The sequence below is a fragment of the Alkalimonas sp. NCh-2 genome, assembly GCF_039631345.1.
Lineage (GTDB): Bacteria > Pseudomonadota > Gammaproteobacteria > Enterobacterales > Alteromonadaceae > Alkalimonas > Alkalimonas mucilaginosa.
The window spans coordinates 1-56181 of the sequence record NZ_JBDIUV010000001.1 but is presented as its reverse complement, the minus strand read 5'-3'; the positions used below and the strand labels follow the sequence as shown (position 1 = coordinate 56181).

The following is a 56181-nucleotide window of genomic DNA, read 5'->3' as shown; positions in this document are numbered from 1 at the left end:
TTGGTGACGGCTGCAGGCAAAGAAAGCCTGCGCAATAAAGCCTTGAGTGATTTGCAACAGGAGCTGTTAAAGGTGACAGGGACTGTGGTGGTGGAAGAGGTTCTCTTCACCGGTTTTGTAATGCAATAAAAGGGTAGCGTCGTGACGGACTTATTGTCACAAGATGAAATCGATGCGCTGTTGCATGGCGTTGATGACATCGAAGAAGAAGATATTGACGACGGTGGCGATGGCACCGGCCGCTCTGCCACAGAATACGATTTTTCCTCACAGGATCGGATTGTTCGTGGTCGTATGCCAACGCTTGAGCTGGTCAATGAGCGCTTTGCCCGTCATATGCGAATCAGCTTATTCAATATGATGCGCCGGTCTGCCGAGGTGTCGATCAATGGCGTACAAATGATTAAGTTTGGTGAGTATGTCCATACCCTTTTTGTGCCGACCAGTTTGAATATGGTGCGCTTCCGTCCATTGAAAGGCACCGGTCTTATCACCATGGAGGCCCGGCTGGTCTTTATTCTGGTGGATAACTTCTTTGGTGGCGATGGTCGCTACCATGCAAAAATTGAAGGGCGGGAATTCACCCCGACCGAGCGGCGTATTATACAGATGCTGCTGAAATTGATTTTTGAAGATTACAAAGAAGCCTGGGCTCCGGTGATGGATGTCTCTTTTGAATACCTTGACTCCGAAGTCAATCCAGCCATGGCCAACATTGTTAGCCCAACAGAAGTGGTGGTCATTAGCTCTTTTCACATTGAGCTGGATGGCGGTGGTGGTGATTTTCATGTGGCTTTGCCTTATTCCATGCTGGAACCCATTCGTGAATTGCTGGATGCCGGGGTGCAGAGTGATAAAGAAGACACCGATCTGCGCTGGAGTAAAGCAATGCGCGATGAGATCATGGATGTTGAAGTCAATCTGACCACCAAAATGCTGGATGTGGATTTAACGCTGCAAGAGGTGATGGAGTTAAAAGCAGGGGATATTATCCCGGTCGAGTTGCCAGAGCATATCACAGTGCTCATTGAAGAACTGCCGACTTACCGGGCTAAAATGGGGCGCTCACGTGATAATGTTGCGCTGAAGATCATTGAAAAAATTAAACGACCAGAGTCGGTGAAGTCAGAGTTGCACGTCTTTACCAAAGGTGGACGACGGCTGGATAGTGATGCCGATATCTCTGAACTGGAAGCCGACTTAAATTTATCGGCACGTACTGAGGATTAAATACAATGGCTGATGATAAAGATACCATGGATGAATGGGCTGCTGCGATGGCAGAAGCTGATGGCGATGGAGCAACGCCGGTCGAGCTGGATGAGTTGACGGAAGACCACCAGGGTACAGGTGAGGATAAACTGAAGCTCGACACTATCTTGGATATTCCGGTGACCATTTCGATGGAGGTTGGCCGATCTAAGATCAGCATTCGGAATTTACTGCAACTGAACCAGGGCTCTGTGGTCGAGTTGGAGCGGGTTGCCGGTGAGCCGTTGGATGTGCTGGTAAATGGTACATTAATCGCCCATGGTGAGGTGGTGGTGGTCAATGATAAGTTTGGCATTCGCCTGACGGATGTGATCAGCCAGATTGAGCGTATTAAGAAGTTGCGTTGATGAAAAGATCCTTAGTTGCAGTTGGTTTTTGCTTACTTGTTAGTACTGGCTTGCTGGCGGTGCCGGATGAACCAGAAGCCGGGCCAGCCCAGTCGCCTGAGATCGCTTTGGTGGCATCTGACGTTGATGCAGAACCCAGCACGGATACAGAGCCAGCTTCCGACGCTATGGTAACCAGCTCACCTTATCGCTTTGGTCAGGATAAAGATGCCGGGGATCAGGCTTTAAAAAGGGCTGGCGCGACCACAGGTTTGTCTTTGGGGAAAATCGTCATTTCTCTGGCATTTGTTATTTTGATGGTGTTGCTGCTGGGCTGGTCCTTCAAAAAATTGACACTCCGGATGCCGGGTAGTCAGCATATGAAAGTAATTAGCACCATTCCGCTTGGACCTAAGGAAAGGTTGTTAGTTATTGAAATGCAAGGAAAACAGCGTGTTCTAGGGGTGACGGCACACCAAATTAATTTCTTGTTTGAACTCGATAAGCCCCTGCCAGAAGAAAAGTTGGCATCAGAATTTCATAGTCAGTTGCAATCGTGGTTGAAAAAGTAAAAATGGACTATGTTGCGACTTCTATGGGTGCTGCTGGCACTGGGTTTTAGTTCCGCAGTCAATGCTGATGTCGGTACCTTGCAAGCCATCAGCGTTACCACCAATCCAGACGGTTCTCAGGAATACAGTGTAACGCTGCAAGTTCTGGCCATTATGACGGCCCTGAGCTTTATTCCGGCCATGGTCATAATGATGACCAGCTTTACCCGCATTATTGTGGTATTGGCTATTTTACGCCAGGCCATCGGTCTGCAACAGTCGCCATCGAACCAGGTATTGATAGGGATCGCTTTGTTCCTGTCCTTTTTTATCATGGCGCCGGTGTTCAATGAAATCAATGAACAGGCGCTGCAGCCTTATCTGGCGGAAGAAAAAACCTCATTGGAGGCTTTGCAGCAAGCCAGTATACCGGTCAAAGAGTTTATGCTGCATCAGACCCGGCTGCGCGATCTGGACACTTTTGCCAGCATTGCCGGGGTAGAAGAAGTCGACAATCTGATGGACTTGCCCATCACCGTCATTATTCCTGCATTTATTACCAGTGAGCTTAAAACGGCCTTCCAGATTGGCTTTATGTTGTTTATTCCATTTCTAATCATTGACTTGGTAGTGGCCAGTGTCTTGATGGCAATGGGTATGATGATGTTGTCACCGATGATTATTTCGTTGCCTTTTAAATTAATGATGTTTGTGCTGGTCGATGGTTGGATCCTGGTGATGGGAACCATGGCCACCAGCTTTGGATTGGGGACCTAGTATGAGCCCTGAGGTGTTTGTTGATGTGCTGCGAGATGCTTTGTACATCGTGATCCTGCTGGTAAGTGCGATTATTTTACCATCGCTTTTTGTTGGCTTGATTGTGGCGGTGTTTCAGGCTGCAACCTCCATTAATGAACAAACCTTAAGCTTTTTACCGCGTTTGATTGTCACCATACTGGCGCTTATTTTTGGTGGCCATTGGCTGACCCGGGTGATTATGGACTTTACCGAAGGTCTGATCCTTAGTATTCCATCTGTGGTTGGCTAAGCGGGGACTGGCGATGACGTTTCATCTGGACCTCATCATGCAAACCCTGGCCGACTTTTTACTGCCAATGGCTCGGGTCAGTGGCGTGCTGATGATTATGGCCGGTTTGGGTACCCGTAATGTGCCGATGCGGATCCGGATTGCGCTGATCGTGACCTTAACCATAATGATTATGCCGGTCATACCGCCAGTGGCAAATCCTGAACTGATGTCATTTCGTATGGTGTTGCAAGTGATGCAGCAAGTAACCATTGGTTTTGCCATCGGTTTTATGACGCTTATCTTTATCAATACCTTTATTATTGCCGGCCAGGTGCTGGCTACCCAGAGTGGTTTAGCCTTTGCGTCCATGGTTGATCCTGCCAGTGGTATCAGTGTGCCTGCAATCGGACAGTTTTATCTGATCCTGGCAACCCTGCTGTTTTTTATTTTTGATGGTCACCTGATCACCATCCAGATGCTGGTGATGAGTTTTGATACTTTGCCGATTGTTGATGCCTGGTGGTCGGTGTTGCAGATATGGCAGATCATGGAGTTTGCCGGCTGGATGTTTGCAACCGCTTTATCCATTACGCTGGCACCGATAATTGCTATGCTGGTGGTGAATTTGTCGTTTGGCATTATGACCAGGGCAGCACCGCAGTTAAATATCTTCGCGATTGGCTTCCCAATTACCATGTTATCCGGGCTGCTTATTCTCTGGCTGACCCTGGATACCTTTCTTATTCATTATGGCATTCAGTGGCAGTTGGCTGTGGATTACAGCTGTCGTGTGATTGGCTGCTAGGGGGGGCACTATGGCGGAAAGTTCCAGTGGCGGTGAAAAGACCGAACAGCCCACCCCCAAGAAAATTGAAGATGCCCGCAAAAAAGGGCAGATAGCCCGGTCAAAAGACTTAGGTACGGCTTTTGTCTTAATCAGCAGTGCCACTGCTTTGTTGTTGTTTGGCCCTATGCTGGCCCGCAGGGTACTGACCATAGGGCAGCGTATGTTCACATTGCAACCGAAAGATGTATTTGACACGCAGTCGATGTTTTCGGCCTGGGGTGACATTATGCAGCTTTTACTGCCTCCGATGGTATTTATCTTTGCTTTTATCCTGGTGGCGGCATTTATTGGCAACTGCTTGCTGGGTGGTTTTAATTTTAGCTGGGAAGCCGCTGGGCCTAAAGCCAGCAAAATGAGTCCGCTAAAAGGGTTTAAGCGGATGTTTGGCTTGCAGGCAATGGTTGAACTGGGAAAAAGTATTTTGAAAGTCTTGGTCGTGGTTGGCATGGCACTGGGACTGTTGAACATGTTTTTCCGTGACATCATGACCTTATCGGTGATGAGTGCACCCAATAACATCGAAGATGCACTATGGATCTTAGGTTGGATGTTCTTTGGTCTTTGTTGCAGTGTGATCATTATTGCCCTGGTGGATGCACCTTATCAAGCCTGGAAGCACAACAAAGAGCTGATGATGACACTGCAGGAAGTAAAAGATGAGCACAAAAATATGGAGGGTGATCCTAAAATTAAAGCCCGCATCCGCCGCACTCAGATGCAGATGTCGATGAAGCGGATGATGCAGGAAATCCCTTCTGCGGATGTTATCGTGACCAACCCGACCCACTATGCCGTTGCACTGCGGTATAAACAAGGGCGGGACAGAGCGCCTGTCGTGGTGGCAAAAGGTGTCGATCAAATTGCACTGCAAATTCGTAAAATCGGTCAGCAGCATCGGGTACCTCTGGTTGAATCGCCTGCATTGGCCAGGGCCATTTATTACACGACTAGTATAGAGCACCCCATTCCGGATGCGTTGTTCTCTGCTGTTGCGCAGGTCCTTGCTTATGTCTATCAGTTGAATCTCTTTATCAAAGGCCGGGGCAAGCGCCCTCGCAAACTGGGCAAAGAACTACCTATTCCCAGCGATTATTACTACGATTAACGGTTTAATGCTAGTTGCTCTGACAAGTTGGAGCAATTTTTGCTTTTGTCCTGATAGCGCCAATTTTTTGTTGGGACAACCATGCAGTTAGCCAGTTACTTCAATCGTTTTGATCGCAGCAAGATGAATCACCTCAAAGGCTTGGGTACGCCATTTTTGATTATGGCTGCTTTGTCTATGGTGGTATTACCGCTGCCTGCTTTTTTGCTGGATATTCTGTTTTCCTTCAATATTGCCCTTGCTTTGGTGGTACTGCTGGTAACGATTTACACCTTGCGGCCATTGGACTTTGGTATTTTCCCTACCGTGTTGTTGATCGCAACCATTATGCGGTTGGCTTTGAATGTCGCCAGCACCCGGGTGGTGCTGCTGGAGGGACATCAAGGAGGGGATGCCGCCGGCAAAGTTATTGAAGCCTTTGGCTCTGTTGTGATTGGTGGGAATTATGCTGTTGGCCTGGTGGTTTTCTTTATTCTGATCATCATTAACTTTGTGGTTATTACCAAAGGGGCTGGCCGGATAGCTGAAGTAACCGCCCGTTTTACGCTGGATGCGATGCCAGGTAAGCAAATGGCGATCGATGCCGACTTAAATGCAGGTTTGTTAACACAAGAAGAAGCCAGTGCACGTCGTGATGAGGTGACACAGGAAGCCGACTTTTATGGTTCTATGGATGGTGCCAGTAAATTTGTCAAAGGCGATGCGATCGCGGGTATTGTGATTCTGGCCATCAACCTTGTAGGCGGACTCTTTATTGGCATGATCCAGCATGGTTTGACGTTCGGGCAAGCTGTGGAGGTGTATACCCTGCTGACCATTGGGGATGGTCTGGTCGCGCAAATTCCGGCGCTGTTGTTGTCCATTGGTACGGCCATCATTATCACCCGGCAAAACCGTTCTGAAGACATGGGCTCTCAGTTCACGGGCCAATTGGCCAATATCCGGGTGTTGTTTATAGCAGCCGGTGTGCTTGCCCTGATGGGAATTGTACCTGGTATGCCACACTTTTCGTTTATTTCTCTGGCATTACTGGTTGGCGGCTTTGCGTATTTTTTATACCGCAAGGAGCAGCAAAAAGGTGCCGAGCTGGTACGTCAGGGACCAGAACTGGATACCCGTCAGGAACCGCAAGCCGTTAAAGAGATTGGTTGGGATGATGTGCAGCCAGTCGATACCATTGGTTTGGAAGTTGGTTACCGGTTAATTCCTTTGGTTGATAAATCTCAAGGTGGAGAGTTGCTTACCCGTATTAAAGGGGTGCGGAAAAAGTTATCGCAGGAATTGGGTTTTTTAATCCCTGCGGTCCATATTCGCGACAACCTGGATCTGGAACCCAACAGCTACCGGGTGTCTTTGATGGGAGTTACTACCGGGGAATCAGAATTGCGCCATGATCACGAGCTGGCGATTAATCCCGGTCAGGTTTTTGGCACGGTAAAGGGGATTGCGACCCGGGATCCTGCTTTTGGGCTGGAGGCGGTGTGGATTGCCAAGGATCAGCGTGAGCATGCACAAACCTTAGGCTACACCGTGGTGGATGCTGCCACAGTCGTGGCGACCCATCTTAGTCAGATCCTCACCAACAATGCGGCCAGCTTGCTGGGGCATGAAGAAGTCCAAAATTTACTGGATATGCTGGGGCGGAGCTCCCCTAAATTGGTGGAAGCCCTGGTTCCGGAAACCTTGCCATTGACCACAGTGGTTAAAGTTTTGCAGAACCTGCTGAATGAAGGTGTGCCAATTCGGGATATGAAAACGCTGGTGCAAACATTGGTGGAGTACGGTGCGAAAAGTCAGGATGTGGATGTGCTGACCGCAGCCTGCCGCATTGCGCTGCGTCGGCTGATCGTGCAGGAGATCGCCGGCAGTCAACTTGAGCTGCCCGTCATTACTTTTGCTCCGGAGTTGGAACAAATGCTGCATCAGTCGATGCAGGCAGCTGGCAATGATGGCGGTGGAATTGAGCCAGGTTTGGCTGAGCGTATCCAACAATCCTTGCAGGAGGCCAGCCAGAGTCAGGAGCTTAATGGGGAATCCGCCATTTTACTCACGTCAAGTATTTTACGCTCTGTGATGGCACGATTTGTGAAGTACACCATTCCAGGGTTGCGAGTGCTGTCCTACCAAGAAATACCAGACGACAAGCAAATTCGTATTGTCAGTGTGGTAGGCCAGGCAAATTAGGAGATAGCCGATGAAAATTAAACGTTTTGTTGCCAAAGATATGCGTGCAGCTTTAGACGAAGTCAAAGAGTTTTTTGGACCGGATGCCATTATTATGTCCAATAAAAAAGTGGCTAACGGGGTAGAGATTGTCGCGGCTATCGACCCGGATGCAGCCCCTGCAGTGGCTATCAGTACTGAGACAGCGCGGCCTGTTCCTGCCTCCGGTCCTGCCGAACGGCGCAGTGTCTTCGGCCCACCCATACAACCAACAGAGCTGCAGCCGGATGAAGAGACTGACTCGCTGCGGGCTTTATTAGCCAGACAAATGAGCAAGCAAACGGCTCAGCCCGCAAAGTTTACAAAACCTGGGCCCAGAGCTGAGCGTCAAAACAATGGCGGTTCGAACATAGTCAGTTTGCAAGAGATTACAGCTCTGCAAGAAAAACAACAGCAAGCATTTCAGGCTCAGTTTGAAGCCATGCGCAATGAGATGCTATCAATGCGACAATTGTTGCAACATCAGGTATCTGGCTTGATGTGGCAGGATCTGGCTCGAAGTGAGCCGGTACGTGCCCTGATCATTGAGCAATTACGGCAAATGGGCTTGTCGGCAGCTATGGCCGATCAGCTGGCTTGCTTTATGCCTGAAGACATTCCTCATAGTGAGGCATGGCAAACCGCATTGGAATTACTTGCCGGCCAGTTAACAACAGGCAATAATGATATCATGCGTAAAGGGGGGGTGGTTGCTCTGGTAGGCCCTACCGGTGTGGGGAAAACCACCACGGTCGCAAAGCTGGCGGCACAGTATGCCCGTAAACATGGTGCTGAGCAGGTCGCTTTAATCACTACCGATACCTTTCGCATTGGCGCTTTGGATCAGTTATCCACTTTTGGCCGTATTATCGGTTGTCCGGTACGTCAAGCCAAGGACAGTGAAGAGCTGGCATTGTTGCTTAAGCAATTTGCCAATCGCAGTCTGGTATTAATTGATACAGCCGGTATGAGCCAGCGAGATGTCCGGTTAGCAGAAAAACTTGCAGCATTGATGCAGGATTCTCTTGTAAAAATAAAGAGCTATTTGGTATTGTCTGCAACAGCGCAGGCTCGGGTGATGCAAGAGAGTGTTGAGCACTTCAAACGTATTCCATTATCAGGTTGTATTTTTACCAAACTTGATGAATGCTTAAGCTTAGGTGAAATTATTAATGCAGCGCTACAAAATGCTTTACCGGTTTGCTATTTGACCAATGGTCAGCGCGTGCCGGAGGATATTCGCATTGCCCGGGCGGACGACATCGTAGCGCAAGCCGAAAAATTACGCATCGCACACAGTAGTACGGCTTATCAGTGGGACAGTATCGCTGAGGGCCGAGCGGAAGGAGCCTATGCATAGTCATGAGCACATCGATGATCAGGCCGCAGGTCTGAGGACAATGAAAACAAACATGGTCAAAGTTATCGCAATTACCGGTGGTAAAGGCGGCGTTGGCAAGACCAATGTCTCAATCAATCTCGCTATAGCCATCGCTCAGCTTGGAAAGCGCGTGATGGTGTTGGATGCCGATTTAGGCCTGGCAAACTGTGATGTTATGCTGGGCTTGCGTGTGCAAAAAAACTTGTCACATGTTCTCTCCGGGGAAGCTGAACTGGATGATATTTTGATTGAGGGGCCTGCTGGCATCAAAATCATTCCTGCCACTTCAGGTTCGCAGAATATGACCGAGCTTAGCCCGGCAGAGCATGCCGGATTGATTCGGGCTTTTAGCGAGATGAAAACCCGGGTAGATGTCTTATTGATAGATACCGCTGCTGGTATTTCCGATATGGTGATGAGCTTTTCCAGAGCTTCTCAGGATGTACTTGTGGTGGTTTGTGATGAGCCATCATCCATTACTGACGCCTACGCCCTCATGAAAATTTTAAGCCGTGACCATGATGTGCAGCGTTTTAAAATTATTGCCAACATGGTGCGAAGCTTAAGGGAAGGGCAAGAGCTGTTCGCAAAACTGACCCGGGTGACCGACCGGTTTTTAGATGTGAACTTAGAGCTGGTCGCCACTATTCCGTATGATGAGAATGTTCGTAAAGCGGCCAGAAAGCAACGAGCCTTCGTGGAGGCATTTCCCAAAACCGGAGCCAGCCTGGCTGTTAAGTCATTGGCAATGAAGGTGAGTAAATGGCCTGCTCCCCCGGGCGCTTCAGGGCATCTGGAGTTTTTCCTGGAGCAATTGATTCTGCCTCCAGATAAAAATCAACGAGGTTTAGCGTGAATGCGAAGCTGTCTGCTTATGGCGGAGCAGACCAACTAACGCAGTTGATTGAACGCCATGCTCCCCTGGTCAAACGTATTGCTTACCATTTGCTAGCGCGGTTGCCTGCCAGCGTACAGGTCGATGATCTGATTCAGTCTGGTATGATTGGGCTGATGGAAGCAGCTAAAAATTTCGATGGCAGCAAAGGGGCCAGTTTTGAGACCTTTGCAGGGATCCGTATCCGTGGCTCTATGCTGGATGAGATCCGGCGCGGAGATTGGACCCCCCGCTCTGTGCACCGGAACGCTCGTTTAATCGCCGATACCATTGCGGAATTGGAAGCAGAGCTTGGCCGAGATGTTAAAGATATAGAAGTTGCTGAAAAACTTGATATATCTTTAGATGAGTACCATCATATGTTAAGTGATGTCAGTTGTGGCCGAATTCTTGGAATTGAGGATTTGGGTGTATCTGAAGATGTACTGGCAACTGCTGATGAAAGAGAAACTGATCAGCTTTACGAAGCTCAGGCTAGTGAGGCTTTTCAGCAAAGTTTGGCTCTAACAATCAGTAGTTTGCCCGAGCGGGAAGCATTAGTGCTATCACTGTATTACAATGATGAGCTAAACTTGAAAGAGATCGGTGCCGTACTGAATGTCAGTGAGTCCCGGGTCAGTCAAATCCATAGTCAGGCACTGGTTCGTTTAAAGTCCAGAATGCAGGATTGGTTGTAATCAAAGTTATTGTACATGTCCGATAACGATTTTCTCAGCGGAGGGGATTTTGGATAAGAACATGAAAATTCTGGTGGTTGATGATTTCTCAACCATGCGGCGTATCATAAAAAATTTATTGCGGGACCTTGGTTTTACCAACGTCTCTGAAGCAGATGATGGTAGCACTGCATTGCCTATGTTGCAGAATGGCGATTTTGATTTTGTTGTTACTGACTGGAATATGCCAGGTATGCAAGGTATTGACTTGCTCCGAGCGATTCGGGCAGACGACAAACTGAAACACATTCCTGTGTTAATGGTCACTGCAGAAGCCAAAAAAGAGCAGATTATTGCTGCGGCTCAGGCTGGTGTAAACGGGTATATTGTAAAACCCTTTACTGCAGCAACCTTGCAGGAAAAACTATCCAAGGTGTTTGAAAGGATTGGTTAACCTGACTTAAACAAGGGAGTACTGCAATGTCCGCACTGACAGCGCCATCAATAACTCTGGAGCAAGCCAAAGAGCTGGTTCAGTTATTAGAGATGGGTGAAAACGAAGCGGCAAACCAATTGGTGCAACAAGTTGTTGTACCAGGTTCTGCAGAACTGTTCTCAGAGGTTGGGAAACTTACCCGTCAGCTGCATGATTCACTAAAAAACTTCCAGCTCGATCCTTCACTTAGTAGCTTGTTGGAAGAAGATATCCCAGACGCTAAGAAGCGTTTGAATCACGTCATCGATATGACCGAGCAAGCAGCCAACAAAACCATGGATGCTGTGGAGTCCTGTTTACCCATCGCTGATCAGCTGGGGCAAAATCTGCAAAGTATTTTGCCTGACTGGCAGCGTTTGATGACACGGGATCTTAAGGTTGGTGAGTTCAAGTCACTCTGTCATAGCTTAAACGGGTTTTTGGACCAGGCGAATACAGATGCTGGCACCCTGAATGGGCTACTGACCGAAGTTTTGATGGCTCAAGATTATCAGGATTTAACCGGCCAAATACTGCGCCGTGTTATTGAACTGGTTCGTGAAGTAGAAGAGAGTCTGATTGGTCTGTTAACCGCCTTTGGTGAAAGCAATCCAGACTTATTGCCCGATACCCCTAGACCTGCAAAAGCCAGGAAAGTGATCGCTGCAGCTGAGGCTGAAGGACCTATTATCGACGCTGAAGGGCGTGATGATGTAGTCACTGGACAGGACGATGTGGATGATCTTTTGTCGAGTTTAGGTTTTTAAAAAAGGTGACCAAGCATGAGCTTTGATATGGATGAAGACATTCTGCAGGACTTTCTGGTCGAAGCTGGTGAGATCCTGGAGCTGCTGCAAGAGCAACTGGTTGAGTTGGAGAATAATCCGGAAGACTCCAACCTGTTGAATGCGATTTTCAGAGGTTTTCATACTGTCAAAGGTGGGGCTGGTTTCCTCTCGCTGGCAGAGCTGGTTGATGCGTGTCATGGTGCAGAGAATGTTTTCGATATCTTACGTACCGGCAAGCGTCAGGTTACAGCCGAGTTGATGGATGTGATTTTGCAGGCCCTGGACACTGTCAACGCCATGTTTGTGCAGGTGCAAAACCGTCAGCCATTAACACCAGCCGATCCAGCCTTATTGGATGCATTGCATCGATTAAGTGAGCCTGATGATGGCTCAGGTGCTGCACCAGCACCAGCACCAGTTACGCCTGTCAACGCTCAGCCTGAGCCTGCACCTGCACCAGTTACTTCGGAATCCAATGTCTCTGGCAGTATTGATGAAATCGATGAGGATGAGTTTGAACGTCTGCTGGACGAACTGCACGGTGGTAAGGCTCCGGGCCACAGCCAGGCAGCAGCTCCAGGGCTGACTGCAGATATGCAGGGCGACATGACCGATGACGAGTTTGAAGCTATTTTAGATCAGCTGCATGGTAAAGGCTCTTTTAAAGCAGACGACAGCGCTGCTCCGGCTGTTGTTGCAAAAGCTCCTGCTGCCAAAGCGGGCAAAGATGATGAAATCACCGATGATGAGTTTGAGTCTTTGCTGGATGAGTTGCATGGCAAGGGGCTTTCACCACAGGCAGGAACAGATAAACCTGTTCCGCCAGAGCGTAAGCCTGCGCCTAAGGTTCCTGAAACACAAAGCAGCAGTGCTGCTCCGGCTGCCGCCCCGGCTCCGGTTCCCTCAGCAGCTTCATCAGCAGCTAAGCCTGCCGCTGCTTCACCGGCTCCACAACCAGAAACCACTGTTCGGGTCGATACAAAGCGGCTTGATGAGATCATGAATATGGTCGGGGAACTGGTACTGGTGCGTAACCGTCTGGTAAGTCTTGCTACCAGTACCAAAGATGAAGAAATGGGTAAAGCCATAGCTAACCTGGATGTGGTGACAGCCGACATCCAAGGTGCCGTGATGAAAACCCGTATGCAGCCCATTAAGAAAGTTTTTGGCCGCTTCCCCCGGGTTGTGCGTGATCTGGCCCGTTCACTGAAAAAAGATATTGTGCTTGAGCTGGAAGGTGAAGAAACCGATCTGGATAAAAATCTGGTGGAGGCATTGGCTGATCCTTTAGTCCACCTGGTACGAAACTCGGTCGATCACGGTATAGAGATGCCAGATGTGCGGCAAGCCTCCGGCAAAGACCGTACTGGTAAGGTGAAATTAGCTGCCGAGCAGGCTGGGGATCATATTTTGCTGACCATCGAAGATGATGGTGCTGGCATGGATCCGGAAAAGCTGAAAGGGATTGCTATTAAACGTGGCATACTTGATGTCGATGCTGCTGGCAGAATGTCCGATACGGAAGCTTTTAATCTGATTTTTGCTCCCGGATTTTCTACCAAAGAACAAATTTCTGATATTTCCGGCCGTGGCGTTGGCATGGATGTGGTTAAAACCAAGATCACCCAGCTCAACGGCAGTGTCCATATCAATTCCGAGCTTGGCAAAGGCACTTTACTGGAAATCAAAGTTCCGTTGACGCTCGCTATTTTACCTACCTTGATGGTGGTGGTTGGTAAGCAAACCTTTGCCCTACCGCTTGGTACCATTGATGAGATTGTGCAGTTGGATCTGGCCAAAACCAACAATGTGGATGGCCAGCTTACCATCATCGTCCGGGATAAAGCGATACCACTATTTTATCTCGAGCACTGGCTGGTGAAAGGCTCCAGCAAATCTGTCCGCCGAGAGCATGGGCACGTCGTTATTTTACAGCTGGGTACGCAAAAAATTGGTTTTGTGGTCGATTCATTGATAGGCCAGGAAGAGGTGGTCATCAAGCCATTGGATAATTTACTGCAGGGCACACCTGGCATGGCCGGAGCGACCATTACGTCGGATGGCGGTATTGCGTTGATACTGGATGTACCAAGTTTATTAAAACACTACGCTAGAAAATCGAAAATCAAACTTGAGCGATTCAATAAATCAGCGACCTAAAGCGAGTGATGAATGGCATTAAAAGTGTTGGTGGTGGATGACTCCAGTTTCTTCCGTCGTCGTTTAACAGAAATTCTAAACGCCGATCCTGAGCTCGAGGTCATTGATACAGCGAACAATGGTCAGCAAGCGGTTGATAAAGCCATAGCGCTTAAGCCCGATGTGATCACGATGGACATCGAGATGCCGGTGATGGATGGCATCACGGCCGTGCGTGAAATTATGAAGCAACAGCGCACGCCAATCTTAATGTTCTCCTCGCTTACCCACGAAGGGGCTAAGGCTACTCTGGATGCGCTGGACGCTGGTGCGATAGACTTTCTACCTAAAAAGTTTGAGGATATCGCCAGAGACAGAGATGAGGCTGTAACTCTATTGCGTCAACGTGTGAAGGCTGTAGCCCGTCGCCGACTCAGTAGTCGCTCTGTTGAAACCGCGCGGCCTGCACTAACCCGTACCAGCTTTGAACGGCCTAAACTTTCAGAGCGGATGAAAGAGAACCCACCTCCTTCCCGGCCGCTTACGGGGCCCACTTTTAAAGCCAGTGGTAAAAGTTACAAATTACTTGCTATCGGAACTTCTACCGGAGGTCCTGTTGCATTGCAAAAGATTATCACTGCTTTACCAGCGAACTTTCCGGTGCCTATCATCTTGATTCAGCATATGCCAGCTGCATTTACCGGTGCTTTTGCTTCCCGTTTGAACGGTTTGGCTAAAATTTCAGTCAAGGAAGCTGAAGACAATGATGTATTGAAACCTGGTGTGGCTTATTTAGCGCCAGGTGGTAAGCAAATGCTGGTGGAAGGCAAAGCTGAACAAGCCAAGCTTCGTATCAAAGACGATGACTCACCCCGGATTACTTTTAAGCCAAGCGTGGATATTACTTTTGGCAGTGCTGCCCGGGTATATCGTGATCAGGTGTTGGCCGTCATTTTAACCGGCATGGGTTCCGACGGGCGTGAAGGCGCTCGTTTACTTAAACAATATGGCTCTCGGATCTGGGCTCAGGATGAAGCCAGTTGCGTTGTCTATGGCATGCCCCAGGCAGTTGCAGCAGCCGGCTTAATGGATGTAGAAGTTAGCCTGGAAGAGTCTGCCAGTAAATTAATAGCTGAAGTGATGCATGGATAAACTTGCGTTAATAGGTTTTTTTGTTGCCATCGTAGGGGTCGTGGGAGGCTTTGCGCTGGAGGGGGGCTCCATCCTCACTCTGCTGCATTTGCCGGCATTTATTATTGTGGTGGGTGGCACTGTGGGGGCAGTGATGATACAAACCCCTTTGCCACAATTTAAGCTGGGTTTTCAACTGTTGCCCTGGGTAATTAGAGGGCACAACTTACCAACCACCAGCATGGTGGATCGCATTATCGAGTGGAGCAATGCAGCCCGTAGCAGTGGTTTTCTGGCTTTGGAAAATATTGCATTGGAAGAAAAAGACCCTTTTGTGCATCGTGGGCTTAATTTGCTGGTGGATGGCGTTGATCCCAAAGTCCTTCAAGATACGCTGGATGCAGAGCTGACGTTGGAGCGTGAGCGCCTGCTTCGTGGGGCGAAAATTTTTGAAGCCATGGGAGGTTATAGCCCGACCATTGGTATTGTTGGGGCCGTACTGGGGTTGATTCAAGCCATGGCCAATATTACCGAACCAGAGTTACTAGGTCTGGGTATTGCGACCGCTTTTGTTGCGACGATTTATGGTGTTGGTTTCGCAAATTTAATTTTTGTACCAGTAGGAAATAAACTGAAAAATCTGGTGCATCAGCATACATTGCATCATGAAATGATAGTTGAAGGCCTAATCTCTATTGCCTATGGTGAAAACCCCCGCACCATTGAGCGCAAATTGAATGCCTACCGTGCGGGGTAACAACGGTTATGTACCGGCATAAGAACAAACACCAGAAAGTTGAAGCCGAAGAGTTGGATCGATGGCTGGTGTCGTACGCCGATTACATGACGTTAATGTTCGCTTTATTTGTCGTGTTGTACGCCATGTCGATTGTTAAAGACGAAGAGTACCGTGCTTTATCCGATACCCTGACGAAAATATTTGAGCGACCGGATCGAAGTGGCACCGGCGTGGAAGGTACCTCTGTGTTGCTGGAGCCAGGCCCGCAGAGTGAGCTGGATTTGTATGGTGCGTCACTGGAGCCTGCCAAAGGCCCTGAGTTGGTTGCTGATGCCACGGAGTTATCGGATGTCACTGAGCGTTTACTGGGCTCACCTTTAAGTTCGCTGGAAACAGAGTTGCAAGAAGCCTTAGCGCATTTAATGGAACAGGGTCTGGCAAAAGTTGAGCAGGATGACAACTGGTTGACCATCGAACTGAACAGTGGCTTATTATTTCCTAGCGGCAGTGCAACTGCGACTCTATCCGCTCGGGCCGTGCTGGATGAAATTGCCAGCATCATAGTGCCAATCAACAACTTTATCCGGGTTCGTGGCTATACTGATGATGTGCCAATCAATAACGAGCTCTTTGCATCCAACTGGGAGTTATCGGTTGCCCGGGCGACGTCGGTGCTGCGGTTGTTGCAGGATTTGGCAGTAGCACCGCAGCGTATGGCCATCGAAGGCTATGGCGAGTATTACCCGACAGCAGATAATTCGACCCCGCAAGGGCGGGCGGAGAATCGGCGGGTCGTGATAGCTATTTCCAAGTATGGCTACCGGGCCGAAGACGCTACGATTGATCTGGCGGAACCCCCGACAGAGATCCCAGCGGAAGTGATCCAACAACTGGAAAGTATGACGCAGGATGATGGCAGCATTCGGGTGATCAGGCTACCAGGTGGTGGCATTCGAATTACAACTCGGGACGAAGAGCAAACAGAGCCTTCGCAGCAACAGCAGGAACCTTGATGTGGTGGTATGGACAATAGCAAATCAGAAAGGTGGGGTTGGTAAAACTACTACCACAGTCACGCTTGGAGCCTTACTGGCCGAGCGGGGACATCGGGTTCTTTTGGTCGATATCGATCCTCATGCATCCATGACCTATTATTTCGGTATTGATGCGGAAGAGCTGGAAGTGAGTGTTTACGATATTTTTATTCGTGGCAAAGATATCACCCGGGAAGAGATCCTGCAGTCGCTCTGCCCAAGTGGTATGGACAAACTCGATATTTTGCCTTCCTCCATGGCATTGGCAACGCTCGATCGATCATTAGGTAATAAAAATGGCATGGGGCTTATTTTAAAGAAAGCATTAGCCAAGCTGACTAAGGATTACGATTTCATTTTGTTGGATTGCCCACCGGTGATGGGGGTTTTGATGGTCAATGCACTTGCTGCCAGTGACCGGGTATTGGTACCGGTGCAAACTGAGTTTCTGGCGATTAAAGGCCTGGAACGCATGATCGCAACAATGGGATTGATGAAGCATTCCCAGCAAAAAGACTACAGCTTTACCATTGTACCTACCATGTACGATAAGCGCACCAAAGCATCGTTGGAAGCCTACAAGGAGCTAAAAGCCAAGTACAAGGATAAAGTCTGGTCGGCCGTGATACCAGTGGATACCAAATTTCGGGACGCAAGCCTTGCGCAAACACCACCATCAGTTTTCGCACCACGTTCGCGGGGCGTCTTTGCTTACAACACGCTGCTAAGTTATTTATTGCAGTTGTCGGCGGAGTCAGCGCATGTCTGATCGCTATGCCAGCAAAAAGGTCATGCAGCATTATCTGACTGCTTTACTAACTGACGACGACGTGCCGCAACAGCTGACGCGGCAAGAGCCGGACGTTAAACAGAAACTTGAATCTTTGCTGGCGAAAGTCACCACCACCAAGGTAGCTGCAGAGCCTGCTATTGTGCGCAAAGCTGCACTGGTCCCGGTGGAGCCAAAAGAAACAAAGCCGGCTGTTGCACCAAAACTCGATACTGCAGAGCTGCAGCAAGCTGTGGTCAGCCGTAAATCACAGCCTGGATTTACAGCCGAACAGGTGCTGACGGAGAAATCTTACCGGCAGGGGGATTTTCAAGCGCTATTCTTTAGTGTGGCTGGCTTGACGGTTGCTTTGCCTTTAAAAGAATTAGGTGGGATTCACAAGTTAACATCAATCAACACCATGCCTGGTAACCCCGCCTGGTTTAAAGGGGTGATGTTACAACGAGAGCAAAAAATCAATGTGGTCGATACTGGGCTTTGGGTGATGCCAGAAAAATTTACGCTTGAACAAGCTGAATCGCATCAGTATCAATATGTTATAATGTTAAGTAACAGTGCGTGGGGTTTAGCTTGTGATAAACTGATTAATACAGTGACTTTATCTCAAGATGACGTAAAGTGGCGAGAAGCAGCGGGCAAACGGCCCTGGTTGGCTGGGCTGATAAAGCAGCACATGTGTGCTTTACTTGATGTGGATGCTTTAGTTGGCTTGTTACAGCAGGGGCAAGGGCGATAGAAGTAAGCTGAATACTGTGGGCTATACAACCCGCGGATGAGGAGCAGGAATGAGTAATGTAGCAAAGCAGAGCGCAAAAGATTCAGCAGACGGTGATCAGGTTCTGCAGTGGGTCACTTTCAAGTTGCAGGATGAGATCTATGGCATCAATGTTATGCAGGTGCAGGAAGTTTTGCGCTATACCGAGATTGCTCCGGTACCCGGAGCACCAGATTATGTTGTTGGAATTATAAACCTGCGCGGCAATGTGGTTACCGTGATTGATACCCGCACGCGTTTTGGTTTGGATGGTTCAGATATTACTGATAACACGCGTATTGTCATCATTGAGTCCGATAAGCAAGTGATAGGTATTTTGGTCGATAGTGTAGCCGAAGTGGTTTATCTGAAAGTATCGGAAATAGATACGGCTCCGAATGTTGGCAATGATGAAAGTGCGAAGTTTATTCAGGGCGTTACCAACCGTGATGGCGAGTTGCTGATTTTGGTGGATTTGAACAAATTGCTGACGGACGAAGAGTGGGATGAAGTTAGCGCTTTGTAATGAGGTAGTCGCATGATGGTTTGGTGGCTGGTGGCACTGACATTGCTGGTAGCATGGCTGCTATGGCGCAGCTTCCAGCTTGCGGCCATGCAGCAGACCGATGTAACTGACAGCTTGTTGCAACAGGCTCCGGCAGATGAGCATCAGCAGCAGCTTTCTTTGCTTCGAGCTGAATTAGCCGAGTTACGGTCTGGGGTTATCGGTGTTGGTCAACGGGTACTGGATCTGGAATCGCGGCTGCTTGAACAACAGCAATTGCTGGCGGCGCAAGGGGAGCAGTTGCAAGCGCTGCAACTGACAGAGCCTGAATCCAAAATATACAGCAGAGCGATGAAGATGGTACAGCTTGGAGCTGATTTGGAAGAGATCATGCGCGAGTGTGAACTGCCAAGGGCTGAAGCCGAGTTGCTGTATAACCTGCATCAGCAAAAGTCTTAAGTTTTCAAATCAATGCGCTGATGGATGTTGTGCCATTTATCCGGGAATTTTCCTTGCAATACATACGAAAAAGCAATCAGTTCGGCGATAACTACATACAGCTCTTTGGGTATAGAGTCACCCAGTTCAATCTGACTGAGTAACTTACTTAGCTCTTCATCTTCGTGCACCAGAACGCCGTGCTCTCTGGCAACCGCCAGAATGTCTTCAGCGAGCTCACCGTGGCCCTTTGCAATCACTTTGGGGGCAGCTTTGCCATCGTACTTGAGTGCGGTGGCCGACTTTTCTTTTTTCATCGTCAAACTCCTCAGGCTTGCACGGTAATCAAGCTGCTGTGCTTAGAGAATAAAGTGTCAGGTACTATACCAAGCTGGCATTCGGCTTGTTCTACGGTAATGCCCTGGGCCACCAGGCGTTCAGTTAATAATGGCATAAATTGCTTAGCCAGTGTCTGTGCCTGGCTTTGCTCTGTGTAAATCTGCAAGCTTAAACGATTCTCCTGCAAGCGGGCTGTGGCCATCAACTTGCCCAGCTCCAGTAAATCGAAGTGCATGGTGAGTTGCCATATACGGGCTTTGTTACCAGTTGCCGACGATGACTCCTCGCGTTGTTCAATCTTTAGTTGCAGCTGAGTGCTTTGTTGCTCCAGTTGAATGGGCAGTTGCAACAAAAACTGATTGGGAGTTTGCTGTTGCAATTCAGCACTGGCGAGTTGGCTCTGTTGTATAGCATTGCTGTGGCTTGCTAGTTGACGCAACAGCTGACCAGCACTTTGCGAGTCCAGCTGTTGCAGCAATGGGGTTAAGCGTTGTCCTGCGCTTTGCAAAGCAGTTGAAGCAGGACGCTGGCTTAATTTACCGAGCAGCAATTGAATGGCGATAGCCAGGGTGCCGGCAGCGCTGCTGCTATGCTGTGTTGGTTGCTGCAAGGGATGGAACTGCAGTATGGCCTGGAGGTGCTGTTGTATTTGTGCGGCAGGTAGCACCTGCTGTGGTCCGGGTAACTGTTGGCGGATCTGTTGCAACGCTTGTTGTAGCTCTGGCGGTAGTTCTGGCAAACTGGCCAGCCGAGCGGGACTATCCGCCAGCACGGGCAATAACGAGCGCCAGGCAGCATCCAATAACAGCCGCGCAGTTGGTTGTGGAGTTGAGGCGGGACTCTTCTGCAGGATACCTTGTTGCCATTGTACAGGGCGGTTAAATGCTTCGGGGGCAAGTATCAGCTTTTGGTCGTATTTGTGATGCGATTGAAACTGCAATTGCCAGTGCTGAGATTCCTGCTGCAGGGCAATCTGATAGCTACCAGATGGCAGTCGCACTTGTGGCAATGGCATCATCAAGCCACCCAATTGCAGGTATTGTTGCTGCATACGGGCAGGTATAGCATGCTGTTGAATACTCTGTGCCAGACTATGCAGCAATTGCTGCTGCAACTGTGTTGGCAATGTCAGTTGCTGGTAGAGAGGCCGGGGGCTGGTCTTTGCAATAGCCGGCTCATTTGTACTGCCAGTTGAGAGTGGCATAGCCGCTGGTGCCAGCGCAGATTTTGGTTGTACTTTGGGTTGGATATCAAGAAATAAACTGGGCTCTTGTCCTGTGCCAAGACTGATGCTTGTCTGGACCCGTGCCTGTGGGTGTTGTGCCAAGAGGGATTGAATCGTTCGGTGCAGTGCATCTGGCAGAGTCAATACCGGGCCTTGTGGAAGCTTGATCTGACTTTGTTGCGGATTGCTAAGAAGCTCTACCACCAACTGTGTTGCCGAACTGACAGCTCCTGTTGGAGGGCTGGAGTGGCCGGTATGAGGCCAGTTCAGAGCCAGAGTCAGAGCCTGCTGTTGATTCAATGGAAAGCTTTGCAGCGCTTCACCTTTGGTTTGAATATGAATTTGAATACGGCCATCTGGTAGTTGTTGAAAGCTGGCTTGCATTGGCGTGCCATTGTTGGCTGACATACTTTTGGGCAAGTGTAGCTGAAGTATTCCCTGGCTGGTTGATAGTTGCAACAAACGGGCACCCTGTACCGGATCGGTCAGCAAAACGCCGTGATAGCTTTTTTCTGGTTGCAATGTAATAACAGCACTGCTGCTCCGTCCGTTAGCTGCAACCTGTAGTAGCGGCTCAAGTTTGATCGGGTTCATGTTTTTGTCATTTTTACCATGCTTGTGCTGTCCTGATGCGTTCGTATTCCAGTTGGAATATGGTAAGATCCGCGCAAATTTACAGGAGGCCATAGTGACCGACTTTCTACGCGCCCGCGGTTTAAGTTGTATCCGCCAGGACAGAGTACTGTTCCAAGCGCTTGATCTTGAGTTGTCACCTGGCCAGCTGTTGCAAATACAAGGTAAAAATGGCGCAGGTAAAAGTTCATTGTTACGCCTGCTGGCCGGTTTGTCCACTCCGGATGATGGAGAGATCTTATTTCAGGGCCAACCCTTGGCAGTGCAGGCTGAACACTATGCTGCTTCTTTATGTTATATCGGCCACCACAGCGGTATTCATGAGCAATTGACAGCAATGGAGAATATCGCTTTTTGGCGGGCGGCTTACCAATTACCCTACAGCGATAGCATGCAGCTTTTAGGTTCGCTGGGGCTGGCCGGTTTAGAAGATGTGCCTTGCCGTATGTTATCTGCTGGCCAGCAACGGCGGGTATCCCTGGCCCGTCTTTGGTTAACCAAAGCTCCTCTATGGATCCTTGATGAGCCTTTTACGGCACTAGATCAGCAAGCCATCCAGCGTTTACAGCAATGCTTTCATCAACACCTGGCCGCTGAAGGGGCTATTATCGTGACCACGCATCAAGCCTTGAGTCAGGATTTTCCCAGTTTAAGAACTATGGAGCTGGCGTACCGATGGTAATGACTTTTTTACGCCGGGAGCTGGTTTTATTGGGGCGACAGAAAGCTGATTGGCTGAATCCGTTATTGTTTTTTATCATTGTACTGACTTTGTTCCCATTAGGGGTTGGACCAGAGCCAAATCAGTTACGTATAATGGCCCCTGGTATTGTATGGATTGCTGCGCTACTCAGTGTATTGTTGGCTGCAGAGCGGTTGTTTCGTGATGATTACCGCAATGGCGTGATAGAGCAGTTGGTTGCATCCAGGCAAGGATTGATGGCATTTGTACTGGCAAAAGCTGCCGCAAACTGGTTAAGCACAGGTTTGCCGCTGGTATTGCTATCGCCTGTTGTTGCTATGTTACTTGGTGTTGAGTCAGCGGCTTTTGTTGCCATGATGCTGACCCTGCTGCTGGGGACACCTTTGCTGAGTATTCTGAGCGTACTTGGTGCAGCGCTGACTATGTCTGCCGATAAAGGCGGTATTTTACTGGCGTTGCTGATTTTGCCGCTGTATATCCCATTGCTGATTTTTGCCAGTGCAGCAATTGAAGCTGCCAGTATGGGGCTACCCTACAGTGGACAACTTGCTATTCTGGTTGCCATGCTTTTTTTAGCGTTGGCTTTGGTGCCGCTGGCTGTAGCCAGTGCTTTGCGGATTAATGTGAGTTAGTATGTTTAAATGGTTGCACCCGCTTGCTAAACCTGAAACCCTCTACCATTTTTGTGGGCGTTTGTTCCCCTGGCTGATGCTGTCGGCCGTTTCTATCTTGTTGTTTGGGAATATATGGGGGCTAGTGTTTGCTCCACCGGATTACCAGCAGTTTGATACAGTTCGTATTATTTACATCCATGTTCCCGCTGCTTTGCTGTCTATGAGCACCTATACCATGATGGCTATTGCCGCTTTTATTGCATTGGTTTGGCAGGTCAAAGTGGCGCAGTGGTCTGTGTTAGCCATTGCTCCTATTGGTGCCGTCTTTACCGCAATCTCTTTACTTACTGGCATGGCCTGGGGTAAACCAATGTGGGGTACCTGGTGGGAGTGGGATGCGCGCTTAACTTCACAATTAATTTTGTTGTTTCTCTACCTTGGTGTGATCGCTCTCTATGGCGCTTTTTCTGATCGTCAGACTGGCGGCAAGGTCGCGTCTTTGCTAGCGCTGATTGGCATTGTGAATGTACCGATTATTCATTTTTCGGTAGAGTGGTGGAATACCCTGCATCAGGGAGCGAGCATCACTAAGTTTGATAGTCCGTCAGTGCATCCAAGCATGCTGTGGCCCTTGTTGATTAGCTTGCTGGGTTTCTACCTGCTGATGCTGGCTTTAGTTTGCCTGCGTTTGCGCACTGCTATTTTAGAACATGAGCAGCATCGCCCCTGGGTTCGGGCCACACTGGGAGGACACTAATGCAGTTTGATAGTTTCAGTGATTTTCTGGCCATGGGGGGCTACGGCTTTTTCATTTGGTTAGCATATGGTTTGACCTATGGTTTATTGATTGGCCTGGTCGGTTACTGTTTCTGGGAAATGAAGGCCTTTCATCAGAGCTTTCGCCAGAAGTTGGCGCGGGCACAACGCATTAAGCAGTATCAGGAGACTGAACATCCATGAATGCACGACGACAGAAACGGTTGTGGTCCATCGTAGCAATGTTAGCTTTGGTAGCCGGCTCCATAGGTGCTATGTTGTACGCGCTGCAGCAAAACATCAATTTATTCTATACCCCCACCCAGTTGGTCGAGGGGATAGGTGCAGATAAAATTCGGCCAGAAATAGGCCAGCGCTTGCGTATTGGTGGCGTGGTGGTTGAAGGCTCGGTGGTTCGTGATCCGGATTCCTTGCTGGTGCGCTTTGATCTGGTCGATACCGGCCCAACCGTGACGGTAGAATACAACGGCATTTTGCCGGACTTGTTTCGTGAAGGGCAAGGCATCGTAGCACAAGGCCATCTGGTTGAAGAGCGCTTGATTCGTGCGTCGGAAGTACTGGCCAAGCACGATGAAGAATATATGCCGCCCGAAGTGGCCAAAGCCTTAAAAGGTATCAAGCACGTGCCGCCATCGCAGCAAACTGCGACTGAGTCAGCGGGGGGGTACTGATGATCCCTGAACTTGGCCAACTGGCACTGACTTTCTCTTTTGCTTTGTCTTTGTTACTGGGGGTGGTGCCGCTGTATGGCAGTTACACCGGTAATGAACGAGCGTTGATGCTTGGTAAGCCCTTAGCCCTGGCAGCCGCTTTGTTTGCTGGCCTAGCTTTTGTAGCGCTGAGCTATGCTTTTTACACCGATGATTTTACGGTGATCAATGTTGCCTCCAATTCAAGCTCGGTATTGCCTTGGTATTACAAGCTTACTGCAACCTGGGGCTCTCATGAAGGCTCCATGTTGCTTTGGGTATGGATCCTAACGTTATGGACCGCCGCGGTTGCCTTGTTTTCAAAGCAACTGCCGCTTTTAATGCAAGGGCGGATTTTAGGCATTATGGGCTGGATTGGCGTTGGTTTTATTGCCTTCTCACTCTTTATGTCCAATGCTTTTGAACGTAGCCTGCCGTACTTCCCGGTGGAGGGCAATGATCTGAACCCGCTGCTGCAGGATTTTGGCATGATCATTCATCCGCCTTTGCTGTATATGGGTTATGTTGGTTTTGCAGTATCTTTTGCCTTTGCCATTGCTGCCTTGCTTGGCGGCAAATTTGATAGCACCTGGGCGCGTTGGGCTCGGCCATGGACGTTAGCAGCCTGGATGTTTCTCACGCTCGGTATCATGCTTGGCAGTTGGTGGGCTTACAAAGAGCTGGGGTGGGGCGGTTGGTGGTTCTGGGACCCGGTAGAGAATGCCTCCTTTATGCCCTGGTTGGTTGGCACAGCCCTTATTCATACGCTGGCAGTGACAGAAAAGCGGGGAACCTTTAAATCCTGGACCGTGCTGCTGGCACTGGCTACTTTTTCACTTAGTTTACTGGGTGCTTTTTTAGTTCGTTCCGGTGTGCTGGTATCGGTGCATTCTTTTGCTACCGATCCAAGCCGTGGTATGTTCCTGTTGGTGTTTTTGCTGATTGTCATCGGTGGCTCTTTGCTGCTGTATGCGCTGCGGATGCGCTCAGTTCGCAGCCAGGCACGGTATCAACTGTTTTCCCGTGAAGTCATGCTGTGGGGCAACAATGTCTTTATGCTAACTGCCACCTTGGTGGTGTTTTTGGGCACTCTGCTGCCATTGTTCCATCAGGAGCTGGGCCTTGGATCCATTTCCATTGGGGAACCTTTCTTTGATGCGATGTTCTTTTATCTGACCATCCCATTTAGCTTGCTGCTTGGGCTTGGCCCCTGGGTACGATGGAAACAGCAAAAGTGGCAGCCACTAATACCACCTCTGGCAATGGTTGCCGTAGCTGCATTGATGGTCGCGGTTGGTCTGATGGCAGCGACGCAATCGGTACAAGCCAATGTTGCTTTGCTTGGCTTGTTGCTCGGGGCCTGGGTTGGTATGTCGGCTTTGGGCGAGGTTGGGCAGCGAATTCGTCAGTTTGGGCAGGGGTTGGCTGGTATTCGTAAGCTTAGTGCCAGCCATTATGGCATGACTACAGCACACATTGGTTTTGCGGTGTTGGTGATTGGTATTGCCATGACCACCACCTACAGTGTCGAGCGAGATGTACGGATGCAGGTAGGCGATACCGTCACTTTATCTGGCTATGAATTTACCTTGCTCGATCTGTACAAGCTGGATGGACCTAACTATGGTGGTGAAGCGGCTGATCTTAAAGTGGAACGGGATGGTCGTTTTATCACCAACCTACATGCTGAAAAGCGTTTTTACACCATTCAGCGCACGGTGATGACTGAAGCCGCGATCCATGCCCGTTTAAGCCGGGATCTTTATGTCTCCTTAGGCGAAGCTCTACCGGGAGATGCCTGGTCGTTTAAAATGCAGGTCAAACCCTTTGTCCGTTGGATCTGGTTGGGTGGCTTGCTGATGGCCATAGGGGCAACCTGGTCTTTGCTGGATGTGCGCTATCGCCGTAAAGTATTGCGCCGGGACACTGTGCCTCAGGCCGGTGAGCTGTCAGATAAGCACAAGGAGCTGGCTCATGCGTAAATGGTTGTTCTTTGCGCCACTGGCAATTTTTCTGGGGGTCTCGGTGTTTTTATTCACCGGTTTGTTTTCCGATCCCTGGACCAGAGACTCAGTTTTACTAAACCGGCCTTTGCCCGAGTTTGACTTACCGGATTTAATGCAACCCGAACAGCGTTGGAATCGCGAGTTGCTCACCGGCGAACCTTTTTTACTGAGTGTGTGGGGCGTCTGGTGCCCGACTTGTAAAGCTCAGTTAGGTTTTATGACTGAACTGAAAGAGCAAGGCATCAAGGTCGTTGGCTTGTATTATCCTTTGCCCGTCGATCCAGCCTTTGGCGATCACTTCAGCCTGGGGCAATTGCAGCGGGATGTACAGCGTGAGCTGGCTTACTTTGGCAATCCCTATCAATTCAATATCCTGGACGAAAACCGTCGTTTATCATTGGATCTAGGGGTGTCGGGTTCACCTGAAACGTTCCTGGTGGATGCAACGGGTAAAATTCGTATGCACCATGTTGGTGATATCAATCCACGGGTATGGCGGCAAAAATTTGAGCCTGCGCTTGAGCAATTACAGCAGACAAGTCTGGTTCAGTTGGGAGCTCAACCATGAGCCGCTTAGTCATACTTTTGATGCTGTTTTGCAGTCTGCCACTTTGGGCTGGTCAGGAAATTCTGCCATTTGAAGATGACGCTAAGCGGCAACTCTATCAGGAGCTGGTGCAACAACTTCGCTGTCCACAGTGTCAGAATCAGAATATTGCGGATTCCAATGCCGTGGTATCGATTGATATGCGCACTAAAACTTACGAGCTGGTGCAGCAAGGGCACACAAAGCAAGAGGTCATTGAGTTTATGGTCGACCGCTACGGTAACTTTGTGCATTACAGCCCACCACTAAATCCGCTGACGATCCTGCTGTGGGTGTTACCTGTGTTGCTGTTGGCCCTGATGCTGTGGTACATGCTGCGCCGCCGACAAATCGTACAAACTCCTGAGGTATCCAATCCGGCGCTGGAGCGGGAACTGGATGCCATTATCGACGCTTACCGGAGTAAAAAATAATGATCTGGCAGTTAGTAGTGGGGGCAGTGCTGATGCTGGCCCTTAGTATTGTATTTCTTGTCTGGCCTCGTACTGTCAGGGCTGGTGAGCAGCAAACTCCGGCGCAATTGTTTGCTGAACGGATGGACTTGTTGGCTTCAGCGCGCGATGCCGGCGAGCTGGCAGAACAAGACTTTGACAGTGCAGCCAATGAGTTGAAGCAGCAATTTCTGGAGCAAGAAGCCAGAGCAATGGAACTGAAAGCCTCTCACAGCAGTTGGCGTTGGTACGGTGGTTTAAGTGCTGCTCTGGTCTTGATAGTAGCTGGTATTTACAGTTGGAACGGTCATTACCGTGAGCTTGCCGATTGGCAACTGGCTCAGCAAAAGTTACCTGAATACGGTGAGCGTGCTTTGTTGGAGCGTGGCGAACCCCTGAGCGAGCAAGAACTGGCCCGCTTTGGTTTGGCTCTTCGTACCAAGCTGGCACGGGATGGCGATGATGCGGCAGCCTGGTTCTTGTTGGGGCGCATCTGGTTGTCACAAGGTTTTATGCTGGATGCCATTGATGCTTTTGAAAAAGCCCTGCAGATGACTCCCAACCGGCCAGCGCTTTTGATCAGCTACAGCCAGGCTCTGTTAGTGGTTGGGGGCGATGATAAGCTGGCTAAAGCAGGTCGTGCTTTAGCGCGGGCCTTAACGGCTGAGCCGGATAATCTGGACGCTTTGTCCTTACTGGCTTATGTCGCTTATGAAAAAGGCGATATGACAGAGGCTGCCGCAGCCTGGACCATCTTACTTGACCGCTTGCCAACTAGCGATCCGCGCTATGCGGTGGTGCTGGAAAAATTGCAGGAGTTAGGACATGAAGTTAGTGCCCGGCAAGAGCGTGTGGTGCTGTTAACGCTGGATGTGGATCAGACGTTACGACAACAGTATCCAGATGCCAGTGTCTTTGTATTTGTCCGTCAGCCCGATGGCCCGGCCTTGCCCGTAGCCGCACAACGTATTCCGGTACCTGCTGGAGAACTGCAATTAATGTTAACTGAAGAGATGGCAATGCAGCCAGGCTGGACTTTGGCCAGTATTGATGATGTGGAAGTCGTGGCTCGTTTCTCTCCTAGTGGTACCGTCGATGATCGACAAGGTAGTTTTGAGGTGGTTTCAGCACCACAGTTATTCAATGATGGTAAAGTGCAGGTATCGTTACGGCTACAGGCTGATTAGTTGTGTAGCCAGGTGAAGAAAAGAGGACAGATCTTGAGAACAAAGTACTTTATGAAACTGGCAACTTTGTGTTGTGTGACTTTGGGTCTGATGGCCTGTGCCAGTGCCCCCCAGGAGCCGCCCGTTGAACGGGACCCGCGTGACTCGTTAGAGGGCTTTAACCGCGCGATGTGGGAGTTGAATTACGAGGTGCTCGATCCGGGTATAGTGCGGCCGGCGACAGTTGGTTACATGAAGGTGGTACCAACACCTGCCAGGCGGGGGGTGGATAATTTTCTTACCAACTTACGTGAGCCTGATAGCTTCGTTAATGCTACCTTGCAAGGCAAGCCATCCAGTATGGCAATCACTGCGGGACGCTTTTTAGTCAATAGTACCATCGGGGTCTTTGGGCTTTTTGATGTTGCTACCAAAATAGGCTTGCAGGAAAGACGTGAAGACTTTGGTCAAACGCTGGCGGTTTGGGGCGTGGGTGAAGGTTCTTTTCTGATGGTGCCGGCACGAGGCCCTTCTACGGTGCGTGACACCGGTGGTGATTTGGTCGATGCTTTTTATTCACCACTAGGTCTTTTCAATACGCCGCTTACCATTACCCGTTATGTTCTGACAGGCCTTACACAGCGTGAAAAAGCGATGTCGATGGAGCACTTGCTGGAAGACTCTTTTGACCCTTATGCTTTTATCCGCGAAGCTTATTTGCAAAATCGGTTGTACGAAATTTACGATGGTAATCCACCAGAGCAGGATGATTACGACGATTCGTATCTGGATGAGTTTTTCTGATCATTAAAAAGCGAGCCAAATGGCTCGCTTTTTAGCTACCAGCTCAACAGAGTTCATTGCCACTGGCTTTGCCTTTGGCAAAAGCCATCAGATTGTCACTGGTGATCTGGCTGATTTGCTGCATGGCCTCTTCGGTAAAAAAGGCCTGATGGCCAGTGATCAACACGTTGGGGAAGGTGAGCAAGCGCTTAAAAACATCGTCGTCGATCACCATTTCTGATAAGTTTTCAAAAAATAAATCGGCTTCCTGCTCGTACACATCCAGCCCCAGATAACCAATTTTTCGGCTTTTTAGTGCCTGAATCACTGCTTTGGTGTCAATCAAGCCGCCACGGCTGGTATTGATCAGCATAACATTCTGCTTCATGAGTTCCAGGCTATCCTGATTAATCAGATAACGGCTTTCCGGGGTTAGTGGGCAGTGCAAACTGATGATATCGGCTGTACGGTACAATTCAGGCAGGGGCACATAGCGTGCACCCAGCTGTTTTAGTTCGGCATCTTCGTACAGATCGTGGCACAGCAGGTTGCAGCCAAAGCCCAGCAAGATTTTTGCCGTCGCTTTGCCAATACGGCCGGTACCTATCAGGCCAACGGTTTTGCCGTGCATATTAAAACCGAGCAAACCATCAAGCGAAAAGTTATCGTCCCGTACCCGGTTGTAGGCTTTGTGCAGTTTACGGTTGAGTGTCAGCATCATACCAACGGTATGTTCAGCGACGGCTTCTGGCGAGTAGGCGGGTACCCGGGCCACCTGAATACCGAGCTGTTTGGCTGCGTCCAAATCGACATTGTTAAACCCAGCACAGCGCAAGGCAATCATCCGTATGCCTTCATCATGCAAGGCTTGCAGCACAGGTGCTGATAAATCATCGTTTACAAAAGCGCATATGGCGCTGCTGCCTGCGGCCAATGCCACCGTATCCGGGTTTAACTTTAGCTCCAAATAATGAAAATCCAGAGCAGCATCAGCCCAGCGGCTAAAGGCTTGTTGATCGTATTTTTTTGCACTGTATACAGTAACTTTCATCGGATGTCCTTTTTCAGTTTGTACAGAGTGTAGCAAAAACAGTGCAAGTTTTGTTGCGATTGATCAACGCATGCTTTATTGCTGAAGTAATTCGTCGATACTCTGTTTGAGTGCCAGTGGCTTGGTGCGTGGGGCATAGCGCTTAACAACCTCGCCTTTGGTATTGACTAAGAATTTGGTGAAGTTCCATTTGATGGCACGGGTTTTTAGCAAGCCTCGGGCCTGGTTTTTCAGGAACTCAAACAAGGGTTCGGCTTCAGGACCATTCACCTGTACTTTTGCCATGACCGGAAAACTGACGCCATAATTAAGCTGGCAAAACTGCTGGATCTCCTGATCTGAGCCGGGTTCCTGACCACCAAACTGATTGCAGGGAAAGGCCAGAATGACGAAGTCGCGATCTTTATAGGTTTGATACAGGCTTTCCAGCTCCTGGTACTGAGGTGTAAAGCCACACTGGCTGGCGGTATTGACCACCAATACGGTTTTGCCTTTGTACTGTGATAAGTCGACAGGCTTGCCCTGTGCGTCTTTCACGGTAAAGTGATGCAGGTTGTTCATCCGTTCTTCCCCAAAAGGTTTTTGCTTTTTTGCGGCCATCTTTGTACGCTTAGCGCCACTACATAGTTTACGACAGAAGTAAGACACTGGTATGACAATTTCCGCAAACAGCAAAAAAGTCGCCTTTATTGGTTTGGGTGTGATGGGGTTCCCAATGGCCGGTTTTTTACAAAAGAACGGTCATGAGACCAGGGTGTACAACCGCACCAGTTCAAAAGCAGGACAGTGGACGCAGCAGTATGGTGGCTTGCATGGCAGTACTCCGGCAGAAGCGGCACTGGGTGCCGAGCTGGTGTTCCTGTGTGTGGGTAATGACGACGATGTGCGCTCTGTGGTCTATGGCGAACATGGGGTGCTGGCTAGCATGCAGCCTGGTTCGGTGCTGATCGATCACACCACAGCTTCAGCTGAGCTAGCCCGTGAACTAGCGGCAGCTTGTGCTGAGCAAGGCATTGGCTTTTTGGATGCGCCGGTGTCTGGCGGCCAGGCCGGGGCTGAAAACGGGGTGCTGACCATTATGGTCGGCGGCGACAGCGAGGCCTATGCCAAAGCCGAGCCTGTGATGCAAGCCTATGCTCGCTGCTGCAAGCTGCTGGGACCGGCTGGTGCTGGTCAATTGGCGAAAATGGTCAATCAAATTTGCATCGCTGGTGTAGTTCAAGGCCTGGCGGAAGGGCTGCATTTTGCCCAAAACGCCGGTTTGGATGCTGCCGCTGTGGTGGAGGTGATTTCACAAGGCGCTGCCCAGTCCTGGCAAATGCAAAACCGGTATCAAACCATGCTCAAAGGCGAGTACGATTTTGGCTTTGCCGTCGATTGGATGCGCAAAGATCTCAGCATAGCGCTGAGTGAGGCCCGTAAAAACGGCAGCCACCTGCCGCTGACTGCTCTGGTCGATCAGTTCTACAGCGAAGTCCAGCGCATGGGGGGTAACCGCTGGGATACGTCCAGCCTGCTGGCCCGGTTGCAGAAGTAGTTGCTCAGCGACTTAACCGAGGATCTGGCATAAAATCCAGTTCCATCCGACTGTCCAGGCAGGCCGAATAGTCGGGGTGGGCTGGGTTTAGCAGAATGTTGTGCTCGCGCGGTGCCAACACACTGGGAACGGCTAAGGCCAGGCTGGCTTGCTCTTGCAGCCAGCTATCACCGATTTTGGCGGTTTCAGCGCTGGCTGGTTGCATCTGCCAGTTGGCGGGCAGGTGCTGTGGGCTCAGGCTAAGTAAGGCATCGTCAGGCAGCTGCAACTGAAATAAGCGAAACTGCTTTAATGCCACTCGGTTGTTCAGATGCACCAGCACTTCTAACATAGCCAGAGCTTCCGAGCCTGCTGTGTAAACACAGGCGTTGCCTTTGCTGTTCCAGCGCCCGCCATACAGCCTGGCACCTTCGCCATCAAACGCCTGATCAGCCCACTTCCGATGCACCAGCCGGTACAGCAGCATCAGCTGAAGACGCCATGCTCTAAACGACCAATCAGATCCAGCACCGCCTGGCTTTCTGCCGAGGTGGCCAGCATCTCAATTGGGGCCTGATCGCCAAGGCCATACACGGGCTGTGTCAGCCAGACTTTAATGGCAGCACTATCGCCGTCAAACAAGCTGCTGGCAGCCGCAAAGACGGTGGCAAAGCGATACAGCCGGTCGCTTTCATCCTGAGTAAAGCGGCCGCTTTTCGCGCGCCGGGCCAAGGTAGCAGGGGCCAGCTGACAAACCGCTGCCAGTTGCTTTTTATCCAGAGAGGAGGCTGATGCAAGTTTATCAAACACCTGGTAGGCAAAGCCCTGATGCAGCGCCTGATACAGCTTAGGGCCACGCTCAGCAATGCCGATGTGCTGCCAAATATCAGGCTTGGTATAGAGGCGGGGGCTAAATTCACGGATCACGGCAGACATTGTTGCCTCCTATCAAATGATACATTAAAAGTATATCAGCTGAATGGCACTGGTCAATGGAACTGTGGCTTTTATAAGCGAAGTGGGTGAGTTTTGCAGCTTGGGTATAAAGTCATGCCATTAATAGCAGCAGAGGACCATTAAAGAAGACTTGATCCGCCTCAGCCGTATCGACCATAAGGTAAAAGTAGCGCCAGATCGCTACCGCGACCGTAGCCACTTCCTGGCTACTGCGGCCCGGCATGAATTGGAAACGGCGGGCAAGTAGCACTTGCTGACCAGCCGCGCTAAGGCGCGGCCCACTTCCGGTGCAGCTTCACACAGGGCAGATGACGCATGCCGGATTTAATTTGTTACGACCCCGATTTTCCGACCCCGATTTTCCAGCGCAGCAGCTCTGCAAGTAATTCGCGTTCCATAGCATCACCTTAGTATTAGCATTATGGCCAACACTACACTTTTATGCGCGTAAAATTGACTGAGCCTACTATTTAATGCGCATAAAAGTGTGGGGAAAGCGCCTTTTGTTGTGTCGAGAACACCCACTGATCCGAAAGCCTGTAAAAGGTCACCCCAATTTACCACCACCATTACTGGTAGCTTAACATCAGTTGCATTTTCACCTAACGACCAGATTTAGTAATTATCCAATTTATTGATCGTCAGCTAAGAGCGAATAGCAGAGATTACCTTCTAACCAGAATTCCCTTAAGAATGTCTGGTTTGACTGTAAAACCAGACATCTTCAGTCTGAATTGAGTAATGCTTGGTTCGCATAACCTGCCTGATGCTTTCAAGGAAAGGTGAACGAGTCATGTAAGCCTCCTTTGTTGATTATCGAGTGTGTTACTGAGACTTCTCAGTAACACCTGATGATAAAGAAGCTAAATCAAGATAAGGTATTGATATTAATTATATTGCCCCGTTTTTTGGTGGGGGCACTATGGAGAAGTCTCAGTAATGTCGTAAATTAAAAGTAAATTATGTCCTTAACTGGCTTCTTAAGTTATTGATTTTCATTGAGCTCATAGGTATAAATTTGTTTTGCCTTTCGGATTTTACTGAGAGGTCTACATAATAACTGTTAGCCTTGAAGGGAAAGTTCGTGGAAATACTGCAGCAGGCGATCAAAAAGCTCGCAAATTCGATGCGAATCTATGTCGAGACTCACCTCGAATTTCAGAGGCTTGTGCGCATTGATAAAGTAGAAGCAATTGACAACCTAGATCGCGCACTTGAGTCAAAATTTGAGGCCTTTCATAGCCTGTATGATGTTTCCAAAGAATACATAGATTATTTCGCGCACGCAGATACGGCAGCCCTTATTTTGATTCGCAATGCGATACATCATCGCGACCACTTGCTATTCAAAGGCTGGAATCAGGAAATGGCCTTGGACGAAAGGTTCAAGAACTACCTTGGGGCCGAGTTTCTTCTGGTTGATTATCCAACCCTGGGGTCTCCATCTAAGATGCGCTACTTTTATAAGCTCGAAGACTTCTATCATCGGATAGATGAGGCCATGGCATCACCCTATCTCGAAAAAAGGATGGGTCAAGCAAACCGAAAGAAACTACTAAATCAACTTAATGTGGATCTGTTTTTTTCGAAGATAAGGGCGCGTGCAGAGTCTGATCGATACCCAATGAAACAGGTCTACGTGAATGTCATTCCTATCTTTATCTCAGCAACCTGTCGAGTTTTCAGTGCCTTGAAGGCGGCTGGGATCGATTTTCGGGGGTTTGACGCGAAGGCATACGAGGAACCGTTTACCAACGAGCTTGATGTTGACTTCTCACAATTCACATGTACGCCTTTGCGCATAACTTAAAGGCTAACAATTCATTCCACCAGGCCTGCGCGAAAAGCCGCGCAGGCAGGTGAATTCAGACGTTAGGAGGATTGTCAAATTGAGTGCCTACCAAACTGAAGGAATGAGCTTCGATGCTATTAGCTTCTATCGGGCAGCCCACATGTGCTCTCATAAAGGGCTTGGCGTATCATCTGATGCAAGTTTAATGTGTGCAGCATTTTCGATAGAACTAGCTCTGAAAGCAATATTGACTGAAAATGGATTAAAACCGTGGGGGCATAAAATCAAACCCTTGTTAACAATGTTACCACCGCAACTTTTTCAGCAAGTAGAAATAAAGTTAAGATCCCATTGGCCAGACTTTGATGTGCAATTAGATGATTGTAATGAGGCATTTGTTAACTGGCGTTACAAGTACGAATCGAAGCATCCAATGAAAATTAATAGTTTTTTTATTCTTGAGTTGGCAGAGTTGTGTTGTAGGTTGGTAATATCTAAATTCAACATTAGATGTACTCCTGATATACCCAAGGTACGCGAGTAATTGTTCCTAATAATCGCCACCAAAACGCGCCCGTTGGGCGCTCGACTCGCAACAAGTTGCTCGCGTTTGTGGCGGGCGTTAGGTTTTAAAGAAGATGAAAGCGCATATTAAAGTTATCGAGTTAAATATCCTTGATAGATTTAGAAAAGATTTATCTTCAGCAGACTCACCTGAAGCAATTGAAAAGCTTTTAAGTTGGTATATTGAATCCTTTGGCGGACTGAATTTTAAATTTGGTTATGATCGGCCGATTATAAGAGCGAGGCTTTGTCCTAGCATTGAAGGTTTTAGTCATGTGAGTGAGCTGCACTCTCCACCTCCTGAGGTGACAAGCATTGGGCGCATGAATGAAAAAGGTAGCCCAATGTTCTATGCTTCATACCATATAGGCACAGCACTCGCGGAAATTAATGCTAAGGAAGGTGACATTGTTCAAATTGGACAGTTTCAATTACCTAATCAGTCTGGCTCTGGAATTAGGTGCTTGGCAATTGGTGAGATTTATAACGCCTATCATGGCACGAGTACAATTTCGCAGGAATTGTTTTATGAAATACGAAAATTAATCGATAAACTTGGCAAAAATGATATTCGCGGACTTATTTCTTATTTATATATGGATGCACTTTCCGCTGAGTTATTGAATGATCTTTCCGCCTCAGAAAAAAACTATATTTACTCTAGGACATTAAGCAGGCTTTTACTCGAAAGACACCCTGAAATTGATGGTTTGATATTTCCCAGTGCCAAGATCAAAGGAACATCGAATATTTCTCTGCGCCCTGAATCTGTTTTGAAAAAAGCAAAAGTGGCTTCAAGCCAAGTTATAGAGATTACTAAACTATATCCCTATGGACTTTATGATTTTAAAATTGTAAAGCAAGCCAAAGGAGAAAATTATGACGGTAAAATTATTTGGTAGAAACCTAACAAGAGTTTTCAAGTCGGACAAAAAAGCAGTTGGCTTTGTTCATACCTCAAAAATTACAGCCAACTATTTTTAGCCGCTTAAAACGGCGTTATGAGTCGAGGAGGCTGTATTGATTACCGCTGAAGGAATTGTGGGGAAGATAGTTACTTTCATAGTAGATAAAACTATTGGAAAGCTAATTGACTTGCCGTTCGATAAAAGGAAAAAAGCATGCCGCTCACTTACAAAGCTCTATTATTGTGTCCAAACCTTAGATGACGTAACAGAAGAGTTTTATCGAACTTTTGAGGGCTTTGAGGTTGGAGGGGATGCACAAGCGATGGTGCACGCTTTAAATAATAATAGCTACAAGGTAGAACAAGCATCCAATATGTTTATTGAGCTAGGTGAGGAATTAAGAAGTGGTTTGGAAATAATCGATCCTACGCTGGCTAGTTGTTGTGATGCCTTATATGTTTCCAAATTTGATTTCTTGTCGTTTATGTCAAACTCAATTGAATGGGATCGATCCGGTGAAGTAGCTGTTTTAAAAGTAAAAGCTCCATCTGATGAGATGCTAAATGTTGACTTAGATAGGCAGTACAATGAAACAAAGTTGGCTTTAGTCAAAGGCGATACAGGCTACTGGCCTAGTTCCACCCTTGATGATTTCCGTGAGCAAGTCAGTACTATAACGATATCGTTTGATGATATTGAATCAGCTAGACGATTAAAGGCGCATATTGACAAGCATAGAGTTCTGTTAAAGGCGGCAAAGGATTCATTAAGGAATCTTATTAAAGATAGCTTTTCTATTGAAGAGGTTCTTTTTCAGAATGACAGTCACCCGTGGCGCTGACTCATAACAAGCCAAGGCAGTGGACATATTTTGCTTCGCTGCGCTCAAAACGCAAAATATGCCCCCTGCTTGGGGTGTTCTGCTAATACCTAAAAGCAGACTTTAATGCCTGTATAGTAAAATGTCTGCAATTGGCACATAGCAGTCATAGCAAAGCCGAATGATGAGTGGTAATCGCCGTCAGACTCGGCGCCATAAAAAAACGTACACACCACTATGCGTAGTGTGTACGTTTAGATGCAACCTTTAGCAGTATGGAATAAAAGCTTTCTACTGGCTCCCAGTGCGATTAAAACTGCATTTCCGGGATATCGCCGCTTACCACCAGCTTACCACCGGTTTTTTGCTGAATCTCTTCAACCGAGACGCCAGGCGCCCGCTCCAGCAGATGGAAAGCGCCATCCCGTACTTCCAGCACCGCCAGATCGGTGACGATTTTCTTCACACAGCCCACGCCGGTCAGGGGCAGGGTGCAGTCCGGTAACAGCTTGCTGTTGCCGTGCTTGTCGGCGTGCGTCATGGTGACAATGATGTTCTGCGCGCCGGCTACCAAATCCATAGCGCCGCCCATGCCTTTAACCAGTTTGCCTGGGATCATCCAGCTGGCGATGTTGCCGTGTTGGTCGACTTCAAAAGCGCCCAATACGGTTAAATCGACATGGCCGCCGCGGATCATGGCAAAGCTCTCAGCCGAGCTGAAAATAGCGGCACCGGTTGCTGCGGTCACGGTTTCTTTGCCGGCATTGATCATATCGGCATCGATTTCTGCTTCGGTTGGGTAGGGACCCATGCCCAGCAAGCCATTTTCTGATTGCAGCATTACCTCAATGCCAGCAGGCACGTAGTTGGCGACCAGGGTAGGGATACCAATGCCAAGGTTAACGTAGAAGCCATCTTGCAGTTCCTGCGCCACTCGCATAGCGACTTGTTCACGTGATAAAGCCATTGCTGCCTCCTTAACCTTGACGAACCATGCGGCGTTCAATGCGTTTTTCAAAGTTGCCTTTGATCACGCGCTGCACATAAATACCCGGGGTGTGAATCTGGCTGGGTTCCAGCTCGCCCGGCTCGACAATCTCTTCCACTTCAGCCACGGTGATCTTGCCTGCGGTGGCGGCCATCGGGTTGAAGTTCATAGCTGTGTGGCGGAACACCAGGTTGCCGTAGCGGTCGGCTTTCCAGGCGCGGACGATGGCAAAATCGCCAGTAATGGCAGGTTCCAGCACATAGTGACGGCCATCAATTTCACGGGTCTCTTTGCCTTCGGCGACCGGGGTGCCGTAACCGGTGGCGGTGAAAAAGGCCGGAATACCGGCACCGCCTGCCCGCATTTTTTCTGCCAGGGTGCCCTGCGGCGTCAGTTCGACTTCCAGCTCACCGTTTAGCAGCTGCTTTTCGAACAGAGCGTTTTCACCGACATAGGAGGCGACCATTTTCTTGATTTGCTTATCTTCCAGCAAAATGCCCAGGCCAAAACCATCGACGCCACAGTTGTTGGACACCACCGTCAGCTCCCGGGTACCCATCTTTTTGATTTGGGCAATCAAGCCTTCCGGAATACCGCACAGGCCAAAACCACCGGCAATGACCGTCATGCCGTCTTCCAGCCCTGCCATCGCTGCTTCGTAACTCTCTACGACTTTATTAAACCCTGCCATCTGTAATCCTCAATGCGATGAAAACAATCTGAATACTTAATTTTTAAGGCACTTCGCCTGCAAAGCCAATCCTACTTTAGAACTAACCGGCTTGCCGAGCTCGGCGCAAATCGCCCAGCCTGCTTGTGCCAACGCATTTAAATCCACGCCGTGCTCAATGCCAAGGCCATTTAGCAAATAAACCACATCTTCGCTGGCAACATTGCCTGACGCCCCGGCAGCATAAGGGCAGCCACCCAGGCCTGCGACCGCACTGTCAATCACAGCAACGCCGCGCAGCAGCGCGGTGTAAATATTGGTTAACGCCTGGCCGTAGGTATCATGAAAATGCACCGCCACCTGCTCTAATGGCACCACCGCCAGCACGGCATCCAGCATCGCAGCAACGGTTTTGGGCGTGCCAACCCCAATGGTATCGCCGAGTGAAATCTCGTAGCAGCCCATATCGAGCAGGGCTTTGGCCACCCGCGCCACTTCGGCTGGGGCCACATCGCCCTGATAGGGACAGCCCACCACGCAGGAGACATAACCACGCACCCGGATACCATCGGCTTTGGCGGCGGCCAGCACTGGCGCAAAGCGTTCCAGGCTTTCGTCGATGCTGCAGTTGATGTTTTTCTGGCTGAAGGCTTCTGAGGCAGCGCCAAAAATGGCCACTTCATCAGCACCGGCAGCTTTGGCAGCCTGGTAGCCTTTTAAGTTGGGCGTTAGAGCGGCGTAGCAAATACCGGCCTTGCGCTCGATGCCGGCAAAAACCTCGGCCGAGTCGGCCATTTGCGGCACCCACTTGGGGGAAACAAAAGCGCCGGTTTCGATGGTATCGAGCCCGGTAGCGCTCAGCTGATTGACCAGCTGGATTTTAGCTGCAAGCGACACCGCGACTTCATTTTGCAGGCCATCACGGGGCCCGACTTCGACCAGGCGAACTTTGGTTGGCAGCATCAGGCGTCCTCCGTCTCCAGCTCGACCAGTTCAGCACCATCTTGCACCAATTCACCGGCCTGGTAGAACACGGCTTTGACGGTGGCATCGGTGGGTGCTTTGATACTGTACTCCATTTTCATCGCTTCCATCACTACCAGGGTTTGACCGGCTTTGACCTGCTGGCCGGCTTCCACCAGTACCGCAACGATGGTGCCGTTCATCGGCGCTGTCAGGCTGCCGCTGTCGTCGCTCAGCTCGGTTTCGGTCAGCAGCTCGGTCTGATAACTGAAATCGTAGCGATGGTGGCGGATAAAGACACTGATAGCGTCCTGATACTGACTGATCCGCACCCGGGTTTTGTGCTCACCTAAGGTGGCTATCAGCTCATCGCCCTGCAAACGGGCCTGACAGCGCAGTTGCTGGCCATCCAACTGCACCAGCACCGCATCCTGCAATTGCTGCAGCTGCAATTGATGGCTGTGCTCCTGATGCTGCAGGTTCAGCAGTTGCATCGGCTGTTCATTCAAACGCCAGCCATGGCTAAACTGCCAGGGGCTGAAAGCATCGCTACAGCTTTGCGGCTGCTTTTGCGTTTCCAGAATGTACAAAGCTGCCAGCACCAGCGCTTGGTTGTTTTCTTTGGTGGCTGGTGCGAACAGCGATTCTTGATGGTGTTCAATAAAGTTGGTGTCGAGCTCGGCCGCGACAAAAGCCGGATGCTCGACCAGACTGGTTAAAAAGCTTAGATTGGTGGTGACCCCGGCGATGCGGTAATCATCCAGCGCCCGCAACATTCGGCTGATGGCCCGGTCACGATCTTCATCCCAGACAATCAGCTTGGCGATCATCGGATCGTAGTAGGGGCTGATTTCATCGTTCTCGACCACGCCGCTGTCAACACGCACATAACGGCTGGCTTCTGGTTGGCGCAGATAGGTCAGTTTGCCGGTAGCCGGCAGGAAATCGTTGTCTGGATCTTCAGCATAGACCCGAACCTCGATGGCATGGCCATGCAAGCTGACTTCGTGCTGCGCCAACGGCAATGGCTGGCCGCTGGCAACCAGCAATTGCCATTTCACCAGATCCTGGCCGGTGATCATCTCGGTAACCGGATGCTCGACCTGCAAACGGGTATTCATTTCCATAAAATAGAAAGAGCCGTCTTCATCGAACAAAAATTCAACGGTACCGGCACCGCGGTAATCAATGGCCTGAGCGGCTTTAACGGCAGCTTCTCCCATTGACTGACGCTGGGCTTCAGTAAAGCCTGGCGCAGGAGCTTCTTCAATCACTTTTTGATGACGGCGCTGGATCGAGCAATCGCGCTCGGCCAGATAAACGGCATGGCCATGGTTGTCGGCAAACACCTGGATCTCAACATGGCGCGGCTTGGTCAGGTAGCGCTCCATCAGCATTTTGTCGTTGCCAAAACCTGCCATGGCTTCGCGTTTGGCACCGGCCAATGCATCGGCAAATTCACTTTGCTGCCACACCACCCGCATGCCTTTGCCGCCGCCGCCATAAGCCGCTTTGAGCAGCAAGGGGTAACCAATTTTTTCCGCTTCTTTGGCCAGGAAATCCGGTGCCTGCTCATCGCCATGATAGCCGGGTACCAGCGGCACCCCGGCTTTGGCCATAATGTCTTTGGCGGCACTTTTTGAGCCCATGGCTTCAATGGCACCGACCGGCGGGCCGATAAAGACCACACCGGCAGCGTCACAGGCTTTGGCAAAATCAGCATTTTCCGATAAAAAGCCATAACCCGGGTGGATGGCTTCGGCACCTGCCGCTTTGGCGATTTGCAGAATTTTATCGGCTTTTAAGTAAGAGTCTTTGCTGGGTGCAGGCCCCAGTAAGAAGGCTTCGTCTGCCATGTTGACATGGCGGGCATTGGCATCGGCTTCCGAGTAAACCGCCACACAGCGGATCCCCAGCTTGTGCGCGGTTTCGATAATACGGCAGGCGATTTCGCCGCGATTGGCAATCAGGATTTTACGAAACATGGTTAATCCTTGGGCAGCCAGGCGGGGCTGCGCTTGGTAAGAAATGCAGTCAGACCTTCCTGACCTTCGGCCGACACCCGGATACGGGCGATGGCTTCGCTGGTGTGTGCAATCAGGGCGGCATTGATGGGCTGCTGGTCGACATCGGCAATCAGCTGCTTGGCCGCAGTGACGGCGGCCGGGCTGTTTTGCAGCAGCTGCTGGCAGAGTTTTTCAGCCGCTTCGGCTAAACCGCCTTCAGGGACCAGCTGATGCACCAGTCCCAGTCGCAAGGCTTCCCCGGCAAAGAAGCGATCGGCGGTTAAAAAATAACGCCGGCTGGCCCGCTCGCCAATGGCCCGCATTACATAAGGGCTGATTACGGCCGGGATCAGGCCAATTTTCACTTCGCTTAAGCAAAAGCTGGCTTTGGGCTCCGCCAGGGCGATGTCGCAGCAAGCCACCAGCCCCAGAGCACCGCCAAAAGCTGCGCCCTGCACCAGGGCGATGGTTGGTTTTGGAAAGCGATCCAGGCTACGCATCAACTCGGCCAGCCGGCCGGCATCGTCCAGATTTTGCTGGTAATCTTTGGCGGCCATTGAGCGCATCCAGTTCAAATCGGCGCCGGCAGAAAAGTTTTTGCCATTGGCTTTTAGCAGCAGCAGCCGCACAGCAGAGTTCTCTGCCAGTTGCTGCAAGGCGTCGATGATTTGCTCAATCATCACATCGTCAAAGGCGTTGTGCACCTCGGGGCGGTTCAGCGTCAGACTGGCGACGCCATGAGGGGATACAGACAGCTCCAGGTAGGATTCAGCCATTACAGGTAATCTCCAGCATTACATCCGGAACACGCCAAAGCGGGTGTCGGCAATAGGGGCGTTTAAGGCAGCAGCCAGGGCCAGGCCAACCGTCATCCGGGTTTGGGCCGGATCGATTACGCCGTCATCCCATAAACGGGCGCTGGCGTAGTAAGGGTGACCCTGCTGTTCGTACTGCGCGACGATGGGCTTTTTCAGTGCCTGCTCAGCCTCAGCCGATAAGGTTTCGCCTTTACGGGCCAGGCCATCTTTGGTGACCTGCGCCATCACGCCGGCGGCCTGCTCGCCGCCCATCACCGAGATACGGGCATTGGGCCACATCCACATCATGGTGGGATCATAGGCCCGGCCACACATGCCGTAATTGCCGGCGCCATAGCTGCCGCCAATCAGCACGGTGAATTTAGGCACTTCGACGCAGGACACTGCCATCACCATTTTGGCACCATGCTTGGCAATGCCTTCAGCTTCGTATTTTTTACCGACCATAAAGCCGGTGATGTTTTGCAAAAACAGCAGCGGAATTTTGCGCTGACCGCACAGCTCAATAAAGTGGGCGCCTTTTTGCGCCGATTCAGAGAATAAGATCCCGTTATTGGCGACAATGCCCACCGGATAGCCGAAGATGCGCGCAAAACCACAGACCAGGGTACTGCCGTAATACTGTTTAAACTCATCGAAATCCGAGCCGTCAACCAGGCGGGCAATGACTTCTTTCACATCAAACGGCTTTTTCAGATCGGTACCGACAATGCCGTAAATTTCTTTGGCATCATAGAGCGGCTCTTCCGGCTCGCGCACATCCAGCTGCTGTGGCTTGCTGCGGTTTAAGCGCGAGACCGCATTACGGGCCAGTTGCAATGCATGCTCATCATTGACCGCATAGTGATCGGCCACACCGGAGATTTTGCAGTGCACATCGGCTCCGCCCAGCTCCTCGGCGCTGACTTCCTCGCCGGTAGCGGCTTTGACCAGCGGCGGGCCGGCCAAAAAGATGGTGCCTTGTTCTTTGACGATGATGCTCTCATCGGCCATCGCCGGCACATAAGCGCCGCCGGCAGTACAGAGCCCCATCACCACGGCAATTTGCGGAATGCCTTTGGCCGACATCCGCGCCTGATTGAAGAAAATACGGCCAAAATGCAGTTTGTCCGGGAAAACTTCGTCCTGACGGGGCAGGTTGGCACCGCCTGAATCCACCAGGTAGATGCAGGGCAGGTTGCAGCGCTCAGCGATTTCCTGTGCCCGCAGGTGCTTTTTCACCGTCAGCGGGTAGTAGGTACCGCCTTTGACGGTAGCATCGTTGGCGACCACCATGCACTCGACGCCACTAACCCGGCCAATACCGGCAACCACACCGGCACAGGGCACGTAGTCTTCGTAACAGTCCCAGCCAGCGAACTGGCCGACTTCCAGAAAGGGCGAGCCCGGATCCAGCAACTTTTGGATCCTATCGCGGACAAACAGCTTGCCACGCGCCGTATGACGGGCGATCAGGGCTTCACCGCCGCCCAGCTTGATTTGCTGAACCTTGCTGTTCACATCCTCGACCAGCTGCTGCATCGCAGCCTGGTTGCGCACGAACTCTTCGCTGCGCGGATTTACTTTACTCAGAATTTTTGTCACTGCTGTCACCTGTTGCTGGAAACTGCCCGCTGGGTAGATCCAGAAAAGGGCCGAAGACCGTTTCTGGATGAAAACTCGTTAATTCGACTCGGTGAAAAGCTCACGGCCAATCAGCATGCGGCGGATCTCCGAAGTGCCGGCGCCGATTTCATAGAGTTTGGCATCACGCAGCAAACGTCCGGTCGGGTACTCGTTGATGTAACCATTACCGCCCAGCAGCTGAATGGCATCCAGTGCCATCTGAGTGGCCAGCTCGGCAGCGTACAGGATCACCGCAGCAGCATCTTTACGGGTGGTTTCACCGCGGTCGCAGGCTTTGGCTACGGTATAGACGTAAGAGCGGGCGGCATTCATCCGGGTGTACATATCGGCCACTTTGCCCTGCACCAGCTGGAACTCACCAATGGACTGACCAAATTGTTTGCGATCGTGGATGTAAGGCACCACCACGTCCATGCAAGCGGTCATAATGCCGAGTGGGCCGGCAGAGAGCACCACGCGCTCGTAATCCAGGCCACTCATCAGCACCTGCACACCACGGCCGACTTCGCCCAGCACGTTTTCTGCCGGCACTTCGCAGTCTTCAAACACCAGCTCACAGGTGTTGGAGCCGCGCATGCCGAGCTTGTCCAGTTTCTGCGCCTGGCTAAAACCTTTAAAGCCACGCTCAACAATAAAGGCAGTGATGCCTTTGGAGCCGGCATTGACATCGGTTTTGGCGTAAATCACGTAGGTGTGCGCATCCGGGCCATTGGTAATCCACATCTTGTTGCCGTTCAGGATGTAGCGATCGCCTTGTTTGTCGGCACGCAGCTTCATGCTGACCACATCGGAGCCGGCATTGGGCTCGCTCATTGCCAAAGCGCCAATGTGCTCACCGCTACACAGCTTTGGCAGGTACTTTTGCTTTTGTGCTTCATTGCCGTTACGGAAAATCTGATTCACGCACAGGTTGGAGTGGGCGCCATAAGACAGGGCCACCGAGGCAGAAGCCCGGCTGATCTCTTCCATCGCCACCACATGCTCCAGGTAGCCAAGTCCAGAGCCGCCGTACTGTTCATCAACGGTAATGCCGAGCAGGCCCAGATCACCAAACTTACGCCATAACTCGTTCGGGAACGCATTGTCGTGATCAATTTGCTCGGCACGTGGGGCAATTTCTTCGCGGGCAAAGGCATTGACCTGCTCACGGATCATGTCGACGGTTTCGCCAAGGTCAAAATTCAGAGTTTTATAAGTCGTGATCATGGTGCTGTTCCACTGTTGATTCAAAGGTTGCTGATTCAAGGGTTTCAGGGGCAGTTTTGCTGCCGCTGTGTTTGGCCTGACTAAGGGTTTCGCGGCAGCGTTTTTCTACCGTAACCAGCTCCATCAGCACCACTTTAATGTCGTCCATTTGCTGGTGCAGTTCGGTTTTCTTTTGCTCGATCAAGGCCAGCATGGTATTGAGCTGGGTGACGCTGCTTTTATCGGCATCGTACAGCTCGAACAGTTTGCCGGTTTCCGCCAGGCTAAAGCCCAGCCGTTTTCCGCGCAGGATCAGTTTCAGGCGCACCCGATCCCGTTTGCTGTAGATCCGGGTCTGGCCATTGCGCATCGGCGTCAGCAGACCTTGATCCTCATAAAAGCGGATACTACGGGTGGTGATATCAAACTCTTTGGCTAACTCACTGATTGAGTAAGTTGTTTCGGTTTTTTGCGTCATGGTGGTCTTCCTGAAATCTGCCGACAACTATAAGTGAAGTTTACGTAAAGGTAAAGCTGGGGCCGGTGTCGTGCACTGGTCTGAGCTGGTGTTTTCCAAACCGCTGTAAAGCAAAGATGCCAAACACAGAGCGCTGACCACTGCATTTTGCTGAACAAAAACGACAAAACTGCACCATAGTGGTATAAGGTTGACGTTGGCGTAAACGTCAATATGGTGTAGTCTCTGGCGCAGACTTTTTAATTGACGAAGCAATGACGGAGAGAATCTGATGGCCGAACAGGATGCAATTGTGATTGTCGCAGCCAAGCGCACTGCGATGGGTGGTTTTATGGGCGGTTTGTCCAGTGTCAGCGCCACTGACCTTGGCGCAGTGGCGATCAAAGCGGCGATGGCCGAGGCAGGAATTGGCGGTGATGCTGTCAGCGAAGTCATTATGGGCAATGTGTTGCCGGCCGGTCTTGGCCAGGCACCGGCTCGTCAGGCCAGCTTAAAAGCCGGCTTGCCGTTGTCTGCTGGCGCGACCACCCTGAATAAAGTATGCGGCTCGGGTTTAAAAACTGTGATGCTGGCGCATGACCTGCTCAAAGCCGGCTCTGCCGATGTCGTGGTTGCTGGTGGCATGGAATCGATGTCCAATGCGCCCTATTTGCTGGCCAAAGCCCGCGCTGGTTTTCGCATGGGCCATGGTGAAATCAAAGATCATATGATGCTGGACGGGCTGGAAAATGCCTACGACGGCAAAGCCATGGGCTGTTTTGCTCAGGACACTGCCAACGAGTATGGCATTGGCCGCGAAGCCATGGACAAGTTTGCTGTCGACTCCCTGACCCGGGCGCAAAATGCCATTGAAAGCGGTGCTTTTGCCGATGAAATCGCCCCTGTCAGCTACAGCACCCGCAAAGGGGAAGTCACCTTTGCCATCGACGAGCAGCCGGGCAACGCCAAAATCGATAAAATTCCAGGTCTGCGGCCTGCTTTTGCCAAAGACGGCACCATCACAGCTGCCAACTCCAGCTCCATTTCGGATGGCGCTGCTGCCCTGGTGCTGATGCGCGCATCCGATGCCAAAGCCAAAGGGCTGACGCCACTGGCCAAGGTGGTGGCGCATGCGACCCATTCGATGGAGCCGGCACTGTTCACCGTAGCACCGGTTGGCGCCATGCAAAAAGTACTGGCCAAAGCCGGCTGGGATCAAGAACAAGTCGATTTGTGGGAAATTAATGAAGCCTTTGCCATGGTCACCATGCTCGCGATTCAGGAGCTTGGTTTGGATCATGCCAAAGTCAATGTCAACGGCGGTGCCTGTGCACTGGGCCACCCCATCGGCGCTTCTGGCGCACGTTTGCTGGTGACTCTGATCCACGCGCTGCGTAAACGCAATCTGAAAACCGGTGTCACTTCGTTGTGCATCGGCGGTGGTGAAGCGGTGGCACTGGCTGTGGAGCTGGTGTAACGGATCATCTGATTTAAATGAGCAGTCCGCCGGGCAAGCATACCAATAATAAGCCTGGCTGGCTGATGTTCGAACTCGTGGGAGAAGCATTGTATGACCAAGCAAGTCCAATTATTTATTGATGGCGCCTTCATTGACTCGACAACCGAGCAATGGATCCCGGTGACCAACCCGGCGACGCAGGAAGTGATTGCACAAGCTCCTTGTGCCACTGCAGCTGAAATGAGCCGGGCGATTGAGTCGGCCAAAGAAGCTTTTAAAAGCTGGAAAGAAGTACCGGTATCCGAGCGGGCACGTTTAATGATGCGTTTTGGCAACCTGTTAAAAGAACATCAGACTGAAATTGCTGAGATCATCTGTCAGGAACTGGGCAAAACCATCGAAGATGCCAAAGGCGATGTCTGGCGTGGTATCGAGGTGGTGGAGCAGGCCGCGAATATCCCATCGCTGATGATGGGTGAAACGGTCGAAAACGTAGCGCGTAGCATCGATACCTACAGTTACATTCAGCCGTTAGGTGTCTGTGCTGGTATTACGCCCTTTAATTTCCCGGCGATGATCCCACTGTGGATGTTCCCGATGGCCATTGCCTGCGGCAATACCTTTGTACTAAAGCCATCGGAGCAGGATCCGATGACCGTGAATCGCATTGCGGAACTCTTTGCCGAAGCCGGTGCACCGAAAGGGGTACTGCAGGTGGTGCATGGTGCCAAAGAGCAAGTCGATACCATCTTGCATCATCCGGATATTAAAGCCATTTCCTTTGTGGGTTCGGTTAATGTCGGCCAGTACATCTACAAAACCGGTACCGATAATCTGAAGCGGGTGCAGGCCTTTGCTGGTGCCAAAAACCATATGGTCATTATGCCAGATGCCAACAAGCAGCAGGTGATCAATGCCCTGGTGGGTGCGTCTGTGGGTGCTGCTGGCCAGCGCTGCATGGCGATTTCGGTTGCTGTCTTTGTTGGCGCAGCCCAGGACTGGATCCCGGAAGTGGCCGCTGCCATTGGCAAAGTACGGCCTGGTGTTTACACCGATCCGAATGCGGCCTATGGCCCGCAAATCAGCCCGCAAGCCAAAGCCCGTATTTTGTCGCTGATTGAACAAGGCAAAAAAGAAGGCGCTACCTGCTTGCTGGATGGCTCTGATTGCAGCGTTGAAGGATTTCCTAATGGCAACTGGGTTGGCCCGACCGTGTTCAGCAATGTCACTACCGAGATGGAAATCTACAAGCAGGAAATCTTTGGCCCGGTGCTCACTACTATGAGCGTCGACTCCCTGGATGAAGCGCTAAAAGTGGTGAACGACAGCCCGTATGGCAATGGCACCTCCATCTTTACTGCCAGCGGAGCTGCTGCGCGTAAGTACCAGCATCAGGTTGAAGTCGGTCAGGTGGGGATCAATATTCCAATTCCGGTGCCACTGCCATTTTTCTCTTTCACTGGCTGGAAGGGGTCGTTCTACGGCGATCAGCATGCTTATGGTAAGCAAGCGGTGCGTTTCTATACCGAGACCAAAACCATTACCGCGCGCTGGTTTGATGACGATATTCAGGTCTCAGGCCCGAATATGTCGATTAATTTACGTTAAATCAGACTCAGCAGTGAGGTCCAAGTAGATGAACTTCAATTTAACCGAAGACCAACAAGCTTTTGTTGATGTGGCTAAGCAGTTTGCCGAGCAAGAGTTGGCACCGAACGCGGCCCAGTGGGACCGTGATCATCATTTTCCAAAAGATGTGATCCAAAAAGCCGGTGAGCTGGGTTTTTGCTCGCTTTATACCCCGGAAGATGAGGGTGGCATGGGGCTGTCGCGGCTGGACTCGTCCATTATTTTCGAGCAGCTGTCGATGGGCTGTACCGCGACCACGGCCATGCTGACCATTCACAATATGGCGACCTGGATGATTGCCAGCTGGGGCAGCGCCGATGCCAAGGCCGAGTGGGTTGAGCATCTGGTCACCGGCCAAAAGCTGGCGTCTTACTGTCTGACCGAGCCAGGCTCAGGCTCGGATGCGGCAGCGCTTCGCACCACGGCGAAAAAAGACGGCGCTGAGTATGTGTTAAACGGCTCGAAAATGTTTATCTCTGGCGCCGGCAGCACGGAAGTGCTGGTGGTGATGGCGCGCACCGGTGAAGCGGGTCCTAAGGGTATTTCTGCTTTTATTGTACCGGCCGATGCCAAGGGCGTGATTTACGGCAAAGCCGAAGAGAAGATGGGCTGGAACGCTCAGCCAACCCGTTTGATTACCTTTGAAGATGTGCGTATTCCAGCGCATTATCTGCTGGGTGAAGAAGGCCAGGGTTTTTCGTTTGCAATGAAAGGGTTGGATGGTGGCCGCATTAATATTGCCACCTGCTCCATTGGTACCGCTCAGCAAGCCTTGAATACAGCGCGTAATTACATGCTGGAGCGTCAGCAGTTTGGTAAGCCGCTGGCAGCTTTTCAGGCGCTGCAATTCAAGCTGGCCGATATGGCGACCGAGCTGGTGGCTGCAAGGCAACTGGTGAGGATGGCTGCCTTTAAACTGGATCAGGGCGATAGCGAGGCTACGGCTTATTGCGCTATGGCCAAGCGCTTCGCCACCGATGTTGGCTTCCAGGTCTGCGATCAGGCCCTGCAGTTGCACGGCGGTTATGGTTACATCAAGGAGTACCCGCTGGAGCGGCACTTCCGTGATGTCCGGGTGCATCAGATTTTGGAAGGCACCAATGAGATTATGCGACTGATCATTAGTCGCCGTCTGCTGGATGAAGCCGCGGGCGATATCCTCTAAGTACGTTTTACACCCAAGGAGTCTGTGATGGCAGCATTAACGCTGGAAAAGCGCGGTCACACCGCGCTGATTACCATGTCAAATCCACCAGCCAACACCTGGACCAAAGCCAGCCTGCAGCAGTTAAAGCAACTGGTGCTGGAGCTTGAGCAGGATAAAAGCATTTATGCGCTGGTGATCACCGGCGAAGGTGACAAATTTTTCTCCGCCGGTGCCGATCTGAAGTTGTTTGCCGATGGTGACAAAGCCGTCGCCTCCGATATGGCGCGGGTGTTTGGCGATGCCTTTGAAACCTTAAGCCGGTTCCGTGGTGTCAGTATTGCCGCTATCAATGGCTATGCCATGGGTGGCGGCCTGGAAGTGGCGCTGGCCTGTGATATCCGTATTGCCGAACAGCAGGCGCAAATGGCCTTGCCGGAAGCCAAAGTCGGGCTTTTGCCTTGTGCCGGTGGTACCCAGAACCTGGCCTGGTTGGTGGGTGAAGGCTGGGCCAAGCGCATGATCCTTTGTGGCGAGCGGCTGAAAGCCGATACTGCTATGCGCATTGGGTTGGTGGAAGAGGTGGTCCCGACCGGTCAGGCGCTGGACGCCGCGCTGGCGCTGGCAGAAAAGGTAGGCGAACAAAGTCCATCGGCAATCACCGCCTGCAAGCATTTGATCCAACAAGGGCGAAGTGGCACCATGCAAGGAGCTTTACCACTGGAGCGGGAATTGTTTGTCGCCTTGTTTGATACCAAGGATCAAGTTGAGGGCGTGCAGGCATTTCTGCAAAAACGTCAACCAAGATGGGTAAATGGATAATGAGCAATGAGCATCCAGTCGTGCAGTATCAGGAGCTGACCACAGAGCATGGCAAACGGATAGGCCTGGCAACGCTGAATTCAGAGAAGTCGTTGAATGCCCTGAGCCTGCCAATGATTGAATCTTTACTGCCACAGATGCAGCAATGGAAAGACGATGCTGGTATCGCCATGGTGGTGCTGCAAGGTAGCGGCGACAAAGCGTTTTGCGCCGGCGGTGATATTCGTGATCTTTACCAGGCGATGAAAGACCACCCGGACAGCTATGCCCCCTACGTCGAAGAGTTTTTCACCAAAGAGTACAGCCTGGATTATCTGATCCACACTTTTGAAAAACCGGTGCTGGTGTGGGGCAATGGCATTGTGATGGGCGGTGGTCTTGGCTTGATGGCGGGCGCTTCGCATCGGGTGGTCACGGCCAGTAGCCGTATTGCGATGCCCGAGCTGGCCATTGGCCTCTATCCAGATGTGGGTGCCAGCTGGTTTTTAAACCGGATGCCAACCGGCTGCGGCTTGTTCCTGGGTTTAACCGGCGCTTCCATCAATGCGGCCGATGCACGCTTGGTGGGCTTGGCCGATCACTTTATTTTGCATGATAAAAAAGCGGCTGTGCTGGATAAACTGCTAACGGTGAAATGGGGCGATACCGTAGCGCTCAATCACCAGAAATTGGCCGATGCGCTCCGTGATTTTGAAGAGCACAGCCGCACGCAGCTACCACTTAGTCAGATCCGACCGCATCAGGCTGAGATTGCCAAATTGGCTGAGCTGGATAACCTGCCTGCCGTGATTGCTGCCATTGATGCGATGCCTGGCGATGACAGCTGGCTGCAAAAAGCCAAAGAGGCACTAAGCTATGGCAGCCCTATCACCGCCCACATTGTATTCCGGCAATTGCAGTTGGGGCAGAGCATGATTTTGGCTGATAGCTTCCGGCTGGAACTTGGCATCAGTGTGCAGTGTGGTCGTATGGGTGAATTTGCCGAAGGGGTTCGTGCGCTGCTGATTGACAAAGATCGTCAGCCGAACTGGCAATACCCGAATGTTGAGTCGGTTCCGAAAGAACTGATCGATACCTTTTTCACATCGCCGTGGACTGCCAGCCAGCATCCGCTGCGGATGTTAGGCTTGTAAGGAGTTTACCATGGCAACGATTGCATTTATTGGTCTTGGCAATATGGGTGGCCCTATGGCCATCAACCTGGTCAAAGCCGGCCATCAGGTCAAAGCTTTTGATTTGTCAGTCGAGGCACTGGCAACTGTGAAAGCAGAAGGGGCCGAAGTTGCAGCCTCTGCGGCCGATGCCGCCACCGGTGCTGACTTTGTGGTTTCCATGTTACCGGCCGGCAAGCATGTACTTGGCTTGTATCTGGGCGAGCAGGGCATCGCCGCACAGATCAAACAAGATGCACTGGTGATTGACTGCTCCACCATTGATGCTGACAGTGCCCGCAAATTGGGGGCCGGATTGGCTGAGCAGGGCATTGCCTTTATTGATGCCCCGGTTTCCGGTGGCGTGGGTGGCGCCAAAGCCGGTACTTTGACCTTTATTGTTGGTGGTAGCGAGGCCGATTACCAAAAAGCGCTACCGGTGCTGCAGGGCATGGGGAAAAATATTTTCCACGCCGGTGCCATTGGTGCCGGTCAGGTGGCGAAAATCTGCAACAACATGCTGCTGAGTATTTTGATGGTGGGTACCTCCGAGTCGCTGCAAATGGGCATCGACAATGGGCTTGATCCAAAGGTGCTGTCGGAGATTATGCTCAAAAGCTCCGGTCGTAACTGGACGCTGGAACTCTACAACCCCTGCCCGGATGTGATGGAGAATGTACCTTCCTCCAACAACTACCAAGGCGGTTTTATGGTGGATTTGATGGCCAAAGATCTTGGGCTGGCGCTGGAAGCAGCGACTCAAAGCCAAAGCAGCACGCCGATGGGCGCTTTGGCACGCAACCTGTACGTTGCTCATCAGCGCGCCGGCCATGGCAAACTTGATTTTTCCAGTATCTTTAAACTGTTTGAGAAAAAAGCATGAATCTGAACAACAAAATCATCGCCATTACCGGCGGTGCCCAGGGGCTTGGGCTTGAAATGGCGCGGATGTGCGCTGCCGAAGGAGCCCGGCTGGCCCTGATTGATATGAATACCGAGCAGTTGGCAGCCGCCAAAGCGGAATTGTCGGCTAGCGCTGAAGTCAGAACCTATCAGGCCAATGTCGCCAACGAAGCAGAAGTTGAAGCGACCTTTGCGGCCATTGACAGTGACTTTGATGGGTTGGATGGTTTGATTAACAATGCCGGCATTTTACGCGATGGCTTGTTGCTGAAATACAAAGACGGTGAGCTGGTTAGCAAGATGCCTCTGCAACAGTTTCAGTCGGTGATCGATGTCAACCTGACCGGCGTCTTCCTCTGTGGCCGTGAAGCGGCTGCTATTATGGTGCAGCGTGGTACTAAAGGCGTGATCATCAATATGTCGAGCGTGGCCCGTGGCGGCAATATGGGACAAACCAACTACGCGGCCTCCAAGGCTGGCGTGGTTGCTATGACGGTTACCTGGGCGCGAGAGCTGGGCCGTTACGGCATTCGGGTTGGCGCCATCGCACCGGGTGTTATTCGTACCGCTATGACCGATGCAATGAAACCCGAAGCACGCGATCGCTTGGAAAAAATGAAACCGGTCGGTCGCCTTGGCGAAGCCAGCGAAATTGCCCATACCGCCAAGTACATTTTTGAAAATGATTTCTTCACCGGTCGGGTGATCGAGATTGATGGCGGCATCAGCATGTAATCCATCACAAAGCGAGCTTCGGCTCGCTTTTTTATGCGAGAAACTCCGATGAAACATTTCCTATCTAGTCTTAGCTTGCTGGTAATAGTGCTGCTTGCTCCTGCAGCATCAGCAAACAGCGACCAAGCGGACATTACCGCTTTATTGCATCAGTTTTTGGCGGGAGCCAGCCGCAACGATGAGGCCATACACCAGCGTTTTTGGGCAGACGATCTGGTGTATACCAGCTCGGCTGGTGCTCGTTTTGGTAAAATGACCTTGATGCAAGGCGTACGCAGCGGAGGACCTGTTGCTGAAGCCGATATTCGCATGCATTATTCGGCAGAGGATATCCAGATCCGGATTTATGGTGAGGTTGCAGTGCTGAACTTTACTTTGCTCGGTAACAGCGATGCGGAGTCGTTGCGTTTTTACAACAGTGGTACCCTGGTACGCAATGACACCGGATGGCAGGTGGTATCCTGGCAGGCAACAAGGGCAGTCGATTAACCACTTATCGATTGTGCGCGTGTTTTGGTTGCCAATTCAGGATGTTTGCTGATGAGTGTGCGGTAGTATTTTTTGTAACGCTGCTGGTTAGTAATGCTTAGCTCGCCTTGTTCAATTAAGGCTATGGCTTGTCTGGCGAGCTTCATGGTTTCTGCTGTCAAACCTGTCCCTTTACTCATGGCCTGCAGCATATTTAGCGCAATCACCGGATTGCTGGGCATAAACTGAAAAGCCTCAAAAAATAATTCACTGGCGCGGCCATAATGTCCATGCTGATATGCTGCTGAGGCTTCCTGGTTGATGGTTTTTATTTTATCTTTTAGCTCCTGATGCCGGTTTTTCTCCATCTTCAACATCAACTGCTGAGTTTCGGTCAGGAAGTCATCTTTCGCCAGGTGGCGGCGCATTTCTTCAATGTAATACTCGCTTTCATACAAATCACCAATTTCGAAATATGCTTTTGCGGCATCCATGCAGCTGTCTATGGTGAGCTTTTTACTTTTCAAACCAGTAATGCCATGGATGAGTTCCTTTGCCTCGGCCAACTGTCCTTTGGCAGCCAGGATTCGGCCTCGAACCAACTGGACCTCCTGTTGCACCAGAGCCTCATTAAATCGCTTGCTCAGTCCTGTGACTAATTGGCTGGCATGTTGCAATTGAACGGCTCGCTCCATGACCGATTTTGTTTGTGCCAGATCGATTAAAGCCCTGGCATGATTGAGGTAATTATCCGCGGTGTCATGAATTGAGTGGCGTGCAGCAGCCACCAATTTGCTATGGATCCGCGCTGCAGCCTCTTTATCTCCGATGATACTGGTTAAATTACTCAAGGTTTGCTGGCGGGTAATGTTTTTAGGCGAAAGTAATGCGGCTTCTGCCAAGGTGTCACAAGCTTGTCGGAAACGGCTTTGCTTAACCAGCAATCGGGACAACCAGTCAAGAGCTTCGACCTTAGTTTCATCAAACTGGGTTAAATCAACCAACTCCAGTTCACTGTCCTCCCAACGTTCCTGCCGGAAGCCTGCAATGGCGTAACCCAGCCTGGCCCAAGGGTAGTTCTTATTTTCTTTGAGCGTCCGGTAGTAGTTTTCAGCCTTTTTATAGGCTTTCGTTTGCAGTAGCAATTCACCTTTTAAACGGTAGGTTGTCTGGTTGAGCTCAGGTTTCGCCTGTAATGCTTTGTCGCATTCGGCAATCGCAAGCGCGTAATCCTGCTCAGCAATGGCCAGATAAATTTTACGCAATGCAATCTTGGTTTTAACCATGCGCACAATACGTTCTTCCAGCACCGGGTAGCTAAATGGCTTTAACAGGTAATCGTCTGGTTGCAGTTCAATCATACCATGGACAATTTTGCGCTGGCTCTCGGCACTGATGATCATAAAACAGCACAACGGACTAATGAGCTCTTGCTGTTTTAATGCCTCAAAGAGTTGATAGCCATCTTTGCAGTCGCCCAGGTTAAAATCGCAGAGAATAAAATCGAATGGGATCTCATAGCACTTCTTTAATGCTTCGGTAGAGTTTCGTGCCAGATGAATGGCTTCAAAGCCCATGGTTTGAAGCATGCTCTTAATTGTAGCTCGAACTGGGGCACAGTCTTCAACTATCAGGACTTGTTTGCAACGGAAAAAGGATGGATCCATCAACAGCTCGACTTACAGTACATTGTCAACTTTTCCATCATAGTGCGCGCTTACATCGGTAAAGTAAAGGATGTCCCAATATGCTTGACAGCGCGGGAAAGGGATCGAAATTTAGACTAAGCTCGTATACAGCTTGGACATAACGTAGGAGGCTGCTATGAACTATCACAGAATTGAGCATTTAAATCGTCAGGATGTCCATATTGATGAACTCGTCATCCATTCTTTTGAGATGGGGCTTTATTTAGCTGAAGTTGATTTTGATAACCGTAAAGCTTTTATCATCGATGATGAAACCGGACGGTCTAAAAAATTTCACAGCATCGACCAGGTTAAAGCTGCTTTTGGTGAAGCGACTACTCGTAATGCCTACCTCAGTCATCAATCCGCTTATGATGAAATGGTAGGTACCCCCGATAAAGTTGATAATACTTTAAAGGTGCCTTTGTTTGGCTCTGCAGAGCCGGGCTAAGTTTTTTTGCTGCCATTTTTGCCAGTTTATCAGTCTGTTTGCCGGATTTTTGTGCAAACGGTTTGTGCTTTGCTTTTTTCGCTTGCCTTGCTGTTGCAAGTCTCTATAATGCCGCCCAGTCGACAGCGCGGAGGCGGTTTGAAACCCTTCTTTGATGTACGACAAATTTTAAGTGAAGTGAACTGGAAAACTTGTTGATTTGGTGCTTGACTTAAAACCCTGACGCAGTAGAATACGCGTCCTGCTTCAGAATGAAGCGCTGCTCTTTAACAATAAGCAATCAATTATCTGTGTGGGTACTTGTGTTGATACGTGCAAACGAATAATCAGTATGAGTGACCAATGTTAATTTATTAGTCAGTACTACTGAGTCAAAACT

The 56181-nt window shown here is 50.5% G+C and carries 60 protein-coding genes and 3 pseudogenes (1 of these 63 only partly in view); 47 read left to right on the top strand and 16 right to left on the bottom strand.

All coding sequences use genetic code 11. The features are described 5' to 3' along the window. The 22 genes from fliL to ABC502_RS00210 form a co-directional block, all read left to right on the top strand. On the top strand, positions 1 to 129 hold the end of the coding sequence (gene fliL, locus ABC502_RS00315; protein WP_330088395.1) for a flagellar basal body-associated protein FliL. It extends 393 nt beyond the left edge of the window; the window shows 129 of its 522 coding nt (coding positions 394–522); its start codon lies off the left edge, out of view; it ends in the stop codon at positions 127 to 129. A gap of 12 nt (positions 130 to 141) precedes the next feature. Then, the gene (fliM, locus tag ABC502_RS00310) at positions 142 to 1230 is read left to right on the top strand and encodes a flagellar motor switch protein FliM (RefSeq protein WP_330088396.1); all 1089 of its coding nucleotides are present in this window, start codon (positions 142 to 144) and stop codon (positions 1228 to 1230) included. 5 nt (positions 1231 to 1235) lie between these two features. Beyond that, entirely contained in the window at positions 1236 to 1619 is a 384-nt protein-coding gene (fliN, locus tag ABC502_RS00305) for a flagellar motor switch protein FliN (RefSeq protein WP_330088397.1), read from the top strand. Continuing rightward, positions 1619 to 2170 carry a flagellar biosynthetic protein FliO gene (gene fliO / locus ABC502_RS00300; protein WP_345914520.1) on the top strand — a complete coding sequence of 184 codons (552 nt, stop codon included), beginning with the start codon at positions 1619 to 1621 and terminating at the stop codon, positions 2168 to 2170. Before fliN ends, fliO begins: the two co-directional genes overlap by 1 nt. A 9-nt stretch (positions 2171 to 2179) precedes the next feature. Then, the gene (fliP, locus tag ABC502_RS00295; RefSeq protein WP_330088399.1) at positions 2180 to 2926 is read left to right on the top strand and encodes a flagellar type III secretion system pore protein FliP; all 747 of its coding nucleotides are present in this window, start codon (positions 2180 to 2182) and stop codon (positions 2924 to 2926) included. 1 nt (position 2927) lies between these two features. After that, positions 2928 to 3197, top strand: coding sequence for a flagellar biosynthesis protein FliQ (gene fliQ / locus ABC502_RS00290; protein WP_091341823.1), 270 nt, complete (start codon positions 2928 to 2930; stop codon positions 3195 to 3197). A gap of 13 nt (positions 3198 to 3210) precedes the next feature. Beyond that, positions 3211 to 3984: a flagellar biosynthetic protein FliR gene (fliR, locus tag ABC502_RS00285; RefSeq protein WP_330088400.1), complete on the top strand. Its 774-nt coding sequence runs from the start codon at positions 3211 to 3213 to the stop codon at positions 3982 to 3984. A gap of 10 nt (positions 3985 to 3994) precedes the next feature. Beyond that, complete coding sequence (gene flhB / locus ABC502_RS00280; protein ID WP_330088401.1) at positions 3995 to 5131, top strand: flagellar biosynthesis protein FlhB; 1137 nt, start codon at positions 3995 to 3997, stop codon at positions 5129 to 5131. An 81-nt stretch (positions 5132 to 5212) separates the two neighbouring features. Beyond that, the gene (flhA, locus tag ABC502_RS00275) at positions 5213 to 7315 is read left to right on the top strand and encodes a flagellar biosynthesis protein FlhA (RefSeq protein WP_345914519.1); all 2103 of its coding nucleotides are present in this window, start codon (positions 5213 to 5215) and stop codon (positions 7313 to 7315) included. Positions 7316 to 7325: 10 nt separating this feature from the next. Further along, a complete protein-coding gene (gene flhF / locus ABC502_RS00270; RefSeq protein ID WP_345914518.1) occupies positions 7326 to 8693 on the top strand; it encodes a flagellar biosynthesis protein FlhF in 1368 nt (455 codons plus the stop codon). Continuing rightward, on the top strand, positions 8686 to 9570 hold the full coding sequence (locus tag ABC502_RS00265) for a MinD/ParA family protein (RefSeq protein ID WP_345914517.1): 885 nt from the start codon (positions 8686 to 8688) through the stop codon (positions 9568 to 9570). The genes flhF and ABC502_RS00265 overlap by 8 nt, the downstream gene beginning before the upstream one ends. Next, positions 9567 to 10286 (top strand): RNA polymerase sigma factor FliA, encoded by a 720-nt coding sequence (locus ABC502_RS00260; RefSeq protein WP_330088405.1) that lies wholly within the window; start codon positions 9567 to 9569, stop codon positions 10284 to 10286. The genes ABC502_RS00265 and ABC502_RS00260 overlap by 4 nt, the downstream gene beginning before the upstream one ends. Positions 10287 to 10335: 49 nt before the next feature. Continuing rightward, entirely contained in the window at positions 10336 to 10719 is a 384-nt protein-coding gene (cheY, locus tag ABC502_RS00255) for a chemotaxis response regulator CheY (RefSeq protein ID WP_330088406.1), read from the top strand. A 26-nt stretch (positions 10720 to 10745) separates the two neighbouring features. After that, positions 10746 to 11507 carry a protein phosphatase CheZ gene (locus tag ABC502_RS00250; protein WP_330088407.1) on the top strand — a complete coding sequence of 254 codons (762 nt, stop codon included), beginning with the start codon at positions 10746 to 10748 and terminating at the stop codon, positions 11505 to 11507. A gap of 15 nt (positions 11508 to 11522) precedes the next feature. Then, complete coding sequence (locus ABC502_RS00245) at positions 11523 to 13688, top strand: chemotaxis protein CheA (protein ID WP_345914516.1); 2166 nt, start codon at positions 11523 to 11525, stop codon at positions 13686 to 13688. Between the two features lie 12 nt (positions 13689 to 13700). Continuing rightward, positions 13701 to 14819, top strand: a complete 1119-nt coding sequence (locus ABC502_RS00240) for a chemotaxis response regulator protein-glutamate methylesterase (RefSeq protein WP_345914515.1) — start codon at positions 13701 to 13703, stop codon at positions 14817 to 14819. Then, complete coding sequence (locus tag ABC502_RS00235) at positions 14812 to 15555, top strand: flagellar motor protein (protein ID WP_330088410.1); 744 nt, start codon at positions 14812 to 14814, stop codon at positions 15553 to 15555. The genes ABC502_RS00240 and ABC502_RS00235 overlap by 8 nt, the downstream gene beginning before the upstream one ends. 8 nt (positions 15556 to 15563) lie before the next feature. Further along, positions 15564 to 16550: an OmpA family protein gene (locus tag ABC502_RS00230; protein ID WP_330088411.1), complete on the top strand. Its 987-nt coding sequence runs from the start codon at positions 15564 to 15566 to the stop codon at positions 16548 to 16550. Position 16551: 1 nt separating this feature from the next. After that, entirely contained in the window at positions 16552 to 17340 is a 789-nt protein-coding gene (locus tag ABC502_RS00225) for a ParA family protein (protein ID WP_330088412.1), read from the top strand. Between the two features lie 163 nt (positions 17341 to 17503). Beyond that, positions 17504 to 18097, top strand: a complete 594-nt coding sequence (locus ABC502_RS00220) for a chemotaxis protein CheW (protein WP_345914514.1) — start codon at positions 17504 to 17506, stop codon at positions 18095 to 18097. A gap of 49 nt (positions 18098 to 18146) precedes the next feature. Next, entirely contained in the window at positions 18147 to 18641 is a 495-nt protein-coding gene (locus ABC502_RS00215) for a chemotaxis protein CheW (RefSeq protein ID WP_330088414.1), read from the top strand. A 12-nt stretch (positions 18642 to 18653) separates the two neighbouring features. Continuing rightward, positions 18654 to 19079, top strand: coding sequence for a DUF2802 domain-containing protein (locus ABC502_RS00210; protein WP_345914513.1), 426 nt, complete (start codon positions 18654 to 18656; stop codon positions 19077 to 19079). Here the strand turns inward: ABC502_RS00210 and ABC502_RS00205 are convergent. After that, positions 19076 to 19375, bottom strand: coding sequence for an EscU/YscU/HrcU family type III secretion system export apparatus switch protein (locus ABC502_RS00205; RefSeq protein ID WP_345914512.1), 300 nt, complete (start codon positions 19373 to 19375; stop codon positions 19076 to 19078). The two genes, ABC502_RS00210 and ABC502_RS00205, sit on opposite strands and share 4 nt — an antisense overlap. Before the next feature lie 11 nt (positions 19376 to 19386). Continuing rightward, complete coding sequence (locus ABC502_RS00200) at positions 19387 to 21216, bottom strand: flagellar hook-length control protein FliK (RefSeq protein WP_345914511.1); 1830 nt, start codon at positions 21214 to 21216, stop codon at positions 19387 to 19389. Between the two features lie 94 nt (positions 21217 to 21310). On the opposite strand from ABC502_RS00200, the gene ccmA reads away from it, so the two are divergent. Genes ccmA through ABC502_RS00150 form a run of 10 tightly spaced genes read left to right on the top strand, consistent with a single transcriptional unit; the run spans position 21311 to position 29052 of the window. Beyond that, positions 21311 to 21937 carry a cytochrome c biogenesis heme-transporting ATPase CcmA gene (gene ccmA / locus ABC502_RS00195; RefSeq protein ID WP_330088418.1) on the top strand — a complete coding sequence of 209 codons (627 nt, stop codon included), beginning with the start codon at positions 21311 to 21313 and terminating at the stop codon, positions 21935 to 21937. Next, positions 21931 to 22590 (top strand): heme exporter protein CcmB, encoded by a 660-nt coding sequence (gene ccmB, locus ABC502_RS00190; protein WP_330088419.1) that lies wholly within the window; start codon positions 21931 to 21933, stop codon positions 22588 to 22590. Before ccmA ends, ccmB begins: the two co-directional genes overlap by 7 nt. A gap of 1 nt (position 22591) precedes the next feature. Further along, positions 22592 to 23329: a heme ABC transporter permease gene (locus tag ABC502_RS00185; RefSeq protein ID WP_345914510.1), complete on the top strand. Its 738-nt coding sequence runs from the start codon at positions 22592 to 22594 to the stop codon at positions 23327 to 23329. Next, complete coding sequence (gene ccmD, locus ABC502_RS00180; RefSeq protein WP_330088421.1) at positions 23329 to 23532, top strand: heme exporter protein CcmD; 204 nt, start codon at positions 23329 to 23331, stop codon at positions 23530 to 23532. Before ABC502_RS00185 ends, ccmD begins: the two co-directional genes overlap by 1 nt. Beyond that, the gene (ccmE, locus tag ABC502_RS00175) at positions 23529 to 24020 is read left to right on the top strand and encodes a cytochrome c maturation protein CcmE (RefSeq protein WP_330088422.1); all 492 of its coding nucleotides are present in this window, start codon (positions 23529 to 23531) and stop codon (positions 24018 to 24020) included. Before ccmD ends, ccmE begins: the two co-directional genes overlap by 4 nt. Continuing rightward, positions 24020 to 26020: a heme lyase CcmF/NrfE family subunit gene (locus ABC502_RS00170; RefSeq protein ID WP_345914509.1), complete on the top strand. Its 2001-nt coding sequence runs from the start codon at positions 24020 to 24022 to the stop codon at positions 26018 to 26020. Before ccmE ends, ABC502_RS00170 begins: the two co-directional genes overlap by 1 nt. Continuing rightward, entirely contained in the window at positions 26013 to 26612 is a 600-nt protein-coding gene (locus ABC502_RS00165) for a redoxin family protein (protein ID WP_330088424.1), read from the top strand. The genes ABC502_RS00170 and ABC502_RS00165 overlap by 8 nt, the downstream gene beginning before the upstream one ends. After that, complete coding sequence (locus ABC502_RS00160) at positions 26609 to 27064, top strand: cytochrome c-type biogenesis protein (RefSeq protein ID WP_330088425.1); 456 nt, start codon at positions 26609 to 26611, stop codon at positions 27062 to 27064. The genes ABC502_RS00165 and ABC502_RS00160 overlap by 4 nt, the downstream gene beginning before the upstream one ends. Continuing rightward, a complete protein-coding gene (gene ccmI / locus ABC502_RS00155; RefSeq protein WP_345914508.1) occupies positions 27064 to 28269 on the top strand; it encodes a c-type cytochrome biogenesis protein CcmI in 1206 nt (401 codons plus the stop codon). Before ABC502_RS00160 ends, ccmI begins: the two co-directional genes overlap by 1 nt. A gap of 51 nt (positions 28270 to 28320) precedes the next feature. Further along, positions 28321 to 29052: a VacJ family lipoprotein gene (locus ABC502_RS00150; RefSeq protein WP_345914507.1), complete on the top strand. Its 732-nt coding sequence runs from the start codon at positions 28321 to 28323 to the stop codon at positions 29050 to 29052. A gap of 43 nt (positions 29053 to 29095) precedes the next feature. Here the strand turns inward: ABC502_RS00150 and ABC502_RS00145 are convergent, their stop codons facing one another. Next, a complete protein-coding gene (locus tag ABC502_RS00145) occupies positions 29096 to 30082 on the bottom strand; it encodes a 2-hydroxyacid dehydrogenase (RefSeq protein WP_345914506.1) in 987 nt (328 codons plus the stop codon). 75 nt (positions 30083 to 30157) lie between these two features. Continuing rightward, positions 30158 to 30643 carry a glutathione peroxidase gene (locus ABC502_RS00140; RefSeq protein WP_345915117.1) on the bottom strand — a complete coding sequence of 162 codons (486 nt, stop codon included), beginning with the start codon at positions 30641 to 30643 and terminating at the stop codon, positions 30158 to 30160. 91 nt (positions 30644 to 30734) lie between these two features. On the opposite strand from ABC502_RS00140, the gene ABC502_RS00135 reads away from it, so the two are divergent. After that, positions 30735 to 31619, top strand: a complete 885-nt coding sequence (locus ABC502_RS00135; RefSeq protein WP_345914505.1) for an NAD(P)-dependent oxidoreductase — start codon at positions 30735 to 30737, stop codon at positions 31617 to 31619. A gap of 4 nt (positions 31620 to 31623) precedes the next feature. Here ABC502_RS00135 and ABC502_RS00130 read toward each other — a convergent pair whose 3' ends face one another. Beyond that, a complete protein-coding gene (locus ABC502_RS00130) occupies positions 31624 to 32088 on the bottom strand; it encodes an RES domain-containing protein (RefSeq protein WP_345915116.1) in 465 nt (154 codons plus the stop codon). Then, on the bottom strand, positions 32085 to 32534 hold the full coding sequence (locus ABC502_RS00125; RefSeq protein WP_345914504.1) for an antitoxin Xre/MbcA/ParS toxin-binding domain-containing protein: 450 nt from the start codon (positions 32532 to 32534) through the stop codon (positions 32085 to 32087). Before ABC502_RS00125 ends, ABC502_RS00130 begins: the two co-directional genes overlap by 4 nt. Positions 32535 to 32694: 160 nt before the next feature. On the opposite strand from ABC502_RS00125, the pseudogene ABC502_RS00120 reads away from it, so the two are divergent. Further along, positions 32695 to 32802 (top strand): annotated as a pseudogene (locus ABC502_RS00120) (CopG family transcriptional regulator); the annotation flags it as partial. A gap of 476 nt (positions 32803 to 33278) precedes the next feature. On the opposite strand, the pseudogene ABC502_RS00115 reads toward ABC502_RS00120, so the two are convergent. Next, positions 33279 to 33350, bottom strand: a pseudogene (locus ABC502_RS00115) (integrase); the annotation flags it as partial. 289 nt (positions 33351 to 33639) lie between these two features. Here ABC502_RS00115 and ABC502_RS00110 point away from each other — a divergent pair. The 4 genes from ABC502_RS00110 to ABC502_RS00095 all read left to right on the top strand — a co-directional run bounded on the left by ABC502_RS00110 (position 33640) and on the right by ABC502_RS00095 (position 36660). Next, entirely contained in the window at positions 33640 to 34365 is a 726-nt protein-coding gene (locus tag ABC502_RS00110; RefSeq protein WP_345914503.1) for a hypothetical protein, read from the top strand. A gap of 79 nt (positions 34366 to 34444) precedes the next feature. Further along, positions 34445 to 34891 carry a hypothetical protein gene (locus tag ABC502_RS00105; protein ID WP_345914502.1) on the top strand — a complete coding sequence of 149 codons (447 nt, stop codon included), beginning with the start codon at positions 34445 to 34447 and terminating at the stop codon, positions 34889 to 34891. A gap of 94 nt (positions 34892 to 34985) precedes the next feature. Then, complete coding sequence (locus ABC502_RS00100) at positions 34986 to 35813, top strand: RES family NAD+ phosphorylase (RefSeq protein ID WP_345914501.1); 828 nt, start codon at positions 34986 to 34988, stop codon at positions 35811 to 35813. Between the two features lie 118 nt (positions 35814 to 35931). Then, positions 35932 to 36660 carry a hypothetical protein gene (locus ABC502_RS00095; RefSeq protein WP_345914500.1) on the top strand — a complete coding sequence of 243 codons (729 nt, stop codon included), beginning with the start codon at positions 35932 to 35934 and terminating at the stop codon, positions 36658 to 36660. Positions 36661 to 36949: 289 nt separating this feature from the next. On the opposite strand, the gene ABC502_RS00090 is transcribed toward ABC502_RS00095, so the two are convergent. From ABC502_RS00090 to ABC502_RS00055, 8 genes and pseudogenes are all read right to left on the bottom strand, one after another. Next, positions 36950 to 37606, bottom strand: coding sequence for a CoA transferase subunit B (locus tag ABC502_RS00090; RefSeq protein ID WP_345914499.1), 657 nt, complete (start codon positions 37604 to 37606; stop codon positions 36950 to 36952). Between the two features lie 10 nt (positions 37607 to 37616). Beyond that, on the bottom strand, positions 37617 to 38318 hold the full coding sequence (locus ABC502_RS00085) for a CoA transferase subunit A (RefSeq protein ID WP_345914498.1): 702 nt from the start codon (positions 38316 to 38318) through the stop codon (positions 37617 to 37619). 36 nt (positions 38319 to 38354) lie between these two features. Further along, positions 38355 to 39263, bottom strand: coding sequence for a hydroxymethylglutaryl-CoA lyase (locus ABC502_RS00080; protein ID WP_345915115.1), 909 nt, complete (start codon positions 39261 to 39263; stop codon positions 38355 to 38357). Beyond that, positions 39260 to 41245 carry an acetyl/propionyl/methylcrotonyl-CoA carboxylase subunit alpha gene (locus ABC502_RS00075; RefSeq protein WP_345914497.1) on the bottom strand — a complete coding sequence of 662 codons (1986 nt, stop codon included), beginning with the start codon at positions 41243 to 41245 and terminating at the stop codon, positions 39260 to 39262. Before ABC502_RS00075 ends, ABC502_RS00080 begins: the two co-directional genes overlap by 4 nt. Before the next feature lie 2 nt (positions 41246 to 41247). Further along, a complete protein-coding gene (locus ABC502_RS00070; RefSeq protein ID WP_345914496.1) occupies positions 41248 to 42042 on the bottom strand; it encodes an enoyl-CoA hydratase/isomerase family protein in 795 nt (264 codons plus the stop codon). Between the two features lie 18 nt (positions 42043 to 42060). Further along, positions 42061 to 43668, bottom strand: a complete 1608-nt coding sequence (locus tag ABC502_RS00065; RefSeq protein ID WP_345914495.1) for a carboxyl transferase domain-containing protein — start codon at positions 43666 to 43668, stop codon at positions 42061 to 42063. Between the two features lie 78 nt (positions 43669 to 43746). Beyond that, on the bottom strand, positions 43747 to 44916 hold the full coding sequence (locus tag ABC502_RS00060) for an isovaleryl-CoA dehydrogenase (protein ID WP_305944414.1): 1170 nt from the start codon (positions 44914 to 44916) through the stop codon (positions 43747 to 43749). Positions 44917 to 44986: 70 nt separating this feature from the next. Next, positions 44987 to 45373 (bottom strand): annotated as a pseudogene (locus tag ABC502_RS00055) (MerR family DNA-binding transcriptional regulator); the annotation flags it as partial. Positions 45374 to 45644: 271 nt separating this feature from the next. Between ABC502_RS00055 and ABC502_RS00050 the strand changes: the two are divergent. From ABC502_RS00050 to ABC502_RS00015, 8 genes are all read left to right on the top strand, one after another. Continuing rightward, a complete protein-coding gene (locus ABC502_RS00050) occupies positions 45645 to 46829 on the top strand; it encodes an acetyl-CoA C-acyltransferase (protein ID WP_345914494.1) in 1185 nt (394 codons plus the stop codon). Between the two features lie 93 nt (positions 46830 to 46922). Further along, positions 46923 to 48419, top strand: coding sequence for a CoA-acylating methylmalonate-semialdehyde dehydrogenase (locus tag ABC502_RS00045; RefSeq protein ID WP_345914493.1), 1497 nt, complete (start codon positions 46923 to 46925; stop codon positions 48417 to 48419). Positions 48420 to 48447: 28 nt separating this feature from the next. Continuing rightward, entirely contained in the window at positions 48448 to 49605 is a 1158-nt protein-coding gene (locus ABC502_RS00040) for an acyl-CoA dehydrogenase family protein (protein WP_345914492.1), read from the top strand. 27 nt (positions 49606 to 49632) lie between these two features. After that, a complete protein-coding gene (locus tag ABC502_RS00035; RefSeq protein WP_330130320.1) occupies positions 49633 to 50406 on the top strand; it encodes an enoyl-CoA hydratase in 774 nt (257 codons plus the stop codon). Beyond that, entirely contained in the window at positions 50406 to 51539 is a 1134-nt protein-coding gene (locus ABC502_RS00030; RefSeq protein ID WP_330088440.1) for an enoyl-CoA hydratase/isomerase family protein, read from the top strand. Before ABC502_RS00035 ends, ABC502_RS00030 begins: the two co-directional genes overlap by 1 nt. A gap of 10 nt (positions 51540 to 51549) precedes the next feature. Further along, on the top strand, positions 51550 to 52440 hold the full coding sequence (gene mmsB, locus ABC502_RS00025; RefSeq protein WP_330088441.1) for a 3-hydroxyisobutyrate dehydrogenase: 891 nt from the start codon (positions 51550 to 51552) through the stop codon (positions 52438 to 52440). Beyond that, positions 52437 to 53195 carry an SDR family oxidoreductase gene (locus ABC502_RS00020; protein WP_330130323.1) on the top strand — a complete coding sequence of 253 codons (759 nt, stop codon included), beginning with the start codon at positions 52437 to 52439 and terminating at the stop codon, positions 53193 to 53195. The genes mmsB and ABC502_RS00020 overlap by 4 nt, the downstream gene beginning before the upstream one ends. 48 nt (positions 53196 to 53243) lie before the next feature. Then, positions 53244 to 53684 carry a nuclear transport factor 2 family protein gene (locus ABC502_RS00015; RefSeq protein WP_345914491.1) on the top strand — a complete coding sequence of 147 codons (441 nt, stop codon included), beginning with the start codon at positions 53244 to 53246 and terminating at the stop codon, positions 53682 to 53684. Here ABC502_RS00015 and ABC502_RS00010 read toward each other — a convergent pair. Continuing rightward, complete coding sequence (locus ABC502_RS00010) at positions 53681 to 55330, bottom strand: response regulator (RefSeq protein WP_345914490.1); 1650 nt, start codon at positions 55328 to 55330, stop codon at positions 53681 to 53683. The two genes, ABC502_RS00015 and ABC502_RS00010, sit on opposite strands and share 4 nt — an antisense overlap. A 157-nt stretch (positions 55331 to 55487) precedes the next feature. On the opposite strand from ABC502_RS00010, the gene ABC502_RS00005 reads away from it, so the two are divergent. Next, a complete protein-coding gene (locus tag ABC502_RS00005) occupies positions 55488 to 55802 on the top strand; it encodes a DUF6482 family protein (RefSeq protein WP_345914489.1) in 315 nt (104 codons plus the stop codon). The last annotated feature ends 379 nt before the right edge of the window (positions 55803 to 56181 follow it).

Coding starts and splice junctions, on each gene's coding strand:
- fliN (WP_330088397.1), top strand. CDS start 1,236: ATGGCTGATGATAAAGATACCATGGATGAATGGGCTGCTGCGATGGCA.
- fliO (WP_345914520.1), top strand. CDS start 1,619: ATGAAAAGATCCTTAGTTGCAGTTGGTTTTTGCTTACTTGTTAGTACT.
- fliP (WP_330088399.1), top strand. CDS start 2,180: ATGTTGCGACTTCTATGGGTGCTGCTGGCACTGGGTTTTAGTTCCGCA.
- fliQ (WP_091341823.1), top strand. CDS start 2,928: ATGAGCCCTGAGGTGTTTGTTGATGTGCTGCGAGATGCTTTGTACATC.
- fliR (WP_330088400.1), top strand. CDS start 3,211: ATGACGTTTCATCTGGACCTCATCATGCAAACCCTGGCCGACTTTTTA.
- flhB (WP_330088401.1), top strand. CDS start 3,995: ATGGCGGAAAGTTCCAGTGGCGGTGAAAAGACCGAACAGCCCACCCCC.
- flhA (WP_345914519.1), top strand. CDS start 5,213: ATGCAGTTAGCCAGTTACTTCAATCGTTTTGATCGCAGCAAGATGAAT.
- flhF (WP_345914518.1), top strand. CDS start 7,326: ATGAAAATTAAACGTTTTGTTGCCAAAGATATGCGTGCAGCTTTAGAC.
- ABC502_RS00265 (WP_345914517.1), top strand. CDS start 8,686: ATGCATAGTCATGAGCACATCGATGATCAGGCCGCAGGTCTGAGGACA.
- ABC502_RS00250 (WP_330088407.1), top strand. CDS start 10,746: ATGTCCGCACTGACAGCGCCATCAATAACTCTGGAGCAAGCCAAAGAG.
- ABC502_RS00245 (WP_345914516.1), top strand. CDS start 11,523: ATGAGCTTTGATATGGATGAAGACATTCTGCAGGACTTTCTGGTCGAA.
- ABC502_RS00240 (WP_345914515.1), top strand. CDS start 13,701: ATGGCATTAAAAGTGTTGGTGGTGGATGACTCCAGTTTCTTCCGTCGT.
- ABC502_RS00235 (WP_330088410.1), top strand. CDS start 14,812: ATGGATAAACTTGCGTTAATAGGTTTTTTTGTTGCCATCGTAGGGGTC.
- ABC502_RS00230 (WP_330088411.1), top strand. CDS start 15,564: ATGTACCGGCATAAGAACAAACACCAGAAAGTTGAAGCCGAAGAGTTG.
- ABC502_RS00215 (WP_330088414.1), top strand. CDS start 18,147: ATGAGTAATGTAGCAAAGCAGAGCGCAAAAGATTCAGCAGACGGTGAT.
- ABC502_RS00210 (WP_345914513.1), top strand. CDS start 18,654: ATGATGGTTTGGTGGCTGGTGGCACTGACATTGCTGGTAGCATGGCTG.
- ABC502_RS00205 (WP_345914512.1), bottom strand. CDS start 19,375: ATGAAAAAAGAAAAGTCGGCCACCGCACTCAAGTACGATGGCAAAGCT.
- ABC502_RS00200 (WP_345914511.1), bottom strand. CDS start 21,216: ATGAACCCGATCAAACTTGAGCCGCTACTACAGGTTGCAGCTAACGGA.
- ccmB (WP_330088419.1), top strand. CDS start 21,931: ATGGTAATGACTTTTTTACGCCGGGAGCTGGTTTTATTGGGGCGACAG.
- ABC502_RS00185 (WP_345914510.1), top strand. CDS start 22,592: ATGTTTAAATGGTTGCACCCGCTTGCTAAACCTGAAACCCTCTACCAT.
- ccmD (WP_330088421.1), top strand. CDS start 23,329: ATGCAGTTTGATAGTTTCAGTGATTTTCTGGCCATGGGGGGCTACGGC.
- ccmE (WP_330088422.1), top strand. CDS start 23,529: ATGAATGCACGACGACAGAAACGGTTGTGGTCCATCGTAGCAATGTTA.
- ABC502_RS00170 (WP_345914509.1), top strand. CDS start 24,020: ATGATCCCTGAACTTGGCCAACTGGCACTGACTTTCTCTTTTGCTTTG.
- ABC502_RS00165 (WP_330088424.1), top strand. CDS start 26,013: ATGCGTAAATGGTTGTTCTTTGCGCCACTGGCAATTTTTCTGGGGGTC.
- ABC502_RS00160 (WP_330088425.1), top strand. CDS start 26,609: ATGAGCCGCTTAGTCATACTTTTGATGCTGTTTTGCAGTCTGCCACTT.
- ccmI (WP_345914508.1), top strand. CDS start 27,064: ATGATCTGGCAGTTAGTAGTGGGGGCAGTGCTGATGCTGGCCCTTAGT.
- ABC502_RS00150 (WP_345914507.1), top strand. CDS start 28,321: ATGAAACTGGCAACTTTGTGTTGTGTGACTTTGGGTCTGATGGCCTGT.
- ABC502_RS00145 (WP_345914506.1), bottom strand. CDS start 30,082: ATGAAAGTTACTGTATACAGTGCAAAAAAATACGATCAACAAGCCTTT.
- ABC502_RS00140 (WP_345915117.1), bottom strand. CDS start 30,643: ATGAACAACCTGCATCACTTTACCGTGAAAGACGCACAGGGCAAGCCT.
- ABC502_RS00135 (WP_345914505.1), top strand. CDS start 30,735: ATGACAATTTCCGCAAACAGCAAAAAAGTCGCCTTTATTGGTTTGGGT.
- ABC502_RS00125 (WP_345914504.1), bottom strand. CDS start 32,534: ATGTCTGCCGTGATCCGTGAATTTAGCCCCCGCCTCTATACCAAGCCT.
- ABC502_RS00100 (WP_345914501.1), top strand. CDS start 34,986: ATGAAAGCGCATATTAAAGTTATCGAGTTAAATATCCTTGATAGATTT.
- ABC502_RS00090 (WP_345914499.1), bottom strand. CDS start 37,606: ATGGCTTTATCACGTGAACAAGTCGCTATGCGAGTGGCGCAGGAACTG.
- ABC502_RS00085 (WP_345914498.1), bottom strand. CDS start 38,318: ATGGCAGGGTTTAATAAAGTCGTAGAGAGTTACGAAGCAGCGATGGCA.
- ABC502_RS00075 (WP_345914497.1), bottom strand. CDS start 41,245: ATGTTTCGTAAAATCCTGATTGCCAATCGCGGCGAAATCGCCTGCCGT.
- ABC502_RS00070 (WP_345914496.1), bottom strand. CDS start 42,042: ATGGCTGAATCCTACCTGGAGCTGTCTGTATCCCCTCATGGCGTCGCC.
- ABC502_RS00060 (WP_305944414.1), bottom strand. CDS start 44,916: ATGATCACGACTTATAAAACTCTGAATTTTGACCTTGGCGAAACCGTC.
- ABC502_RS00050 (WP_345914494.1), top strand. CDS start 45,645: ATGGCCGAACAGGATGCAATTGTGATTGTCGCAGCCAAGCGCACTGCG.
- ABC502_RS00045 (WP_345914493.1), top strand. CDS start 46,923: ATGACCAAGCAAGTCCAATTATTTATTGATGGCGCCTTCATTGACTCG.
- ABC502_RS00040 (WP_345914492.1), top strand. CDS start 48,448: ATGAACTTCAATTTAACCGAAGACCAACAAGCTTTTGTTGATGTGGCT.
- ABC502_RS00035 (WP_330130320.1), top strand. CDS start 49,633: ATGGCAGCATTAACGCTGGAAAAGCGCGGTCACACCGCGCTGATTACC.
- ABC502_RS00030 (WP_330088440.1), top strand. CDS start 50,406: ATGAGCAATGAGCATCCAGTCGTGCAGTATCAGGAGCTGACCACAGAG.
- mmsB (WP_330088441.1), top strand. CDS start 51,550: ATGGCAACGATTGCATTTATTGGTCTTGGCAATATGGGTGGCCCTATG.
- ABC502_RS00020 (WP_330130323.1), top strand. CDS start 52,437: ATGAATCTGAACAACAAAATCATCGCCATTACCGGCGGTGCCCAGGGG.
- ABC502_RS00015 (WP_345914491.1), top strand. CDS start 53,244: ATGAAACATTTCCTATCTAGTCTTAGCTTGCTGGTAATAGTGCTGCTT.
- ABC502_RS00010 (WP_345914490.1), bottom strand. CDS start 55,330: ATGGATCCATCCTTTTTCCGTTGCAAACAAGTCCTGATAGTTGAAGAC.
- ABC502_RS00005 (WP_345914489.1), top strand. CDS start 55,488: ATGAACTATCACAGAATTGAGCATTTAAATCGTCAGGATGTCCATATT.